This window comes from Streptomyces spirodelae (genome assembly GCF_017676385.1).
GTDB lineage: Bacteria > Actinomycetota > Actinomycetes > Streptomycetales > Streptomycetaceae > Streptomyces > Streptomyces spirodelae.
Genome location: NZ_JAFFZN010000020.1, coordinates 1 through 55183, shown reverse-complemented (window position 1 = coordinate 55183; position 55183 = coordinate 1). Strand labels below are relative to the sequence as shown.

Annotated in this window: 59 protein-coding genes, 1 tRNA gene, 1 pseudogene and 1 riboswitch (1 of these 62 cut by a window edge); of the genes and pseudogenes, 21 read left to right on the top strand and 40 right to left on the bottom strand. The window is 68.8% G+C overall.

The annotated features are described in order from the left end of the window. A protein-coding gene (locus JW592_RS21015) for an ABC transporter ATP-binding protein (RefSeq protein WP_209266732.1) crosses the window boundary here: on the bottom strand, positions 1-390 show its 5' portion. The gene continues 735 nt to the left of window position 1, outside the view; 390 of the gene's 1125 nt are visible here — the first part of the coding sequence; it begins with the start codon at positions 388-390; the stop codon falls past the left edge of the window. Positions 391-554: 164 nt separating this feature from the next. Between JW592_RS21015 and JW592_RS21010 the strand changes: the two genes are divergently transcribed. Further along, positions 555-628 (top strand) — tRNA-Thr (locus JW592_RS21010). A 79-nt stretch (positions 629-707) separates the two neighbouring features. Here JW592_RS21010 and JW592_RS21005 read toward each other — a convergent pair. From JW592_RS21005 to JW592_RS20975, 7 genes are all read right to left on the bottom strand, one after another. Continuing rightward, complete coding sequence (locus JW592_RS21005; RefSeq protein WP_209266731.1) at positions 708-971, bottom strand: DUF6406 domain-containing protein; 264 nt, start codon at positions 969-971, stop codon at positions 708-710. A 230-nt stretch (positions 972-1201) separates the two neighbouring features. After that, complete coding sequence (locus JW592_RS21000; RefSeq protein ID WP_209266730.1) at positions 1202-2452, bottom strand: tyrosine-type recombinase/integrase; 1251 nt, start codon at positions 2450-2452, stop codon at positions 1202-1204. Next, positions 2452-2640: a helix-turn-helix domain-containing protein gene (locus JW592_RS20995; RefSeq protein WP_209266729.1), complete on the bottom strand. Its 189-nt coding sequence runs from the start codon at positions 2638-2640 to the stop codon at positions 2452-2454. Before JW592_RS20995 ends, JW592_RS21000 begins: the two co-directional genes overlap by 1 nt. Beyond that, entirely contained in the window at positions 2631-4097 is a 1467-nt protein-coding gene (locus tag JW592_RS20990) for a YuiA family protein (protein WP_209266728.1), read from the bottom strand. The genes JW592_RS20995 and JW592_RS20990 overlap by 10 nt, the downstream gene beginning before the upstream one ends. A 130-nt stretch (positions 4098-4227) precedes the next feature. After that, positions 4228-4872 carry a DUF2637 domain-containing protein gene (locus JW592_RS20985; RefSeq protein ID WP_209266727.1) on the bottom strand — a complete coding sequence of 215 codons (645 nt, stop codon included), beginning with the start codon at positions 4870-4872 and terminating at the stop codon, positions 4228-4230. Between the two features lie 45 nt (positions 4873-4917). Then, a complete protein-coding gene (locus JW592_RS20980; RefSeq protein WP_209266726.1) occupies positions 4918-6297 on the bottom strand; it encodes an FtsK/SpoIIIE domain-containing protein in 1380 nt (459 codons plus the stop codon). Then, positions 6294-6653 carry an SCO3933 family regulatory protein gene (locus tag JW592_RS20975; protein ID WP_209266725.1) on the bottom strand — a complete coding sequence of 120 codons (360 nt, stop codon included), beginning with the start codon at positions 6651-6653 and terminating at the stop codon, positions 6294-6296. Before JW592_RS20975 ends, JW592_RS20980 begins: the two co-directional genes overlap by 4 nt. Positions 6654-6811: 158 nt before the next feature. Here JW592_RS20975 and JW592_RS20970 point away from each other — a divergent pair, with 158 nt between their 5' ends. Beyond that, positions 6812-7285, top strand: coding sequence for a GntR family transcriptional regulator (locus JW592_RS20970; RefSeq protein ID WP_209266724.1), 474 nt, complete (start codon positions 6812-6814; stop codon positions 7283-7285). Positions 7286-8240: 955 nt separating this feature from the next. Here the strand turns inward: JW592_RS20970 and JW592_RS20965 are convergent. Beyond that, a complete protein-coding gene (locus JW592_RS20965; RefSeq protein WP_209266723.1) occupies positions 8241-8606 on the bottom strand; it encodes a DUF6415 family natural product biosynthesis protein in 366 nt (121 codons plus the stop codon). A 117-nt stretch (positions 8607-8723) separates the two neighbouring features. After that, a complete protein-coding gene (locus tag JW592_RS20960) occupies positions 8724-9899 on the bottom strand; it encodes a helix-turn-helix domain-containing protein (protein WP_307805488.1) in 1176 nt (391 codons plus the stop codon). Positions 9900-10043: 144 nt separating this feature from the next. Here JW592_RS20960 and JW592_RS20955 point away from each other — a divergent pair, with 144 nt between their 5' ends. Then, complete coding sequence (locus tag JW592_RS20955) at positions 10044-10520, top strand: NUDIX domain-containing protein (RefSeq protein WP_209266721.1); 477 nt, start codon at positions 10044-10046, stop codon at positions 10518-10520. Positions 10521-10848: 328 nt separating this feature from the next. On the opposite strand, the gene JW592_RS20950 is transcribed toward JW592_RS20955, so the two are convergent. The 12 genes and pseudogenes from JW592_RS20950 to JW592_RS20895 form a co-directional block, all read right to left on the bottom strand. Next, the gene (locus tag JW592_RS20950) at positions 10849-11181 is read right to left on the bottom strand and encodes a hypothetical protein (RefSeq protein WP_209266720.1); all 333 of its coding nucleotides are present in this window, start codon (positions 11179-11181) and stop codon (positions 10849-10851) included. Positions 11182-11495: 314 nt separating this feature from the next. After that, the gene (locus JW592_RS20945; RefSeq protein ID WP_229376520.1) at positions 11496-12737 is read right to left on the bottom strand and encodes a site-specific integrase; all 1242 of its coding nucleotides are present in this window, start codon (positions 12735-12737) and stop codon (positions 11496-11498) included. Further along, entirely contained in the window at positions 12734-12961 is a 228-nt protein-coding gene (locus JW592_RS20940; protein ID WP_209266718.1) for an excisionase family DNA-binding protein, read from the bottom strand. The genes JW592_RS20945 and JW592_RS20940 overlap by 4 nt, the downstream gene beginning before the upstream one ends. Continuing rightward, a pseudogene (locus JW592_RS20935) lies at positions 12958-14297 on the bottom strand (replication initiator). Before JW592_RS20935 ends, JW592_RS20940 begins: the two are co-directional and overlap by 4 nt. Positions 14298-14419: 122 nt before the next feature. After that, positions 14420-14701: a hypothetical protein gene (locus JW592_RS20930; RefSeq protein ID WP_209266717.1), complete on the bottom strand. Its 282-nt coding sequence runs from the start codon at positions 14699-14701 to the stop codon at positions 14420-14422. 14 nt (positions 14702-14715) lie between these two features. Beyond that, positions 14716-14910, bottom strand: coding sequence for a hypothetical protein (locus JW592_RS20925; protein ID WP_099883006.1), 195 nt, complete (start codon positions 14908-14910; stop codon positions 14716-14718). A gap of 14 nt (positions 14911-14924) precedes the next feature. Continuing rightward, entirely contained in the window at positions 14925-15116 is a 192-nt protein-coding gene (locus JW592_RS20920; RefSeq protein WP_209266716.1) for a mobile element transfer protein, read from the bottom strand. Positions 15117-15136: 20 nt separating this feature from the next. Beyond that, positions 15137-15772 (bottom strand): DUF2637 domain-containing protein, encoded by a 636-nt coding sequence (locus JW592_RS20915; RefSeq protein WP_209266715.1) that lies wholly within the window; start codon positions 15770-15772, stop codon positions 15137-15139. An 88-nt stretch (positions 15773-15860) separates the two neighbouring features. Next, on the bottom strand, positions 15861-17228 hold the full coding sequence (locus JW592_RS20910; protein ID WP_209266714.1) for an FtsK/SpoIIIE domain-containing protein: 1368 nt from the start codon (positions 17226-17228) through the stop codon (positions 15861-15863). Between the two features lie 2 nt (positions 17229-17230). Further along, a complete protein-coding gene (locus tag JW592_RS20905; RefSeq protein ID WP_209266713.1) occupies positions 17231-17581 on the bottom strand; it encodes an SCO3933 family regulatory protein in 351 nt (116 codons plus the stop codon). A gap of 313 nt (positions 17582-17894) precedes the next feature. Beyond that, the gene (locus tag JW592_RS20900) at positions 17895-19121 is read right to left on the bottom strand and encodes a helix-turn-helix domain-containing protein (protein ID WP_209266712.1); all 1227 of its coding nucleotides are present in this window, start codon (positions 19119-19121) and stop codon (positions 17895-17897) included. Then, positions 19111-19425, bottom strand: a complete 315-nt coding sequence (locus JW592_RS20895; protein ID WP_209266711.1) for a putative quinol monooxygenase — start codon at positions 19423-19425, stop codon at positions 19111-19113. The genes JW592_RS20900 and JW592_RS20895 overlap by 11 nt, the downstream gene beginning before the upstream one ends. 446 nt (positions 19426-19871) lie before the next feature. Here JW592_RS20895 and JW592_RS20890 point away from each other — a divergent pair, with 446 nt between their 5' ends. Then, entirely contained in the window at positions 19872-20069 is a 198-nt protein-coding gene (locus JW592_RS20890) for a hypothetical protein (protein ID WP_209266710.1), read from the top strand. A 923-nt stretch (positions 20070-20992) separates the two neighbouring features. Here JW592_RS20890 and JW592_RS20885 read toward each other — a convergent pair. Then, a complete protein-coding gene (locus JW592_RS20885; protein WP_209266709.1) occupies positions 20993-21394 on the bottom strand; it encodes a squamosa promoter-binding protein 15 in 402 nt (133 codons plus the stop codon). 405 nt (positions 21395-21799) lie between these two features. Between JW592_RS20885 and JW592_RS20880 the strand changes: the two genes are divergently transcribed. From JW592_RS20880 to JW592_RS20865, 4 genes are all read left to right on the top strand, one after another. Then, positions 21800-22051: a hypothetical protein gene (locus JW592_RS20880; protein WP_209266708.1), complete on the top strand. Its 252-nt coding sequence runs from the start codon at positions 21800-21802 to the stop codon at positions 22049-22051. Between the two features lie 271 nt (positions 22052-22322). Continuing rightward, positions 22323-22865, top strand: a complete 543-nt coding sequence (locus JW592_RS20875; protein WP_209266707.1) for a hypothetical protein — start codon at positions 22323-22325, stop codon at positions 22863-22865. A 222-nt stretch (positions 22866-23087) separates the two neighbouring features. Then, on the top strand, positions 23088-23636 hold the full coding sequence (locus JW592_RS20870) for a GIY-YIG nuclease family protein (RefSeq protein WP_372446548.1): 549 nt from the start codon (positions 23088-23090) through the stop codon (positions 23634-23636). Positions 23637-25032: 1396 nt separating this feature from the next. Next, positions 25033-25512 carry an SLATT domain-containing protein gene (locus tag JW592_RS20865; protein ID WP_209266705.1) on the top strand — a complete coding sequence of 160 codons (480 nt, stop codon included), beginning with the start codon at positions 25033-25035 and terminating at the stop codon, positions 25510-25512. Between the two features lie 208 nt (positions 25513-25720). Here the strand turns inward: JW592_RS20865 and JW592_RS20860 are convergent, their stop codons facing one another. The 3 genes from JW592_RS20860 to JW592_RS20850 form a co-directional block, all read right to left on the bottom strand. Then, positions 25721-26101 (bottom strand): immunity protein CdiI family protein, encoded by a 381-nt coding sequence (locus JW592_RS20860; protein ID WP_209266704.1) that lies wholly within the window; start codon positions 26099-26101, stop codon positions 25721-25723. Positions 26102-26374: 273 nt separating this feature from the next. Beyond that, entirely contained in the window at positions 26375-26551 is a 177-nt protein-coding gene (locus tag JW592_RS20855) for a hypothetical protein (RefSeq protein WP_209266703.1), read from the bottom strand. Positions 26552-26627: 76 nt separating this feature from the next. Continuing rightward, complete coding sequence (locus tag JW592_RS20850; protein ID WP_209266702.1) at positions 26628-27188, bottom strand: hypothetical protein; 561 nt, start codon at positions 27186-27188, stop codon at positions 26628-26630. A 292-nt stretch (positions 27189-27480) separates the two neighbouring features. On the opposite strand from JW592_RS20850, the gene JW592_RS20845 reads away from it, so the two are divergent. After that, the gene (locus JW592_RS20845) at positions 27481-28254 is read left to right on the top strand and encodes a hypothetical protein (protein ID WP_307805487.1); all 774 of its coding nucleotides are present in this window, start codon (positions 27481-27483) and stop codon (positions 28252-28254) included. A gap of 132 nt (positions 28255-28386) precedes the next feature. On the opposite strand, the gene JW592_RS20840 is transcribed toward JW592_RS20845, so the two are convergent. From JW592_RS20840 to JW592_RS20830, 3 genes are all read right to left on the bottom strand, one after another. Next, positions 28387-28590, bottom strand: a complete 204-nt coding sequence (locus JW592_RS20840) for a hypothetical protein (protein WP_209266700.1) — start codon at positions 28588-28590, stop codon at positions 28387-28389. A 371-nt stretch (positions 28591-28961) separates the two neighbouring features. Further along, entirely contained in the window at positions 28962-29753 is a 792-nt protein-coding gene (mltG, locus tag JW592_RS20835) for an endolytic transglycosylase MltG (RefSeq protein ID WP_209266699.1), read from the bottom strand. A gap of 64 nt (positions 29754-29817) precedes the next feature. Then, the gene (locus tag JW592_RS20830; protein ID WP_209266698.1) at positions 29818-30879 is read right to left on the bottom strand and encodes a zinc-binding dehydrogenase; all 1062 of its coding nucleotides are present in this window, start codon (positions 30877-30879) and stop codon (positions 29818-29820) included. A 210-nt stretch (positions 30880-31089) separates the two neighbouring features. On the opposite strand from JW592_RS20830, the gene JW592_RS20825 reads away from it, so the two are divergent. Continuing rightward, positions 31090-31752, top strand: a complete 663-nt coding sequence (locus tag JW592_RS20825) for a pentapeptide repeat-containing protein (protein WP_209266697.1) — start codon at positions 31090-31092, stop codon at positions 31750-31752. A 170-nt stretch (positions 31753-31922) separates the two neighbouring features. Here the strand turns inward: JW592_RS20825 and JW592_RS20820 are convergent, their stop codons facing one another. Next, positions 31923-32429: a hypothetical protein gene (locus tag JW592_RS20820; protein WP_209266696.1), complete on the bottom strand. Its 507-nt coding sequence runs from the start codon at positions 32427-32429 to the stop codon at positions 31923-31925. A 163-nt stretch (positions 32430-32592) separates the two neighbouring features. Beyond that, positions 32593-33168, bottom strand: a complete 576-nt coding sequence (locus JW592_RS20815) for a TerD family protein (protein WP_209266695.1) — start codon at positions 33166-33168, stop codon at positions 32593-32595. Positions 33169-33406: 238 nt separating this feature from the next. Between JW592_RS20815 and arfB the strand changes: the two genes are divergently transcribed. Continuing rightward, entirely contained in the window at positions 33407-33847 is a 441-nt protein-coding gene (gene arfB / locus JW592_RS20810; protein ID WP_209266694.1) for an alternative ribosome rescue aminoacyl-tRNA hydrolase ArfB, read from the top strand. A gap of 112 nt (positions 33848-33959) precedes the next feature. Here arfB and JW592_RS20805 read toward each other — a convergent pair whose 3' ends face one another. Next, the gene (locus JW592_RS20805; protein ID WP_229376526.1) at positions 33960-34478 is read right to left on the bottom strand and encodes a flavin reductase family protein; all 519 of its coding nucleotides are present in this window, start codon (positions 34476-34478) and stop codon (positions 33960-33962) included. Between the two features lie 474 nt (positions 34479-34952). On the opposite strand from JW592_RS20805, the gene cdgB reads away from it, so the two are divergent. Next, positions 34953-36716 carry a diguanylate cyclase CdgB gene (gene cdgB / locus JW592_RS20800; protein WP_209266693.1) on the top strand — a complete coding sequence of 588 codons (1764 nt, stop codon included), beginning with the start codon at positions 34953-34955 and terminating at the stop codon, positions 36714-36716. 94 nt (positions 36717-36810) lie between these two features. After that, positions 36811-37818: a carbohydrate-binding protein gene (locus JW592_RS20795; protein ID WP_209266692.1), complete on the top strand. Its 1008-nt coding sequence runs from the start codon at positions 36811-36813 to the stop codon at positions 37816-37818. Positions 37819-37926: 108 nt separating this feature from the next. On the opposite strand, the gene JW592_RS20790 is transcribed toward JW592_RS20795, so the two are convergent. The 3 genes from JW592_RS20790 to JW592_RS20780 all read right to left on the bottom strand — a co-directional run bounded on the left by JW592_RS20790 (position 37927) and on the right by JW592_RS20780 (position 41247). Then, positions 37927-38904 (bottom strand): 1-phosphofructokinase family hexose kinase, encoded by a 978-nt coding sequence (locus JW592_RS20790; RefSeq protein ID WP_209266691.1) that lies wholly within the window; start codon positions 38902-38904, stop codon positions 37927-37929. Positions 38905-39085: 181 nt separating this feature from the next. Next, a complete protein-coding gene (gene nagA / locus JW592_RS20785) occupies positions 39086-40291 on the bottom strand; it encodes an N-acetylglucosamine-6-phosphate deacetylase (RefSeq protein ID WP_209266690.1) in 1206 nt (401 codons plus the stop codon). Further along, the gene (locus JW592_RS20780) at positions 40288-41247 is read right to left on the bottom strand and encodes an ROK family protein (protein WP_209266826.1); all 960 of its coding nucleotides are present in this window, start codon (positions 41245-41247) and stop codon (positions 40288-40290) included. The genes nagA and JW592_RS20780 overlap by 4 nt, the downstream gene beginning before the upstream one ends. A gap of 302 nt (positions 41248-41549) precedes the next feature. Here JW592_RS20780 and JW592_RS20775 point away from each other — a divergent pair, with 302 nt between their 5' ends. The 3 genes from JW592_RS20775 to otsB all read left to right on the top strand — a co-directional run bounded on the left by JW592_RS20775 (position 41550) and on the right by otsB (position 44025). Beyond that, on the top strand, positions 41550-42812 hold the full coding sequence (locus JW592_RS20775; protein WP_209266689.1) for an extracellular solute-binding protein: 1263 nt from the start codon (positions 41550-41552) through the stop codon (positions 42810-42812). Between the two features lie 25 nt (positions 42813-42837). Beyond that, positions 42838-43092, top strand: coding sequence for a DUF3263 domain-containing protein (locus JW592_RS20770; protein ID WP_209266688.1), 255 nt, complete (start codon positions 42838-42840; stop codon positions 43090-43092). Positions 43093-43182: 90 nt separating this feature from the next. After that, positions 43183-44025 carry a trehalose-phosphatase gene (gene otsB, locus JW592_RS20765; protein WP_209266687.1) on the top strand — a complete coding sequence of 281 codons (843 nt, stop codon included), beginning with the start codon at positions 43183-43185 and terminating at the stop codon, positions 44023-44025. Positions 44026-44070: 45 nt separating this feature from the next. On the opposite strand, the gene JW592_RS20760 is transcribed toward otsB, so the two are convergent. Then, a complete protein-coding gene (locus JW592_RS20760) occupies positions 44071-45573 on the bottom strand; it encodes an alpha,alpha-trehalose-phosphate synthase (UDP-forming) (RefSeq protein WP_209266686.1) in 1503 nt (500 codons plus the stop codon). Between the two features lie 86 nt (positions 45574-45659). Next, a complete protein-coding gene (locus tag JW592_RS20755; protein ID WP_209266685.1) occupies positions 45660-46661 on the bottom strand; it encodes a glucosyl-3-phosphoglycerate synthase in 1002 nt (333 codons plus the stop codon). A 225-nt stretch (positions 46662-46886) separates the two neighbouring features. Beyond that, a riboswitch (SAM riboswitch) is annotated at positions 46887-47036 on the top strand. 17 nt (positions 47037-47053) lie between these two features. Here JW592_RS20755 and thrC point away from each other — a divergent pair. From thrC to groL, 4 genes are all read left to right on the top strand, one after another. Next, complete coding sequence (gene thrC, locus JW592_RS20750) at positions 47054-48388, top strand: threonine synthase (protein ID WP_209266684.1); 1335 nt, start codon at positions 47054-47056, stop codon at positions 48386-48388. A gap of 142 nt (positions 48389-48530) precedes the next feature. Next, entirely contained in the window at positions 48531-48806 is a 276-nt protein-coding gene (locus JW592_RS20745; protein WP_209266683.1) for a MoaD/ThiS family protein, read from the top strand. 534 nt (positions 48807-49340) lie between these two features. Beyond that, on the top strand, positions 49341-49544 hold the full coding sequence (locus JW592_RS20740) for a cold-shock protein (RefSeq protein WP_016472377.1): 204 nt from the start codon (positions 49341-49343) through the stop codon (positions 49542-49544). A 406-nt stretch (positions 49545-49950) separates the two neighbouring features. Continuing rightward, positions 49951-51579 carry a chaperonin GroEL gene (groL, locus tag JW592_RS20735; protein ID WP_209266682.1) on the top strand — a complete coding sequence of 543 codons (1629 nt, stop codon included), beginning with the start codon at positions 49951-49953 and terminating at the stop codon, positions 51577-51579. Between the two features lie 127 nt (positions 51580-51706). Here the strand turns inward: groL and JW592_RS20730 are convergent, their stop codons facing one another. From JW592_RS20730 to JW592_RS20720, 3 genes are all read right to left on the bottom strand, one after another. Then, the gene (locus JW592_RS20730) at positions 51707-52042 is read right to left on the bottom strand and encodes a DUF427 domain-containing protein (protein WP_209266681.1); all 336 of its coding nucleotides are present in this window, start codon (positions 52040-52042) and stop codon (positions 51707-51709) included. Between the two features lie 81 nt (positions 52043-52123). Continuing rightward, positions 52124-52777: a GNAT family N-acetyltransferase gene (locus tag JW592_RS20725; RefSeq protein ID WP_209266680.1), complete on the bottom strand. Its 654-nt coding sequence runs from the start codon at positions 52775-52777 to the stop codon at positions 52124-52126. A gap of 50 nt (positions 52778-52827) precedes the next feature. Then, positions 52828-53868 carry a TetR/AcrR family transcriptional regulator C-terminal domain-containing protein gene (locus JW592_RS20720; protein ID WP_209266679.1) on the bottom strand — a complete coding sequence of 347 codons (1041 nt, stop codon included), beginning with the start codon at positions 53866-53868 and terminating at the stop codon, positions 52828-52830. 192 nt (positions 53869-54060) lie between these two features. Between JW592_RS20720 and JW592_RS20715 the strand changes: the two genes are divergently transcribed. After that, positions 54061-55183 (top strand): FAD-dependent monooxygenase (locus tag JW592_RS20715; protein ID WP_209266678.1); only part of this gene is annotated, 1123 nt, incomplete at its 3' end.

Below are 55183 nucleotides of genomic sequence, written 5' to 3'. Positions count from 1 at the left end.
GTCCAGGTACTTGGTCAGGTCGAGGATCTTCGCCGCGTCCTCGACCTTCTTGCGGATCTCGGTCTTCGGCACACCCGCGATCTTGAGCGCGAAGCCCATGTTGTCTGCCACGGTCATGTGCGGGTACAGCGCGTAGTTCTGGAAGACCATCGCGATGTCCCGGTCCTTCGGGGGAAGGTGGGTCACATCCCGGTCACCGATGCGTATGTGGCCCTCGTTGACGTCCTCCAGCCCCGCAAGCATCCGCAGCGAGGTGGACTTTCCGCAACCAGAGGGACCGACGAGAACGAGGAACTCCCCGTCCGCGATCTCGATGTTGAGCTTGTCGACGGCGGGGGTCTCGGCGCCGGGGTACACCCGGGTCGCCTGGTCGTAGGTGACCGTGGCCATGTTCTCTTCTCCTTCACCGGCAGGTACGTGCCGGACGATCCGTCGTAAAGGGAGGTGGTCCACCGCGTGAACCTGCCGAGACGCTAGCCTCTCCCTGCCCTTTTGTCAGTAGCCCCAGGCATTACGATCCAGCTCCCAGGTACACTGCACGAGCGACGACACCCGCCGCCTTAGCTCAGCTGGTTAGAGCATCTGTCTTGTAAACAGAAGGTCGTCGGTTCGAATCCGACAGGCGGCTCCGCAGGTCAGAGGCCCCGTACCGGGTTCGGTACGGGGCCTCTGTGGTGTCGATGACGGCAGTTTTGACGGCAGCCGACCTAGGTGTGCTGGTCGACCTTGCGCAGGACGACGCGCCAGCCGTCATCGGTTTCGAGGCCGTCGACGCGATCGAGGAGCCAGGTCTCGTCCCGGACGGAGAACGTGTCGCCCAGAGCCAGCTCGACCTCGCGTTCTCCGTCAGCGACGACGACGAGGTAGACCGTGAGTGGGCGGCCGTCGGGAGCCCAGAGATGACGGACGACGAACCGGGCGTTTCCCGAATGGCCGGGGACACCTTGCCGAAGTCTGATGTCGCCGGTCATGGCAACTCACTCCCAGTAGCGTGTAGCGGTTCTTGATCTACTTTCTGAACTCTTCGCTCGTCAGAGGACGCGGATCGCTGCGATTGTGGGGATTCCGCATGTATATGAGTCCATGGTCGTCCACCTTACGAGCTGGTGCACGGTAGGCGGTGAGACGTCAGGCCCTTGATGGTTGATCATGTGGTCGGGTGGTGACACCAGAACCGGAAGTTCAGGGAGCCCTTAGCGGATCACGAATCGTCGGGCTCGTCGTCCCCGCTGAGGGCATCCCCGAGCCGTCCGATCGCGTCGCGCTGCTCGTCGAGGCGCACGAAGGTGTAGATGTCCATGGTCACCCGGATCGAGCTGTGCCCGAGTACCTGCATGATCGTCCGGGCGCTGGCGCCCTGCTCGTGCAGCAGCGAGGCGCAGGTGTGCCGCAGGTCGTGAAAGCGGACCTTGCGGACCCCGGCGCGGGACGTCAGAGCCGCGAACGAGCGGTTCAGGTTGCGCGGCTCGATCGGGGTCCCGTACTTCGTCGTGAAGATCAGCCCGCTTCCGTCGTCCCGCCACTTGTCCCCCGCAAGCCGCTTGTCCGTGAGCTGCTGAGTCCCCTGGGCGCGGAGCGCCGTGACGCACTCGGGCGGGAGCGGGATTCGGCGGGCCGACTTCTGGGTCTTCGGCGGAACGATGACCAACTCGCCGCCGACGCGCTGAAGCGTTTGCCGCACGGTCAGCACGCCCTTGTCCAGGTCCACGTCTTCCCACCGGAGACCAAGCAGCTCACCGCGCCGCAGGCCGAGCCGTACGGCCAGTTCGTACGCGGCCCACAGTCGATTGCCCCGGGCAGCGGCCAGGAGCTGTCGCCCCTCGGCGGCAGTGAGTGGTTCGATCTCGCGCATCGTGCCCATGCCCAGCTCCACATTCTTGGCGACGTTCCGGGGGATCTCGTCTTCGCGCACGGCGTGCTGAAGCGCTGTCCGGAGGAGAGCGAGCAGGATGCGCACGGTTCGGTCCGACGGAGTCTTCTGGCAGCACTTGCCGAGGGCGCAGCAGCGCTGTTTGGCCTTGGGGCGCTTCTTGTCCTTGCCCTGGGCGCAGCACTGGCAGGTCTGGGCTGTCTTCAGGAGGAAGGCCCGGATGTCGCGGGCCGACAGGCGCCCGAGCTTCTTCTTGCCGAGGCCCGGCGCGATGTAGTTGCGCACCCAGGACTCGTAGTTGACGTAGGTGGTCTTGCGGACCTTGACCTTGGCAACGTGCGTGAGCCAGTACGTCAGGTACTCGCTCAGCGTCATCTTGCTCGCGGCTATAGGTAGGCCGCTGTGCGAGTTGGCCTTGAGCCGGGTGAGCTTGTCGTGCGCGTCCTCCCAGGTCCTGCCGTAGACGCTGCGGCGCTTATACGTGCCATCCGTGGCCAGGACGTAGGCAATGCCCTCCCAGCGCCCGTCCTTGCGCTGGTAGATGGTGCCTTCACCGTTGACGTTCCTCTTGGCCTTGGCCATCAGGCAGCCTCCCGTTCGGTCTGTCGTGAGATGTAGTCGTGCAGTGCGGACTCGGCGATGCGGCGGCAGCGGCCGATGGTGAAGGAGGCCAGTTCGCGGGAGCGGATCAGGTTGTAGACCGTCCAGCGGCTCACCTGGAGCCGTGCGGCGACTTGGTCGACGTTGAGCAGGCCGGTAGTCACAGCCATGGGTCTCCTTCCGTCTTGCGGCGTTGGTCTTCGTCGCGGGCAAGAGCGATGTCGTGGCGGACCTGGGCGGCGATGAGTTCTTCGCCGGGGCTGTAGCCGGAGGCCAGGTACTTCCAGTGGGAGACGACGAGGGTGGTTTCGTCGTCCTCGGTTTCCGGGGGTGCGCCGGCCGGTTGTGCCTGAGCTGTTCGCCAGGCGCGGCGGATGTCGCGGAGAGCGCCGAGGGTGGTGGAGTAGCGGTGGGATTTGCTGGAGAAGTGGCCCCGGAAGCCGAGCATGTGAGCCCAGCGCCAGAGCTTGAGGTCTGCGAATTCCGGCAGGTGGCCGAGGGCCCAGGCGGTGCGGATCATCTGGCGTGCGTGGCGGTGCACGGGCAGCAGGGCGATGGGTTCGGACTGGCCGGTGCCGTCGCAGTCGCCGCACAGGTCGCGGAAGCCGTCCGGGCCGGTGACGTAGCCGTGACCGGTGCAGTGGCGGCAGCGCAACGGGCGGTCGACGGTGCCGGAGGCTTCGGCGCTCTTGGTGGCGTACTTGGCGACGTAGGCGGCAACCTTCTGATCGGTCAGTTCGCCGTCGCCCAGGGCTGCGATCTCCCGGATGTCGAGTTGGGCACCCCAGCGCAGTTCGCGTTCCCCGATGGCGTCGGAAGCGACCGTCAGAACGGAGCGTTCGGCTGCGCTGGTGATCGCATGTGTGAGTGCGTCAGTGGTGGCCCATGTCGGCGGTGCGTCGGTGTGGCCGTCGGGTCCGTCGAGGCGGATCACGGCGTGGAAGTGGACCAGGCCGCGCTTCTGGTACTCGGCCACCTTGGCGAAAGAGACCTTGAGTGCTGCGTTCAGCGCCTTCTGTGTCATGCCCAGGTGGGCGGCCAGTTCGCGGCGCAGGTAGGTCGTGAAGCGGGCCCAGAGAGCGCCAGCGTGTGCGTTCCACAGCACGGCGCCGGAGTAGTCGTAGCTGGCCGGGTCCAGCGGCGTGCCCAGCTCTGGGTCATCCGTGGTGTGGACGGTGCCGCATCGGCAGGGCAGGGTCTTGCCCGCGTCGGTGGTGCGGCGGTTGTGCACCGGCCCGAAGGACGGGGCGGTGAGGGTCGCGAAGACGCGGGGATGTTCGCGAACAGTCTCGGGCACGGCCTTGCCGCCGGACAGCCCGGCCTTGATCAAGTGGTAGGTGTCGGCCGCGTAGAGACGTGAGCAGGACGGGCAGCGCGAGGCGCGGCGGTTACCGCAGGCAGTCAACAGGCGTCCGGTCGGTTCGTCGGCCGTCGAGTAGGACCGCAGAACGGTGCGCGTATCGGCGTCGAGGGTGGCTGTTCCGCCGACGAGGTTGACCGGGTGGGTGCAGCCGCGGACTTGGCGGATCTGGTCCTGTACTCGGTCGAAGTCCGGCCGCTGGGCGAGCCCGATGAGGTCCCGGAGGGCCAGGCTCGCCAGGTGGCGCAGGGACGGACGGTCGTTCACGGGGGAGACGTGTCCTTTCACGAAGGCCCTGGGCAGCCCAGGGGAGGACCGGGGCGCGGCCCAGGGCATGACGGACCGCGCCCGGTCGGGCAGTGGAGGAGAGGAGGAGCCGTAACGTGCGGCGGAGTGGTCAGGTCGTGAGACGGGCGTGCGCGGCGGCGGCCAGCGGCAGCGCGACGCCGAGCCGGGTCCGCAACTGCCCGGCTGTGATCGGTCGGCCGTGTTCGGACAGGTAGCTGGCGGCGATGGAGCGGGCCGCTTCCATCAGCGGCTCAGGCACCGCAGCGGGCGCTTCCTTGTGCTGGGCGGGGGCCGGTGGTGGAGCAGGGGCGGTTACGGACTCTTCAGCCGGTTCGGGCGCAGGCGCCGGCCGAGTCACGGCGTGAAGGTGGCGCAGGAGTTGCGGGCCCACCGCTCCCCAGCCGAGGAGGAGCACGGGCGCCACGGTGTCGACGGCAGCGCGGCCGTAGTGTCCGGCGAGGATGGGTTCAGCGACGTTGAGGGCCAGCGTCAGGAGGCCGGACAGGTGCATGAGGCGCGTGGCGCCCTTGAGCTGGTCAGCGGGAACGCCGCGCAGCGACAGGTACCAGAGAGCCACCAGGAGGCCGGTCACCGACAGGTCGACCATCGGGGCGATCAGCGGCGCGATGGGTCCGGGGACACCGAGGCGGAGGGCGAGGGCCCAGACGTTGCCGAAGGAGAAGACGAACGCCATGCCCGCGATGATGCCCATGACCACGACCACCGTGCGCTGAGTGATCCGGTTCTCTGCCATGGAGGTGTCACCTCCTTTCGCTGCGTTATTGGGTCGAGGCGAGGGTCAGGCCGCTTCCGCGCCGTCGTCCTTCATGAGCCGGTCCCGTAGCAGGACGCTCGGACCGGCGAGCGCGTGAAGGAGTTCGGTCGGGTCGCGGGTCAGATGGGCGGTGTCGGTGGCGATACGGGCCGCGTCCGAGTCGGCCACGTAGGGAGTGCGGATGCGGGCGAAGCCCGGACGGCCCTGGTGAGCCATGGAAGCCACCCCGACGTAGGCCGGGTCCTGAAGAGCGGTCGGGTTGGCGTCCGGCCAGTTGCGGATGTCTTCACCAAGGGCGACGACCGCCGCTTCAGCGGTCTTCTGCGCGAAGGACAGGCCCACCGGGCACACATCCCGGATGAAGGTGGGAATGGCGTCGCCGGTCGCCTTCTGCGTTGCGATGATCACCAGCATGCCGACGCTGCGGCCCTTCTTCACCAGGTCCTCCACCAGCCGGGCATTCTCGGCCGCCAGCGCGGCGAGCTTCTTCGTCTGCGTGTCCGAACCCTTGTAGTCGCGGAAGTAGGTATGCGCCTCATCCACGACCAGCACGACCAGCGGCCAGGCGTCCGAGGGCCCGACGTGCCACATGTTCTTGACCCCGAGCACATCCCGGATGGCCGCCGACCGGGCCCGCCGCAGCTCCACCAGCCGCTTGAAGAGCGCGTTCGCGTCGGCCAGGTCGTCACCGACGAAGGCGAACGCCCGCTGTGCCAGATCGGCGTAGTCGCCCTCGTGGGAGGAGGTCACCTTGCCGTCCGCGAAGGCGAACTGCACCGCAGCCGAGGGCGCGGTGTCGCAGATGAACCGATTGACCAGCGAGGTTTTCCCGAAGCCGGGCAGACCGGCGACGGTGACGCCGGGCACGTCCGACAGGTCCACGCTCACCGGCTGGGCGTACTCATCCAGCCCCAGGTGCCACCGAGCCAGCTCTTCCGGCACTTCCCCGGTCGGGACGTGCTCAGTGGGCACGATGAGCGGGTCCACCCGCACGCCACGGACGATGAGCTGTCCCGGCTTGTCGGGCAGGACCGAGACGCGCGTACACCGCCAGGCATCCGCCAGGTACGGCGCCGCCTTCTGGAACTCGGCCAGACTCACCTTCGGCACACACGCCGCACGGACCACGACCCCGTAACGGTCCGGACGGACCTTGATCTTGGGGGTGATCACCCGAGGCTTGGGAACCTTGCCGTCCTGCGAGATCACCACCGCTGGAGGCGTCTTGTCCTGCACCGACAGCCCCGCCATCGGAGCCAGCCGTCGCCAGCCGAAACGGACCCGGACTGCCTGACGGATGCTCGCCCGCGTCATCCGGTCGGCCCGTACGTAGCGCACCATCCACCACAGCGCCCATATGGCGCTCAGAGCCAGGACTGCCCCGGCCAGGTCAGCCGCCCTCACTGGCCCGCCTCCCCGAGCTGCGGGGCGGCAGTCAGCTCAAGCGAGCTAGCCCGGTAGGCGATCCCGTCGGAGAGCTGGCCATTGAAGATCCGGGCCCACGGGATGGCGAACAGGTCCACGGGCCGGACCGGGATGCCCAGGTTCAGGCCGTCCGGCAGTCCCGACTTCGGAACGGTGATCTTCATCTGCTCCGCACGGCCGTCCTCCATGAGGAAGACCGTCAGCGTGAACAGGTCCTCACCGGTGTCACGGTCCTGAGCGATCTTGCCCGTCTCCTGGTCCGCGATCTTCGGCACCGGCAGCGTGCCGACCATGAACATCGTGGACGGCAGCAGCCCCACGCGAATGCGCGCCATGTCTCAGCTTCCCTTCTGGTTCCCCGGGGCGGTTCGCCCGGCGGGGCACCAACTCTCACCTAGCTGGGCTAGCTATGTCAAGCGAACTAGCTATCTGAGTTGAGGGAAGGTTGATGGCTGTCTGTGATAGGTGGGCTAACCCGGGCTACCCTTGGGTCATGACGCCGCCGCCTCACGACACGCGCCCGCCGTACCAGCAGGCTGCCGACGAGATCCGGAAAGAGATCAAGTCGGGCAGGCTGAAGCCGGGGGAACAGCTCCCTTCGCACCGGGAGCTACAGGAGCGGTTCGGTGTCGCCAACATGACCGCCCGCAGCGCGCTGCGCGTCCTGCGCGACGAAGGGCTGATCTACACCGTCCAAGGGCGCGGCAGCTACGTCGCCGACGCTGTAGTCACCCAGGACGGAGAAGTGGTGGCGGTCGTTGAAGCCAAGAGCTCCAAGCGGCCCGAAGCAGCCAAGGAAGCCGGAGGGCCAGCGGCTCCAGACACCTCCGAAGCCACCGGCCCCTACGCCGAAACACTGCTCGCCATTCGCGACCAGCTACGAACGCTGAACGCTGAAGTCCAGACCCTTAAGCGGGACGTCGCAGAGCTGAAAGAGCAGCAGAGCCCTGGGAAACCGACTCGCTGAGTTCCGCGATCTCCGCGCGCACACTCTCCATCTCTTCGCGGAGACGACTCGTCATTGCCGAGATCTCCGCCAGCAGCGCGCGTTCCGACTCGTTCAGCGTCCCGACGCTCCCTTGATCCTCGCACCCCATGGTGGAGCACTCCGGCTGTCCGCACTCTGCCCGGTCTATGCCGTGGTTGTGCGCGTCGTGCATTGCTGTCCTTTCCAGGGCAGGAGCCGAGCTGTTCAGAGTTTCCTTACTGGATCAAGGCGGCCCGCTGTCGCGGGCCGCGCGCGCTGGCGGCCCGTGGCCGCCGCCCGCTCCTGTCTCCGCCCCGCTCGCGCCGTCCCCGGCCCGCTCAGCGCGCAGGCCAGCGCAGCAACCCGCCAGTCCAGCAGGGAAGTCCGGAACGAAGCGGCCCCCGCGACTCGGCCGACCAACGAGCGCACACCAGCAGCACGGCCAGGAGCACAACGCCGAACAGCGCTGTAGTGCGGGCACAGAGCACCGGGGAAGCCCGTGGCGCGGCGCCCAGGTTTCGTCGCGGCCTGCGGGCCGGTCCCGCAATCGCCAGGTGGCCGGCCGGGGCTTCGCGGAGGCGTCTGCGGGTCAAAGATCAGGACTTTGGAAGCGTGGCTGAGGCCGGTGGGTGGCTGAGGGGCATACGTGCGGGTGCTCGGGCGTCTGTCCCGCCATCGTGGCTGACATTCCCCGCCTGAGGTATCAGGGGCACTGCATCGACAGCCCAGCGCATACCCGCCTTGATGCTCCGTCCCCGTTGTGGTGTGCACTGTTCAAGTCCTCTTTCGTCGACCTGCGTTCAGTCGGCCGAGGCAGCGTGCGAAAGCACGACGAACGCCCCGGTACCATCGGCACCAGGGTCCTGAACTGGGACTCTCCACCGGACCACCCTTCTCCCGGCCAAGGACTGAGGGGTGGTCCGGCTTCGTATGCTGTTGTTCGGCGGCAGGTGGCTCAGTTGTCGGCCGTGGGGTGAGAGTTCACCCCTGCGGACTCTTCCGACGTCTCTTCCAACCCGGCGTTCTCCAAGAGGAACCGCAGCGTGTAGCCCAGGCTCTTCACGTGGCATTCGGCACTGAGCAGCCCCGGGCCGAGTCCTTCGGCCACTTCGTACGGGATCGTGTCGAGCGTCGAACGTTTCCGGTACCACTCCCGGGAGCCGTGCCAAAGGCCGTCAATCTGCTTTGCCGCTAACGGCCTCAGCGCTTCGATGTGCTGTACCAAGTCCTTATGGAGCGCACACAGCTCCTCGTATCGGCGCAACGACGACCGTTGAGCCAGAGCCGTGCTGATCGTTGCTTTGATCTCCGCTACATCCACCGGTCTGCCAACCTCCCGGCGCTTGGGTGCCGTGAACGGGGAGACCGTAGAGGCCGAAAAAGGGGCTGACCCGGAAGAAAATTCCGGGTCAACCCCTCAGCGTCCGGGTGATGCCGACTACTTGAGAGCGCCGAGGTTCAAGGCGAGTTCGCGAACGTCACGGCGTCGGCTCCGGCTGTGCAGCCGCCGCGCCAGATCCCGGGCGAACTCGTGCGCCTTCATCTGCTCAGGGGCCGTCCTGAACGCCCGCTTCAGGTGGTCCGCTGCGTCGTCGGTCCGGCCAGCTTCGCCGTAGGCCCGAGCTACGTCAAGACGCGCCCGTGCCCGTCGCTCCACCGGCAGAGACCGGCCGGGCCGCACGCCCGGCGCTATGTCCACGGCGAGCTGTACGTCCTCGAACTCAAGGGCAGTAGCCAGGCGGTGAATCTCGACATTTGTCGGGCCGAAGGAGGTCCACATCTTGTTCGCGTCGGCCCCGAGCCGGTCAGCAGCCTGTTGCGCCTGCCCGATCATGTCGTCGGCCGTAGACCGGTCGCGCAGCCGTGCCGCAGCAACGGCCCCGTTCAGGAAGAGCGTGCCGTACAGCGAGAGCGCGGTTGGTGAGGTCGTCCACCAGCCGCGCGGGAGGTCGTTGGCAGCATCGTGCGTGACGTTCACCGCTTCCGACGCCATTCCGGCGCCGAGCTGGACATGGGCGACGCAGCGACGCAGCGCCAGTATGACGCCCGGGTCCCCGGTTTCGTTGGCGGCAACGTCGCCTTGGTCGGCAGCCGTCCAGGCGAGGTTCGTTTCGCCGAGCTTCCGGAGGAACGCCGCAGTGGCGTGACAGGTCAACGCGAAGAGCTTGAGTGCTTGGACCCGACCCGGCCCCGTAGTGTGCTCGTGGGTGGCCAGACGGGCGTCTGCCAGCAGCGCGGGAAGGCGCGCGGCCAGTCGGGCGTACGCGGAGGACTGGTACAGATCCCAGACCTCATCCACCTCCACAGCGAGACGTTCCAGCCGGAGCGGCTCCCGCCCGTCGTAGAGGGAGCCGGCCAGCCGCCGGGACTGCATCAGCGCGGCTCGTATGGCAGGAACACTGCCCTCGTGGGTGCCGTGGTCTTCCAGGAGCGTCGGGGCGCCTTGCAGGTCTTCCACGTGTACGCGCAGGGCCCCCGCCAGGTCCGACAGCATCTTGACGTTGTTCACCGGGATGCGGCCGGACTCCACCCGGTACACCCAGTCCTCGGAGCGGTTCAGCAGCTCACCGAGTTGCCACTGATGCAGGCCACGGCGCTCCCGGTAGAACCGCACGCGCTTGCCGAACGGGAGATGGTTTGCCATGCCACGCACTGTGTGACCCCCTCACTCTGTGAGCCCGAGTGTCACATGCGTAGCCGTGTTGCGGCAGGTGAACGCCCCACTCGCGCCACGGCGCACGGTCAGTAGGCTCGTGCCATGCCCGAGAACGACCACGAGCAGCGAATGACCCGGCCGCGCATGGCCGCAGGCGCGCTGTTCTTCGACGCCCAGGACCGCGTTCTGTTGGTCCAGCCCTCGTACAAGCCGATGTGGGAGATCCCCGGCGGCTACGTCGAGACGGGCGAATCCCCCTTGGCCGCCTGCCGACGCGAGGTCGAGGAAGAGCTGGGCATCACGCCGCCCATTGGCCCCCTGTTGGTGATCGACTGGGCGCCGAACCCCACCGAGGGCGACAAGGTGCTGTACGTCTTCGACGGCGGCGAACTCAGCCCGGACACCGCCGCCTCGATCAAGCTTGCCCCGGACGAGCTACTGGCCGCCGAGTTCCACCCGGCCGAAGACCTCGATCAGCTCCTGATCCCCAGGCTTGCCCGCCGCGTGAAGCATGCCGTCATAGCGCGCGCTGAAGGTCACCCCGTCTACCTTGAACACGGCGAGCTGCCAGCGGCGTAGTCCAGCCGGAGCCCCCGTGCGAGCCACCATTTCTGACGGCAACGGTGACGGCAACGACGGCAGTCAACGGCTGTCAGCCACCGCCCACGGCTTATGGATCACGGGCCCGTAGTGAGCACTGATGGGCTCGTGCCCGAATCTTGTAAACAGAAGGTCGTCGGTTCGAATCCGACAGGCGGCTCCGCAGGTCAGAGGCCCCGCATCATGATCGATGCGGGGCCTCTTTCGTGCCGTACAGCAGCGAAGTACAGCAACCGGGGTGATCGCTACGGGCCGTTACCGACTCGGCCAGCTTCGCAGCGGGCGGAGCTGTGGTCCGAGGGCACGGTCATTGCGGTGGCCTCTTCTCATTCAGGGCACGCTGCTGGTTGATCATCATCGCTTGCATGGTCGCGAGCTCAGCCTTCTGCAGCTGCTCCTGCTTTCGATGGCTCCTGCGAACGAGTCGGTAGGGGAACAAGAAGGCAGCGAACAGCAGCAAGGTGATCACGTACCAGACGGTCACGAAGGCCCATGCAAGCAGGATGGCGATCAAGCCTGCCAGCCAGGCGAGTCCGGCCACCAAGGGGCTGACCGCACCTGCCTTCTTGATCCGGACAGCGATCCGTCGGGTGCTCCCGATGTAGCTCAGCGGCGCTGCATACGTCTGCTTCGTGAGCACTGGAGTTTCTGGAACGAGAGGACCCGTCTCGGCCTGCCGTGAGGCGCTGACAGGCTGCTCTGGCGGCCGCTGGGGCGAATCGTGCTGTGCGCGGTTCGGTGTGGCGGGCTGGTCAGGACCGGTAGGCGTTGGGGAGTTTGCCGAGTCTGACACGATGTGCACCTTCTTCGTTTTCCCTACATCTACAAGTATGCGCTCCTTTGTCCAGCACCTTCAGTCCTCTGAGCTGGAGAGAAAGCCCGCATGCCGGAGACTCCGTTCTCGTGACAGGAACGGGGCCATCACCTAGCGGGATGCGTCGTCCGGGCTTGCTGCTAAGTACCCGATGAGTCGCTCTGCTCGAAGCCCTGCGAGAGCCTGCGCAACGCGTCGCGGATCTCCTCGTCGCTCGCCTCCGAGTACACGTCGAAGGTCATCGTGAACTTGGAGTGACGCAAGATTCGCTGCGCCACCTTGGGGTGCACCTTCATCGCGACGAGGAGCGAACCGGTGGTGTGCCGGGTGTTCCGGAGCGGGATCGCGCGGACGCCGGCTTGGCGGATGCGGACGGCGAAGGCCCGGGTGAGGTTGCCAGGCTCGATCGGTGTCCCGTAGCGAGTGGTGAAGATCAGCCCATGCACGTCCTGCCAGAGCTCTCCGGCCGCTTCCCGGTCCTCTTGCTGCTGCTGGCGACGCTGCCGCAGCGCTGCGAGGCAGAGTTCCGGCAGGGGGAGGAAGTCCTCCGAGTCCTCCGTCTTCGTCTCCCGGTGCAGGACCTCACGGCCCGCACGTTGGAGTTGGTGATCGATGTACAGCTCCCCGGCGTCGAAGTCGATGGACTCCCACGTGAGGCCGAGGATCTCACCGCGCCGGAGCCCGAGAGTGAGCGCCAGGACCCACGCGGCGTACAGCGGGTCGTCCGAGGTGACGGCGTGCTCCAGGAAGCGGCTGGCTTCCCCGACGGACCACGCCTTGACCTTCCGGCGTCGCGGCTTCGGGACGCGTACGAGCTTGGCGACGTTGCGCGGGATCTCCTCCTCGATCACTGCCTGACTCAGGGCCGCGCGGAGGGTGTCCCGGGCGATCTGGACGACCCGCCCGCTCGGGCACTGCTCGCAGCACTCGCCGATGGCGCAGCAGCGTTGCCGTTCGGGACGGCGCTTGGCGTCCTTGCGCTGGGCGCAGCACTGGCAGGTGTCGGCGAGCTTCGTCAGCCACTCGCGCACGTCGCGGACCGTCAGCTTGTCGAGCCGCTTGGGGCCGAGGCGGGGCACGATGTAGAGGCGAGCGGCACCCTCGTACGCGACGTACGTCAGGGGCGCCAGGTTGGGCTTCACGACGGAGGTCAGCCAGTAGTTGAGGAAGCCGTCCACAGTGCGGTGCCGAGTGGCCACCGGGCCCTTCTTGGCCTCGTTGTGGAGCTTCAGCCACTTCTCGTGGACCTCTGGGCGGGTCTTGCCGTAGACGTACTTGCGCTTGCGCTTGCCGTCCGGGGTCGTGACCCAGACGTACGCGGCGAAACCGCCGTTGCGGTAGGGGTAGATGGAACCTTCGCCGTTGCCCCGCTTGCCGCTCATGCGGACCACCTCTCGGCGCCGACGGCCTCGGCTTCCGCCGCACAGCGCTCGATGTACTCGTCCACCCAGGCCGGGAGGATGCGGCGGTTGCGGCCGACCTTGACCGAGCGAATTTCTCCGGTGAGGACAAGCATCTTGGTCTTGGAGAGGCCGAAGCCGAGCATGGCGGCGACCTCGGCCGTGGTGTGCCACTTGGGCGTGATGGTGGTCGCGGTTGCCGTCATCGGGCGTTGTCTCCTTCCGTGGTGGGGGTGGTGGCGTTGTCGGCGAGGGATGCGGACAGCCACTGTTCGGTTGGGGTGAGGCCGGTTCCGGCGTAGGTCCAGTGGGCGAGGACGAGCGTTGTTTCCTCGATGTCCACCGTTTGTGGATCGTCGCCGCGTGCGATGGCGGCTTGGAGGCGTTGCCATTCGGCTCGGGCGTTGCGGAGGGCGCCGAGGGTGGTGGAGTAGCGGCGGGTTTTGGTGGAGAAGTGGCCGCGGAAGCCGAGCATGTGGGCCCAGGCGCGCAGGCGGAGGTGTGCGAGGTCTTTGCGGGCGCCGAGGGCCCAGGCGGTGCGGATGAGTCGTTCGGCATGCTGCGGGAGGTTGAGGGTTGCCAGCTCGGCGACGAAGCGCAGACGGCGGTCCAGGGTGCCCGTGGCTGTTTCGGCGCCCTTGGTGGCGTACTTGGCGATGTAGGCGGCGACCGCGCGGTCGGTGAGGGCCTGGCCGCCGTCGAGGTCCGGGCCGTGAATGGTGCGGATGTCGAGCTGGCGGCCGAAGGCGAACGTGTGCGTGCGACCGTCGAGGACGGGCCCAGGGACGACGGCCCGTGTAGCGGCGGCGCGGATGGCGTCGGTCAGCAGCTCGGCGGACGCCCAGTGCGGGGGCCTCGACTCACCGCCTGCCGGGCCGTCGAGGCGGATGACCGCGTGGAAGTGAACCGCGCCGCGCTTCTGGTACTCGGCGACCTTTGCGAAGGACACCCGGGCGCGTTCCGGGAGCTCCCGTTGGGTGAGGCCCGCGCGGCGTGCGATCTCGCGGCGGAGGTGGATGGTGAAGCGGCGCCAGAGCATGCCCGCGTGGGCGTTCCAGAGCACCGCGGATTCGTAGTCATACCGGTCCGGGTCCAGCGGCGACCCGAGGGCCGGATCGTCGGCGGCGTGGCGGCGGCCGCAGCGGCAGGCGCGGGTGCTGGGCCGGTTGTGTACCGGGCCGAAGCTCGGGGCGGTGAAGGTCGCGAAGATGCGCGGGTGTGTCGTGACCTCTTCGGGGGTGCCTTTGCCGCCGCGTAGTCCGGCGGTGATCAGGTGGAAGGTGTCGCAGCGGTAGGTCTCGGCGCAGGCGGCACAGGGGTGGTGCGGCGGTTGCCGCAGCGGACCAGGAGGTCACCGGCCGGAAGGTCGTTGGAGTCGAGGCGGCGAAGCGCCGGGCCGATTTCGCCGGTGGTGGTGTTGAGGTTGTGTTTGGTGCGGTGGCCGGCCAGGCGGATGGGGTGGGTACAGCCGCCCAGGCCGGAGAGCTGGCGGAGGATACCGGGCAGGGAGCCGGTTGCGGCGAGGTTTGCCAGGTCCGTCACCGGGGGCGGGGTGGGACGGGTGATGATGGCTGTACTCCTTCTCAGGCTTTTGGGGTTGGGAAGGGGCTTGGGCTTCCGGGGCGGCGGATGCTTGGCGGCTTCTGGGCCGCCCCGGGAGCCGTTCAGCGGCGGCGGTGCTGGGCGCCCAGCAGCGAGCGCAGGACGACAGCGGCCACGGCGACCGAGACGGCCGTGACGACGACGGCGGCCAGGAGCGCGACGAGGACCACGCCACCGACCACCACGGCCGTGACGGCCCCCGAACCGACCGAGGGAAACGCGCGCTGCGGCGGTGTGGTGAGGGGTGCGGAGTGCTGGCAGCCGCAGGTGGGGGCGTGCATCTGCTGGGCGGTCGTGGGCAGGTTCGGGGTGTGGGTGTCGGGGAGTTGGGGGCGCAGGAACATGGGTGGGTCTCCTGCTAGTCGTGGTTGCCGTTGACGGTTTCGACTCCGGTGCGTGTGCCGTTGTCGATGGCGGGGGCGAGGAAGGTGTCGGCGAGGTAGAAGCCGAACAGGGCGATCACGACGACGAGCCAGACGCGGACGCCGAGGAACTTCACGGCGCCCCACACCAGCAGGCCCAGGACGACGACCAGGGGCAGGTTCACAGTCACGGGAAGCTCTCCTTTCAGCGGATGGGGCAGCGGTGGGTGCGGGCGGCCAGCTCAGCGGCGGCGCGCGAGTCGTAGTCGGTCGAGAAGCCGCAGCGCGGGGCGGTGCAGGCGGCGGTGTGCTTCTCGCGGCCCCGGCCGTCGTGGGCGGTGCCGACCTGCACGGGGCCGATGCGGGTCACGGAGCGGAAGCGGCGGTTGAGCGGCATAGCGCAGTCCTCCAGTTCGGTCAGGTGAGCTGAGCGGCGACCTGGTCAGCGAGCGCAGCGGGGACGCCGAGACGGGCGCGGAGGGTCTCAGCGTCGATGGGGGAGCCGGTTCGCGTTTGGTGGGCGTTGGCGATCTTGCGGGCGTGGTCGACCAGCGCCGCCGGTACCGGCGTTGTCGGCGCGGACGATTCGGCCGGAGGCTGGGGCGATGGCTCGGCGACGGGCGTGGGCGCTGGGACATGTACGGCGTCCGGCGCAGGCGCTTCCCGGTCTTCGGCGTCGGCCGATTGTGTCGGGGCGGCGTGGGCGAGGAGGGTTCCGCCGAGGAAGGCCAGCGCAGGCCACCCGGCGACGAGGATGCGCAACCAGTCGGGAACGTCGCCCAGGTCGAGGAGCCCGGCGGTGGCGATGTTGGCGCCCAGAGAAGCCGTGAGGGCGACGAGGAACCAGCACCAGCCCGCCGTTCGGTCCCGTCCGGAGCGCAGCCGACGCCAGGCAGCGACCAACAGCAGGTCGACCGAGACCGGGTAGGCCCAGGCTTTCCAGCCGTCTTGTCCGGCGGCCGAGGCCAGGTCGTGCAGGTGAGCGAAGGACAGCGCGGCAGCGATGACGGCCTGTACGAGCACGGCGTCTACGCGGGCGAGGTGGGCGCGCATGGGTGGCACCTCCTTTCGTTTTCGGCATGGGAGGGGTAGGGAGTTGGCGCGAGACGGACGCGCCGGCCGAATCGGAGAAAGCGGAAGGTCAGGCGGTAGCGGACCGGGGCTTTGTCAGCGAGGCAGGCCGGACAGCAGAGACGGCGGGCCGGAAGAGCCGGAGTGCGGCAAGGTCCGGCACCAGGTCGGCAGTGCGCTCACAGCGGGCGGCGGCGTCGGCCAGGGACAGGTAGGGGGTGCGGATGCGGGACCAGCCGCCGGACGTATCGCCGACAACCGCCAGGCCGGGGCGTTCGGGGGCGATGGTGCAGGCAGCGCCGACCGCTTCGGGGGCGATGTCCCCGAGAGCCATCTTGGCCGAGGGCTCATCGTTCACCCGGTGGCAGACCCGCCCGGAGAGCTGGGCGCGGAGCATCGTGGCGCCTTTGCCAAGCTCGGCCCCGAACCGCTGCCCGCACACCTCCAGATAGATCCCCGCAGCACGGCCGAGCTGGGCGAGCCGGATGAGCTGGGTGACCATCTCATCCCGCCGCTCTTCGTCCTTGCGGGAAGCGACGAGGAAGAGTTCGGCCACCTCGTCCACGAACAGCACGATCGGTACCGGCCGTTCGCTCTCGGGCAGGCCCCACACGTCCGAGGTGATCTCCTCATCCGGCGTGGTGGGTGCGATGCCCTGCCGGGCACGGATCAGGTCGTACCGGTCCTCCATCTCCTGCACCAGCGCGGGCAGCAGCTCGGCCGCCTGCCCCGGATCAGTCGCCAGCGCGGACAGCCGAGGAGCGAACGGCGCCAGTTCCACACCCCGCTTGCAGTCGATACCGGCCAGCGCGACCGGCTGAGCGGCGAGGCCGGTGATCAGGTGCCGCAGGTACATCGATTTGCCCGACAGCGTGGCCCCGAGCACCAGCTCATGCGGGATAGCGCGGAAGTCCCGTACGAAGGCGGTCGCGTCCTCACGCAGCGCCACCGGCACTCGCAGGAACCCGCCGCCTGCCTTGCGCGGCATCCGCACCCGCCGTAGCACGTCGAAGCCGACGAGCCGCAGCTCGACCACACCGGGCTTGACCGGCTCGACATAGACGCCATGAACGCCCCAGGCATGCCGCAGCCGCTCAGCCGAGGCGGCTATGTCGGCAGGCTCTTGGCCCGGCGCGAGCCGCAGCCTGATGCGCAGGCCCGTCGAGGTCGGCCGCAGCATCCCCCGACGAGGCGGCACCGGCCGCACCTCACGACGAGTGGTCGCCCGCACAGCCAGCGCCCGCAGACGGGACGGCTGCACCGTCAGCCCACACGAATCCATGACCGACCCGTACGAACCCAGCAGCCGCACAGCCGAGGCAGGCATGCCAACCGCTAACCAGTACGCGGCAGGGTGCCGGGCCCGGAGGTAGGCGGCACCGGCACCGAGACCGGCCACCGGGCCGCCTACCTCCACCAGAGTCATCAGCTCGGACACGGTCAGGCCCCCACACCCGCCGGAACGGCACCCGGCGCGACAGCGGCAGCCCGGTAAGCGATGCCGTGACGCTGCTGCCCGTTGAACACCGAGTCCCACGGCCGAGCCACCAGACCCGGCAGCGAGACCGGAGCACCCAGCGTCAGCCCCTCGGAGATACCGCTCTCGGGCACGGTCACGTGGATCAGCGAGGATTCGCCCTCGTCGATGTAGACGACGCCGACCTTCATCAGCGTCTCGCCGCTGGTGGCGTCCTTGGCCACCTCGCCGGTCTGACGGTCCCGCACCTTCGGCTCGGGGATCTCGGTCAGCAGGACCGTCGCGGTGGACGTGTCAATACGAATCGTTCGCACGACGCAGTACTCCCTTTGCGATTGCCCCATTTCAGGGCATAAGACAACAAATAGTCACGCAACGGGAGGTTGACCGCTTGCCGACTGGGCGCGATACGCTTCGAGAAGCGTTGATGCCAACGACGCACCCGGCCTGAGTGGGCTGCCTCCCGCTCAGGCCACATCTCTTCTGTGGCCTCCGAAGCGCATCGGTGCGGGTCTGCCTTCCCGCGTCGGTGCGCTTTCGCATGCCAACACCCCCCGCCCTGCTGGTTGCAGAGGGGTGTGTTGACGCTCACCACAGTAACCCGTACTCCAAGTACTGTCTAGTACTTCAGGTACTAGTCCGCACTTCTTGTACGCCCAGCTCGTTCGCCAGCCCTCTGAGCTGGTCGGATGGTGGCTGGCTCATGGTCAGCAGGTCCGAGACGAGCTGCTTGACCAGGGGCATGGCGCGCACCATCTCCGGTGACAGTTCGCGCGCCTTGAGCAGTGCTTCGACCGCGGGTCCGACCTGTCGCCGCTGGGCTTGTGCTCTGGCGATGTCGAGGTTGAAGCGCGTCTGACGCTCCGAGGAGAGCGCAGAGGCGTCGATGTCACGTGCGGCTCGCAACGCGACGCCGGCATCCCCCAGGTCCACCGCCACCGAGACCTCATGCAGGCCGACGTTTGTCGGCCCGAACTCGGTGTTGTAGTCGTTGCGACCTTCGCCGACCTGCTGAGCCATGGACCGGGCTTCGCTCAGGAAGTCGTACGCGGCGTCAGCGTCATTCAGGCGTGCAGCGGCGACAGCTCGCTGAAGTGTCAGAGCGCCACGAAGGGCCACCGCTGCAAGATCTCCCGAGTCCGCCAGGGGGCGGAGGGCGTCGGCGGCCGTCCCCGAGGCTTGCGCCGCCTGCTCGAAGTGGCGGGCCCCGAGGAAGACGATGGACAGCCGGAACTCTCCGGCCGCCATCAGGAGCGGATCGTCAGCGCGCTCGGCAGCGACCACGGCGCGGTCAACCGCGATCCATGCCGCTTCCGCTTCACCCATGTTGGCCAGAGCGCCGCTGCACGTGTGGTACATGGCGGCCATCAGCCGGAAAAGCTGCGGACGCTGCTCGTCTGGGCCGGACCGCACGGCTCCCTCCAGAGAGGGGACCAGCTCTTCCAGGAGCTCCGCCAAGTCCGCGTAGTTGCCGCCGTGCGCCAGCGACCATGCCCGGTCGACCTTGGTGCTCAACGCGGGGACATCCGGCGGTTCGTGCTGGCCCAGGATGGCGGTCAGTGAGTGCGCGGCGCTCAGGACCAGGCGAAGCCGGTTGGCACCTGGGGGTTCGCCGTCCGCAACCGAGGCAATGATCGGAGCCTCGGCGGCCAGTTCCCCCACCGGAAGGTCAAGGGCGTCGGCGACCTTCTCCAGCACCGTCATGCGGTCAATCCGGCGTACTCCGCGTTCCACCTGGGAGACCCATGCTTCTGAGCGCTCCAGGAGCCGGGCGAACTCCTTCTGGGACAGGCCGCGACGTTTGCGATTGAAGGCGATCTTCCGGCCGAGCGCCTTCGCGTACTCAGTGCTCAACGTCAACGCCCTTGCCGGACATGAGTTCCAAGCGATCTACCTGGACGTCGGCCAGATACAGGTCCCGCTGGGCGAGGAACGTCTGAACGTAGTCCTGCGACTCGTGCGTCTCGAAGGCGTCCTTGTCGCGGTAGAGCTCATAGAAGATCCGTTCCAGTGGCCGACCGTCTACGCGGTGAACCGCGTAGACCAGCGTGCCCGGCTCGTTTTTCTTGATCAATTCCCCAGTGCGCGAGACCAAGGCATCGAATTGCGCGGCGGCGTCCTCGTCTTTGCACGTGAAGCGCACCATCAGCCCGAACATGTGTTCTCCCTTCGCTGATCACTCGTCTCGGCACCACACCTCAGCGTGAACCGTATGCGGCGATAACCCGCACGAAAAGTACGATCTCGCATTTGCGGTACCCGCACACGGGGTACGGTGCTGGTACTAATTGTACGGCTGCGGCTTCCGTGCGTCAGCCGTACCCCAGCTTTGCCGTGCAAAGGCGCAGGTCACCCCGGGGAGGGCCGATGTCACGCAACCTCCGAAACTTGATCGTTTCGACGCATCCATTTCCGCAGCAGGCACTCAAACGTCAAAGCCGCACAGCTCCCGCGCAGCCAGGAGGCATCCGCCGGCACTGCCCCGGCAGCGCGACACCGCAGCGGGCCTTCCACTGCGAAGCAGCCGCCTACGCACCTACGGCAGGCCGGTCTTTCCCACTCGGATCATGCTCCGCCCCGACACCACGCCTGGCACTGCGCTGGATGCTCCACCGGGCAAGCCACATCGCCGACCAGCTCGACACCCCGGCAGCGACCCCGGTACGCCACTGGCTCAACGACCAGGCCGAGCACGAGCACGCGCTCTCACTCCTGACACGGGGCGAGACCTACACCTTCACAGCCTTCGACGACGCCACGCGATACGCACTGTCCGCCTGTGCCACCAGGAGCGCACGATGACCCCCGCAACCGTCACCCGACACGGCTACTGGTGCGAATGCTGGACCCAGAGCCCGGCAACCGGCGCTGCCCCTGCCCTACTCGGATCATTCGACGCCACCAGCGCGCGACAAGCCATCCGTTGGGTGCGCACCAGCCTCCTGACCATCGCATCCGCTTTGGACGACGAGCCCTACCGCCAAGCGCGGTACTGGGTGACGGACGGACAGACGTACTCGGCCCAGGCGCTACACCAAGGCCGCTCCTTCAGCCTCACGCTCACCCAGCACAGCACCCGCATCGCCTGGACCGCACGACCGGTCTCCTACCTGCCTCTGCTCCACCGCCAAGGCAGGCAACTCCCGACCTGTGCCTACGAATTCGCACCCAGGCCACGAACGACCCGCGCGTAACAACTTTCTCTACGACTTCAAGGCGGCCCGCTGACGCAGGCCGCGCGCGCTGGCGGCCCGTGGCCGCCGCCCGCTCCTGTCTCCGCCCCGCTCCGCGCCGACCCCAGGCCGCTCAGCGCGCACCCCGAAACAGCAACCCGCCAGTCGCCAAAGTATGGCGCGCTTCATCCGATACTGGTCGGTCACCGGCTGACGACCGCCAACACGAGCACCACCAAGCGCACGAGGCCGACAAGGCCCGTGGCGCGGCGCCCGGTCTCATCGCGGTCTGCGGGCCGGTTGCGCCATCGCTGATGGCCAGCTGGGGCTTCGCGGAGGCGCCTGCGGGTCAAAGACCAAAACCAGTAAGCGTGGCTGATGCCGGTGAGTGGCTGAGGAGACCACGTGCGGGTGCGCCGCATCGGTCCCGTCATCGTGGCTAACCTTCTGTGGCTGAGGCGTCGGGGGCACTCGCTGGATAGCTTCTGTCACAGCCTGCTCACAACACTGGGCGCCTCTGACCAAGAAACTGCACCTCGGTGGCCAGGCTCTTCACTCCAAGTAGAAGCCCTTATCCCTTTCATTTGGCTCCAGCGGTGCAAACTGCCGCAGCTCATTGCCACGGACCATCCACAAGCGGAAGAACGATTCCTCCTGATCCATCACCAACAGCTGCACCGCGTTCGGTTCACGCCACGGAGTCTCCATGAACCGCTCCTTGAGGGCATCGAGGTCGGCATGGTTCAGGGCACCGGCCCACACCTCGCACTCAGGGTTCTTCCAGCCACCCCACTGGTTGTCCTGATCGCTGGTCAGCCGTCTCAGGTACCCCACCCCACTAGCCGCCGACTCAGCACGCTGCGGGGCTTCCGTCCACAGCCAATCGCTCAACGCTTCCACATTCGCGATGTCCTCCGAGTCGACCGAGACCATGACGTTCGTAACCCAACTCATGGAAAGCGTTGTACAAGAACGGCCAACGGTCGACCAACGTTTTTCGGGGAGGAGGGTGAGAGTGGCCGTCCCGGACCGTCCGCAGCAAGTACGTGGCACGCCCCGGCCAGCAAGAGACCGAGCAGTACAGCACCGAAGTACAGCAACCCCCACAACCACAGGCAGCCCGCGCCAGCCGCCAACGCCCCGCCACAGGCCCCAGCCGACCCCACCAACCACCCCGCCCGTAGTTCGCAACGAAAGGGTCGGCCGGGGTGCCACAGCCAAGCGGCTGAGGCCAGTGGAAGCGCAGCAAGGCACCTACGTGCCAAGCCCGTTGACTGGCCATGCACTGCGGCTGACTTTCATCGGCCGAGGCCACGGAAGTGCGGTTCTAGACCAAGGCACGAGGGTAGTGACGTCGACGTGAGCGATGACCACAAGGAAGATCTGAGCAGTCTCGTCAGTCACTTGGGCGCCGGCATCCGCGACACGCACTACCGACCCGCGCACGACGCAGCCGCGAACGTCTGCTCCGGCATCTTCGACGCGATCCCCGTTGACCTCCACGATGTCGTGCACGAGGCGGTCATGGCCGGATACGCAGCCGCTCTGAGCGACTTGGAGTCAGGCAAGCTGGACGACCAAGTTCGAGAACGGTCCGAGATCATCGTGTGAGGCCCCATGCTCCGGGCCGTCTCAGTTTCCGTCTCATTCAGCGCCGTTCACAGTCGTTCAGATGAGCCCCAGGGCGGTCACCGTCTCGGTGATAAACCGGCCCATGGACCCAGGTGAACGACCTCGAACGACGGCCGCTGGCTCGACGCCACAGTTGGAAAGCGTGCACGTCGGCCAGTCCCTCATACAGCTACCTCCCCCGTAGATACTCCGCGCGGCTCGATACTCTGCTTCCGTCTACCGGGGGTTCTAGTTGGACAAGTAGAATCAAGTGGCGCTGCTGACCGCAGCAGTAGCCGCGCTGGCCACGGTTCTGGGCTACCTCGCGAACCAGTACGCCAGCAGGCGAGCCCAGCGGCGTGACCTCTTCGCCGAGGCGCTGGCAGCAGTGCGCGCCTACCAGGACCTTCCCTACAGAGTTCGGTGGCGAGCTCGCAGTGATGCAGAGACGCGAGCGGCCCTTGGTGAGCTGACCTACACGACGCTGGAGCGCATGCAGAACTTCCGAGCCCTGCTTGAGTTGGAATCACGCACTGTGGCCATGGCCTACACAGACCTGGTGCGCGAGACACGCAGGCTAGGCGGGCCCTTCCGCCAGAGCGCGTGGCGCGCCTCCCCGGCCGAGAGCGATGAACAATTCGATCAAGAAGACCCTGGCTACCGCTACGAGAACCAACCGGAACTCGACCTGTGCCTCATGGCCATGCAGCGCGAGCTGCGGCCCTACGGTCCATTCCTTCGTGGCGCAACCCGTCGTCGTGTCCTGGCACAGCGTCGGCGGCGGGAAGCCCGATCGCTTGCCGGCCAGGGATAGGCCCGTGCCCGACCGGTGCCTGAGAAGGCGGCGAACCACGGTCAATCAGCGGTTTTGGTGGGTCCTGAGGCCCCGACGAGAATCCACCGTTTACGCAGGTCAGAATCGCTTGAGCGCACGGCAGGCCCCGTGATTCCCACGCTCAGGACTCCGAGGGCACCTCAGCAGTAGCGCGCGAGTGCGAGGTAGCTTCGACACTCGTAAGTCGACTGCAGGAGGCTTGTGGTGCACGCGGACGCTCTGACCAGACCCGGGCAACTTTGGTCGGCCGGTGAGGTCTTGTCACGTCCAGGACCCGTGCCTGGAGTGGCAGGGGCGTACGGGTGGCACTTCGAGGAGGCGCCGCACCCGGACTTGCCGTCAGGCCGGCTCCTATACGTGGGGATTGCGCCGCGGCACATGGCGACCAGGACGAGCACGCAGAACCTGCGGAAGCGGGTGCGGTACCACTTCCGCGGCAACGCCTACGGGTCCACGTTGCGGCTCACCCTGGGGTGTCTGCTCGGGTTGGAACTGCGTCGCGTCGGCAGCGGGAAGCGCATGACGTTCACCAAGGCCGGTGAGACGGTGTTGAGTGGGTGGATGGCCGAGCACGCGCGGGTGTGCTGGCTGGAGCATCCCGAGCCGTGGACGGTCGAGGCAGAGTTGATCAGCAGTCTCGACCTCCCGCTGAACCTCGATCAGAACCGGCACAACTCCTTCCACCCGCGTCTCACCGAGATGCGTTCGCAGGCGCGGCAGCGGGCCAGGGAACTGCCGGTCACTTCGTGACCGGGGCGTCTCACGTGCAGACCGCCAGCGGTTGCTGTACAGCAGCGAAGTACAGCAACCGCGTAGACCGTTGTTGGCCGTAGTCCCCTGTGAACGCCGCTCATGCGACCACTCCGACCGTGGATGTCCGAGCTGTCCACAGCTTGTAAACAGAAGGTCGTCGGTTCGAATCCGACAGGCGGCTCCGCAGGTCAGAGGCCCCGCATCATGATCGATGCGGGGCCTCTGGTGTTGCTGGGACATCAGGTCCGACATCGACCGCCCGTGGGGAAGGTGGGACGAGGGCGGGAACGCCGCTCGCTCCCTCACCACACGAGTGCACGTCGCAGGCCATCGTGAATTCGGAGTGCCGCAAGATCCGCCCTGCGGGCTCGATGCATCTTCATGCCATTGAGCCTCGGTGTCCGAGTGGCGTCCGGGCCGACCTTCAGTCGGCCGGCCGAGAGGGTGGTGCCAGCCCCACTTGGCGTTGGTGGTGCCAAGCGCCTACTGCCTCGGGACCTGACCGGTGTGTGGTGCGTCGTCCCCTGCACGAGCATCGGAGGCGCACTGGTCGCCAGGCCGGCGACCGAGCCATAGGACGGAGACCGCGGTGACGCCTGTCAACAGTCCGACAACGGGTTCTCAGATCGGCTCCCGTACCGATTCGTGGACCGCTGCTGCGCCCCCTGGAACAGTTCGCCGAGCGTATGTGCTGTGGATGACGGCTGTGGCAGCTGGGGCCTTCGAGACGGTACTGGCTGTGGGGAGGATGGTTTCCGACGGCTCAGGGGCAGTCCCTGGGATCGCCTTCGGCCTTCTGTTGCGGCTCGCCGTCTTCACTGCTGCACTGCTTGTCGCTGTCCGCATGTTCCGTGGACGTGGCTGGGCACGCGTCACATTGGCCTTCGGACTCGGTGTGGTGGGTACGGCGTCGATGGTGGTCGAGCCCCTTCGTGCCCTCGGGGAAGGGAGGTCTCCGGGGGCGGTATTGGCGGAAGCCGGGGTCCTGGACCTGGTGTTCGGTGCCAGCCGCACGTTGCATGTGACCGCTGTACTGACCGCGGTGGTGTTGATGTTCCTTCCGACTGCCAACGCCTATTTCCGTGCCATGCGGACGTCCGGATCTTCGGAGGCGAGGGCGGAGGCGCGAGAATGAGCGACCACATAACGGCACGCAGCCTCTGTCCGGGGCCTGTGCAACGTTGGTCCTCCGGCTGCTGAGTCGCCCGGACTCCGACAGGCGCGGTTCGGTCGGCTCTACCTCGTATCCGCCGCCGGGCCGTGCCCGGTCAGTCTCGATCACCTCCTGTAGCGGGGCAGGACTATCGTGGGTGATGTCGGAGAGCTGTGTGATGCCGGGGCAGCGACTGTCGGGGAGCGCGCTGCAAGGGCGGCGGGAGTGCTTGGGGGCGGAGTGCAGTCGGACAGCGGCCCAGACGTCGGGCCCAGCCCTGGGGAAGCGGCCGCTTTTCTGCTGGACAAGATTCGTCAGGGGAACAGCTACGCCCGCAGTAGGAAAGTGCGGTTCAGTCGAAGCGCCTCCGTCGTCAAGGTGGCGATGCTCGTACTGTCCGCAGCGTCCACCGTCATCCTTGGCCTGCAGAATCTCAACGCGTGGGCTGGTACGGCCATGGCATGTATGGCGCTGGTGACGTTGCTGGGAGCCGTCGAGCCGTTTTTCAACTGGCGCTCCCGGTGGGTCCTGATGGAGGAAGCGCAGTATCGGTTCCAGCGGCTTGCCGATGACCTCGAATACCGCATGGCTTCGACGGCGGCCGATGAGCTCACTTTCGATCAGCTCAACGAGATCTTCGGGCGGTATCAGGCGATCTGGGATGATCTGAGCCGTACCTGGCTGGAACATCGGCAGGAAGCCGCGCCGTCGACCCGGTGAGCCTTGTCCAACCTCGTTCTGAGGAGGTCGCCATGCTCAAGCCCTGGCACACCTCCTGAGCCTGCCGCCTGTTCCACCACTCGCCTCTCCGGCCTCCGCCCCGGCACTCCTCACCCTGTATCTGGCCTGTTCGGACCTGAGGTTGGAAGAGGCTCAGTACCAGTACCAGTACCAGTGCCGCGAGTCGGGAGTCGGCTGCGTGATCCGTTCAGCGAGGCATGGTGCGCCGAAACTTGGCAGGGCTGGCCAGGTAACGGTCGAGGTCCGGGTCTTCGTGCAGTTCGAAGAACTCGTCGTAGATCTGCCATGACGGTCCGAGTTCGGTGCGGAGGCGGCCAACGGTTTGGCTTACCGCCACGTTGAACTGACGGCACTCCGCTTCCCGCCACGGTCCCGGGTCCGGAGGGTAACTCCAGTTCATCGACGTGTCGTACAGTGCCACCAGGCTCTTCAACTCGTCGCGGAGAGTCCGACTGATCGGCAATCGACCCAGATCAACCGGGTATCCCCACGCGTCGCGGTCTTCCGGAGTCATGGCCCACAGAACGCCGCCCGATCCCGCGTCGAAGAAGAATCTGGCACTGGGCACGGCGCTCTCCCTCTGTTGCTCGCGCTCCTTCGGGCCTCATGCCCGTCACTGATCCAGGCGGAGATGTCGCTCCGGCTCGGGGGCGCAGCGATGCGACGTGCGGCGCAGCTCGCGGCGGGTCGGTTCAGCCGGTCATCGGCTCTCCACAAGGTTCGTCCATGAACCAGGCACTCGTCGAGAGGTTTTGCTGTGAGCCCGGCCCGTGGAACTGCCACGCTTGGATGCACCGTGACGCGCGCGGCTGGGAGTTCGGCGGCATCGGCCGGGACCGGATTACAGGCGGCGCCAGTGGGTTTGTTGGTGGATGGCGCGGGCCTTTTCCTCGGCGGTGAGGCCGCGTTCTCGCTCTTCCGGGGTCAGGTTTCCGGTGGAGCCGACGCCTCGGCGGTGGGCGATGAAGACCAGAGCGCCGACAAACGCCAGACATAACGCTATGACGAGCACGACCATGGTTCTCTCCCTCTTTCGGAGCTTCGGCTCCCGGCTGCCAATTCTGTTGTCACGGTACGCCGCTGAATCGCGCGCGTCACAGGTACGTCCAGCGCCAGGCGTTCGAGCTGTGGGAGCACTTGATCTTTCGGCCACTTGCGGTGGAGGTGGTGGCTCCGTGGTCGCTGTTGCGGCAGAACTGGCCCGCTGAGTAGCAGTTGCCGGCGCTCGAGACGATTGAGCATGTGCCGGTGCTGTCCTGGTTGCTGCTGTCGCCGCTGTCGTTGTCGCCGCTGTCGTTGTTGCCGCTGTCGCTGTCGCTGTTGCCGCTGTCGCTGTTGCCGTTTCCGCTGCCGGCGGCCTTGGCGGGGGTGGTCTTGGTGACGGTGACCGTGGGGCGGGGTTTGGCTTTGACGGTTTCGGTGACCGTCGGGGCGGGCCCGGGGGTGGCCGCGGTGGTCGCCGTGATGGTCGTCGTGGGTTTGGCCTTGGCGTCGACCGGCCGCTTTCCCTCGTCCTCGGTGGAACCGATGGCCACGCCCGCTATGAGCAGGGCCGCGCCTCCGAGCCAGACGAGTACGCGTTTGTGGAGCGGACGGCCGCCGGGTGGGGGTGGGGGCGGTGTCGGAGGTATGGGAGCGGTGTACGGATTGGTCATCTTGTCCCCCCAGGAGCGAATTTGGTGGAGGGACCGTAATGCTCTACGGAGTGAAGGTGTGAGGGGTTGCGCGAGAGAAGTGATGATTCTGTAACCGATGGCGACGCTGTGGTGTGTCTGGTGTGGTTGGTGAGGCCGCCGTGACTGAATCGTGTTCGATTTATGTGCAACCCCGGCCCGTGAGTGCGGGTCTTGCCTGCAACGAGTTCTGCGCGGTACCTGGGCGCAGGGCGCTGGAAGCACAGGGAGAAGCACAGTGCGAGTCGCTGCCGTACGTCGTACCGTCCTGGCCGTGTCCGCGGCCTGCGTCGCATTCACCGTCACCGCCTGCGGGGGCGGTGACAAGGAGACCGGCGGCAAGGAGGCGAAGACCGGGGAGAAGTCGGCCAAGCCGGCGGCGAAGGCGCTCAGCGCCAAGGAGCTGGAGAAGCTCGTGATCGCGCAGGGCGACGTCAAGGGGCGAGAGGTCAAGAAGCCGGGCAAGGACGACGCTTTTCAAGCCGGGGACGTCAAGGTCGAGAAGGCCGCGTGCAAGCCCGTCGCCCAGGTGCTGTCCGCGCTGCCGGCGGGCAAGCCGGCTGCGACCGCCCAGCGGCTCGTCGTCCACAAGTCGGAAAAGGCCGGGAAGGGTATCCCCCCGGTGGACGAGCTGGCTGACATGACGGAACAGGAAGTCGAGGACGCGACGATCGACTCGCTGGACATCACCAAGACCCAGACCTCTCTGTGGTCCTATGACGCCGATGGTGCGCACCAGACTCTCGCCACTTTGCGGAAAGCCGCCAGGAAGTGCGCCGGGGGCTTCATGATGACGGCCGACGGGGAAAAGCAGCAGGTCACCAAAATCAGCCAGGAAAAGATGTCCGTGGGCGAGGAATCTGTCGCCTGGACGGTCGGTACGAAGCAGGACGGCACCGCTGCCGACACCAAGGTCGTGGTTTTCCGTAAGGGCACCACGCTCGCCGGGTTCTCGTCCTTCAACATCGCATCCGTCACTCGGGGTGAGGATTATGAGCAGCCCACCGCCGTGATCGACGCGCAGGCCGCCAAGCTCGGCAAGTCCTGAGTTCCTGAGCGTATTTCTGTATCGGTGAAGTGAGAGGAAGTCGACGGACGAAAGCGCGGGCGGAGAGGGGCGAGTACCCAGCGGGTGCCCCTCCCCGCGCCGGTCGACTCCTGTCAGGCAGGTGGAGAGCCGTCACGCGGCTGCGGTCAGATACACGACCGGACCCGGGACTTTCATCCACGGGGCCGACTCGTCGTCGACGATGTGGCTCCCCAGTTCCCTGTTGTCCTCTTCATCCTTCTTCTGGAGAAAAGTCAGAAGCTGAGTGGTGGCAGCGACGAGAGCACCGAGACCACCGAAGAATGTACCGACGGCTTCAAGAGTGTCGAGGAACATGGCGCTCGCTTCCCGCGCACGGGCCGGGCGCGCATTCCAGAGGTCACACTGACAGGAAATTGATTCCTGGGACGGAGAAGATGAAGGAACCGGCCCTTCCAGCAAATTCTCGGCCACTTACGGCTCGCGTCTCGCCGTATGCAGGTTCTGCGCTCATGGCGAGGCTCTTGCCCGCAGGGGGGGTCACTGTCGCCCAGTGGTACATGCGAATCAGCACGGTTTTCCTCCTCTCCTTCTCCGTAGAAGGTGTGAGCTCTGCACTTTAGCGGCGTCGCACCATTCGGTACAGCACCCGTCCGGCCTGGCGTCGTATTTCAGCCACTCGGTGGTCCGTCGGGCCGGGCGAGATCGCCAGGGGTACGCCGGGTCCGCTATGTCCCGTTTCCCTGTTCCTGGTTGAATTCCTCGACCCATTTCTTGTGCTGCTCGTAGTCGTCCGTGAAGCGGGTGTCGCCCGGTTTGACGGTGACGAAGTAGAGCCAGTCACCCGGAGTGGGGCGCTGAGCGGCCTTGATGGCGTCGGGGCCCGGGTTCCCGATCGGGGACGGGGGCAGGCCCTTGTGGCGGTACGTGTTATAGGGGGAGTCGAGGCGGGTGTCGGCGTGGCTGGTGTTGAGGGTGGAGCGGTTGAGGGCGTAATTGATGGTCGAATCCATCTGGAGCGGCATATCGCGCTTGAGGCGGTTCTGTATGACGCGGGAGACCTTGGCCATGTCCTGCGGGGTGTTCGCCTCGGCCTGGATGACGCTGGCGACGACAAGCGTGTCGTAGTCCGGGACGCCTGCCGTGGTGTGTCGCGTACGGGCCTTCTTGACCATGGACTTGACCAGTGAGGTCGGGGACGTCTCCGGCCGTACTACGTAGGTGGAGGGGTAGAGGTATCCCTCCGGGTTGCCCTTCGCCGCCGCAGGCAGCTCGAGCTTGCCCTTGCGGCCGGCGCGCTTCGCGGCTTTCTCCGTCGTCCCTTCGGGTACGGAGAGCGCCCGGTCGGCGGCCTCGTACACCTGGGAGGCGCGCCAGCCCTCCTGTACGTGGAGGTACGTGGTCTGCCACTCCCGTTGGTAGTGGCGGAACAGCAGCACGCCTGCTGTCGCCACGGCGACGGCACACAGCAGCGTTACCGCGACGAGCAGGCGCCTCCGGTTCCCGGTCCTGGTGGTCATGGGGAGAACGGTAGGACAGCGCGCCGACTCGCCGGGCACGGAAGGTGGTTATGGGAGGTGCTGGTTATGGGACCAATACCACCTTTCCCGTCGTACCGCGGGTCTCCATCGCCCGGTGCGCGGCGCCCGCCTCGGCGAGCGGGAACGTGTGCACGAGGGGTGTGAGCACCCCTTTGCCGGCCAGCTCCAGCGCCTCGGTCTCCAGTTCGCGCTTGTGCTCCAGCATGAAGCCGGCTTCCAGGGAACGGACGGTGATGCCCCGGGCGGCCTGCTCTTCGGCGGAGTCCTCTGAGGGGAGGGCTTCCCCGGGTGCTTCCCCTGACCCCGGCTGCCCCGCCTGCTCCTGCTGCCCCGGCTCCTCCTGCCGCCCGCCGATGCCGCTCAGCAGTGAGGACGAGCCGCCGTAGGCGTAGTGCGTGCTGCCATGTGCGAGCAGTCCGAGTGCCGTACGGGCGAGCGCGCCGCCGGGGCCGTCGAACAGGTGGTGCACGGGGCGTTCGCCGTACGCAGCGCGGATGCGGTCGGCCCAGTCCGGGCGCGAGTAGTCGACGGCTAGGTCGGCGCCCAGCTCGCGGACGGTTGCCGTCTTGGCCGGGCCGCCGGCGGCGCCGATGACGCGGGCGCCCCGGTGCTTGGCGTACTGCGTCAGCAGGGCGCCCATACCGCCGGCGGCGCTCAGGACCAGCACGGTGTGCGCGGCGCGGATGTCGGTCCCGTGGAGTACGCCCATCACGGTGCGCCCGGTGCCGATCATGGCGACGGCCTGCGCGGCGGAGAGCGCGTCGGGAACGGGCTGGAGGGCGGTCGCGTCGGCGACGACGAGCTCGGCGTAGCCGCCTGGCGCCCGGCCGAGGTGCACGGTGACCTGTTGGCCGAGCCAGTGTTCGGGCGTGCCCTCACCCAGCGCCTCGACCGTTCCGGCGACCTCGCGGCCGGGGATGGTGGGCAGTTCGGGGAGGGGGAGCGGGCCCTGTCTGACACCGGCGCGCAGCGTGGCGTCCAGCAGGTGGACGCCCGCGGCGCGTACGGCTATCCGGACCTGGCCGGGGCCGGGGAGGGGGTCGGGCACCTCCTCGTACGTCAGGTTCTCGGCGGGACCGAAGGCGTGCAGGCGTACGGCGTGCATGGGCGTCGCTCCTTCTGGGACGAGCCGGACCGGATGTCCGGCTCGCGCCAAGGCTCCAACTTGAAGCATGGTTGAAGTCAACCGCGGGCTCGAAGCCGTTGTTGTCAGAAACCGTTGTTGTCAGGAACCGTCGCTGTCAGAAACTGTCGTGGTCGGTGGCCGCGTTGTCAGCAGCCGTCGTTGTCAGTGGTCGGGGGCAGCATGGCTCACATGGCGACATCGGCAGTACGTGAAGCACGGCGCCCGGAGATCTCCCTGCCCGAGCTGCGGCCCTTCGCGGGGCGCGGTCTGGAGCCCGACGGGGACTACGACGGAGTGCGGTTCGAGGGGCTCGATCTGAGCGGGGCCGACGGGAGCGGTGCCACGTTCCTGGACGTGGGGATGTACAGATGCGCGCTGGACGAGGCCCGGCTGGGGCGGCTTCGGGTGATCGACTCCGTGCTGGAGGGGGTGTGGGGCGTCGGCACCCAGCTCGCGGGCGCCGAGCTGCGCGATGTGGAGCTGCGGGACGCCCGGCTGGGCGGCGTGCAGCTGCACGGAGCGCGGTTGAACCGGGTGCTGGTGCGGGGCGGGAAGATCGACTTCCTGAATCTCCGGCAGGCCGAGCTGACCGACGTCACCTTCGAGGGCTGTGTGCTGCACGAGCCCGACTTCTCGGGCGCTTCGCTCGAACGAGTGGCGTTCCGCGACTGCGTGCTGCGCCGGGCCGAGTTCCACCTCGTACGCCTCACGGACGTGGACCTGCGCGGAGTGACGGAGCTCGAACTGGCCACGGGAGTGGACCGGCTGGCCGGCGCCGTCATCAGCCCGGGCCAACTGATGGAGCTCGCCCCTGCGTTCGCGGCACAGATCGGGGTGCGGGTGGAGCCCTGAGAAGCGGGAGAGCCGTCACGGGCGCGTGAGTCGTCACGGGCGCGTGAGCCCTCGCAGACACGCGCACCTTGCACGGGAGCGCACCTTGCACGGGAGCGCACCCTGCACGGGAGCGCACCCTGCACGGGCGCGCACCTTGCACGGGAGCGCGACCCCTCACGGGCCGGTCCTTACGGCACCGGGACCCTGGGAAAGCGGGCTGTCAGCGACCACACGGCAGGGTTGGCCTGCAGGCCCTCGTGCATGTCGGAGAGGTCGGCCACGAGGTCGTGCAGGAAGTCGCGGGCCTCGCGGCGCAGCTCGTCGTGCGAGAAGGAGAGCGGGCCCTCGTCGTCGGGCGCCCAGTCGGCGGTGATCTCCACCCAGCCGAAGCGGCGGGTGAAGCGCAGCAGTTCGGCCGACTCGGTGAAGTCCAGGGTGGCGCGGTGCGGCCCTGGGGACCGGCTGCCGCGGGGGTCGCTGTCCAGCTCTTCGGCGATGTCGCACAGCGCCCAGGCGAAGTCGAGCACCGGCACCCATCCCCAGGCTGTGGACAGCTCGCGGTCGGCGGCCGTGTCGGCGAGATAGATATCGCCGCAGAAGAGATCGTGCCGCAGGGCGTGCACGTCGGCGCTGCGGTAGTCCGTCTGGGGCGGATCGGGGAAGCGGCGGGAGAGGGCGTAGCCGATGTCGAGCACGCCGCGATGGTGTCACGCCGCGCAATCGCTGGACGCGGGGCGGGTGGCCGGTGGCGGGGCGGGCCGTCGGGGTGGCGCTCCCTCGGTGGGGAGCGCCACCCTCAGGGCTGCGCGGCCTTGAGCCCGTCCAGCGAGCGGGCTGAGCAGGGCTGCGGCGCGGTCCTCAGACGTTGACGCCGAAGTCCTGGGCGATGCCCACCAGGCCGGAGGCGTAGCCCTGGCCGACGGCGCGGAACTTCCACTCGGCGCCGTTGCGGTACAGCTCGCCGAAGACCATGGCGGTCTCGGTCGCGGCGTCCTCGCTCAGGTCGTAGCGGGCGATCTCGGTGCCGCCGGCCTGGTTGATGATGCGGATGAAGGCGTTCCGCACCTGGCCGAAGTTCTGGCTGCGGGTCTCCGCGTCGTAGATCGAGACCGGGAAGACGATCTTGTCGATCTCGGCGGGCAGCGCGGCCAGGTTGACGTTGATCTGCTCGTCGTCGCCCTCGCCCTCACCGGTGAGGTTGTCACCGGTGTGCACGATGGACTGGTCCGGCGTCGCCTTGTTGTTGAAGAAGATGAAGTGCTGGTCGGAGTAGACCTTGCCCTCGGCGGTCACCGCGATGGCGCTCGCGTCGAGGTCGAAGTCCGTGCCGGTGGTGGTGCGCACGTCCCAGCCGAGGCCGACCGTGACGGCGCTCAGGCCCGGTGCCTCCTTGGTGAGCGAGACGTTGCCGCCTTTGGACAGGCTTACAGCCATGGGGTGCCCTTCTGTCGTATCTGGCTCTTGTGGTGTTCCCCGAGGAAATCACCGGCGTCGGAACGGAACCTCGCCGGGGTCCGCGGCCGCACGCCTCACACCCTGCACAACGCAGCGGGGGGACGGGCGGGTTCCAGCTTTCCGGGCCGACTTTGCTTCCTTTACCTTCGCGGCGGGACCAGCCGGGCGAAACCAGCCGGGTGAAAAGCGGATGACGTCCGCGCCGTGAGCCCTGACCATGGAACCCATGTCCGGTCCCTACTACATCCGAGGCGCGGTCGCCCTGCCCGAGGCCGAGCTGACGTGGCGCTTCACGCGCTCGTCGGGGCCGGGCGGCCAGCATGTGAACACCAGCGACAGCCAGGTCGAGGTCCGCTTCGACGTGGCTGGCACCCAGGCGCTGCCCGAGGTGTGGAAGCGCCGCGCCCTGGAGCGGCTGGCCAACCGTCTGGTGGACGGCACCGTGTTGGTCGTACGGGCGAGTGAGCACAGGTCGCAGTGGCGCAACCGGGAGACGGCGGCGGTGCGCATGGCCTCGCTGCTCGCCGAGGCGACGGCGCCCCCGCCACCGCCGCGGCGCAAGAAGAAGGTCCCGCGCGGGATCAATGAGCGCAGGCTGCGCCAGAAGAAGCAGCGCAGCGAGCTGAAGCGGGGCCGCACGGGGCGCGGCTGGGACTGACGTTCCCGGTGCCCCGCAAGTGGCTCGCGACGACGCGTAGGGGCACATCCTTACCGGGCTCACCGGGCCGCGGTCCCTGCCGGGCTCACCGGGCCGCGGTCCTTGCCCGCGGTCACCGCAGCGACCGGTACCGCCCGCTGTAGTACAGCAGTGGCCCACCCTCGGCATGGGTGACTCGCGTGGCCAGTACGCGCCCGATGACCAGGGTGTGGTCGCCCGCCGTCACCCGCTGCTCCGTGCGGCATTCGACAGCCGCCAGCGCGCCGTCCACCAGGGGTGCGCCGCTGACGGTGCCGCGGGTGTGGGGGAGCTCCTGGAAGAGGAGCCGGTCGCTGAGCCGCGCCTTCATTGCGAAGCGACCGGCGGTCTTGGTCTGGGCGTCCGTGAGCAGGGAGACCGCCCAGTGGTCCTGGCGTGCGAGCAGCTCGTCCATCCGGGATTCCTCGCGCACGCTGACCAGAACCAGCGGCGGGTCCAGCGAGACGGACATGAACGCGGTGGCCGTCATGCCGACGTCCTCGCCGCGTGCTCCCTCCTCGGGGTCGTGCGCGGTGACAAGCACTACGCCGGCCGCCAGCCGCGCCATGGCGGCGCGGAACTCCTCGTCACTCACCCCATCAGGATGGGGCATCGAGGGGGTACGGGGCACGGGGGTCGTTTGCTGCTGCACTGCGTAGGACACGTCGGCTACGCTAGCCGCCGCTTTCCGGGCCCCGCATCGGGCTCGGGGACCAGACGGGGCCTAGGACCATCGACGGCACCGGCCCGTGCCGGGGGGCCGTGTACGAGGCTGTGCCGGAGGTACACGCACTGCATGCCCGGACATGCACACACTGCATGCCGGGTGCACGCACTGCATGCCCAGACATGCACTCACTGTGTACGCAGGCACTCCAGGGAATACGTTGCGCAATCAACTAATCGCGCACTGTTGTGACATGAGTCACAGAGGGCATTAATTGTTGACCCTGTGTACCGGGTGAACAGCTCGCTGTGATTCAGTGGCCGTGGCAGCCGAAAACGCAGCCGAGACGCTGAGGCAGTGAGGCCCGGAAGCGACGCCACGAGCACCTGGAGTTGACGAACAAGGCTCAGGGGGAGGGCTATGGAAACCGAGTCGGAGCCCTATGTCCGCCTCGCCAGTCTGCGTCAGTTGCACCGCGTAGTGGCGAAACTGAGCACCGCCCGCAGTCTTGCCGACACCCTGCAGACGGTCGCCGACGGGGTGGTCGAGGGCCTCGGCTTCGAGATATCGGCAGTACACCTGGTGCAGGCCGACGGGGATCTGGTGGTGGCCGCCGTCGCCGGCAGCGCCGCGGCCGAGTCGATGATGGCGGGCCGGGTCGGCCCCCGTACCGCCTGGGAGCGGCGGCTGTCGATGGGCGAACGGTGGGGGGCGCTCCACTTCATCCCGTACACCGAGGGCTGGGTGCTGGACGACGACGAGGTGCCGCAGTGGCACGCCCCCTCGCCGGTACGGGACACACCGGACGCCTGGCACCCCATGGACCGGCTCTTCGCGCCGCTGTGCGCCTCCGACGGCGAGCTGCTGGGCGTCCTGTCCGTCGACCGGCCTCGCAACGGCCGCCGTCCCGGCGCCTGGGGCTGCGAGGCGCTGCAGATGTACGCGTCCCAGGCCGCCATCGCCATCAGCAACGCCCGGCTGCGCTCGAACATGCAGCGGGCGCTGGTGCGGCTGGAGCGCGAGCAGCAGGCGCTGCGGGCCAGCGAGGAGAGCTTCCGGCAGGCGTTCGAGTACGCGCCCAGCGGGATGGCTGTCGCGGAGATGGGCGGGGACCAGCACGGGCGGCTGCTGCGGATCAACGACGCGCTGTGCCGCCTGCTGGGTCGGCCCGCCGCAGCGATGCGCCGTTACTCCTTCTCCGACCTGGTGCACCCCGACGACATCGGGACGCTGCTGCGCACCTCGGCCGAGGGCGGGCGGGCCGAGCTGCGGCTGGCGCGCCGGGACGGCAGCTACGTCTGGGTCTCGCTGCGCAACTCCGTGGTCGCCGACACCGCCGACGGGCCGCGCTATCTGCTCACCCACGTCGAGGACATCGAGGAGCGCAAGCGGCACGAGCTGCAGCTCGCGCACCGCGCCAGTCACGACTCGCTGACCGGCCTGCCCAACAGTGCGGAGCTGCGGGCCCGGCTGGGCAGCCGGCTGTGCGCGCGGCCCGACGACCGCCCGGTGGCACCGGCCGGAGCCGTACCGGGGGTCGTGTCCGTCGATCCCTCAGCCGGGTACGCGAGCGGCCGGCCCGCGGGGTACGGGGGTGATTTCTGGGACCTGGAGGGCCTGGGTGCGATACCCGACGCCGGGCAGGGGCCCGGCGTTCCCGCGCCCGGCGGTCCCGCCGACGCGCCGGGAGGCACCGGCTACGGGGGCTTCGCCGGGTTCGGCGCCGACAGCGGCACCGACCCGCACCATGTGCACGCGGTGCCGCCCAAGGGCGAGGGGCCCGGCGAGAAGGGGCTCGCGGTTCTCTTCTGCGATCTGGACGGCTTCAAGTCCATCAACGACCGCTACGGCCACCACTGTGGCGACGCGGTCCTCATCGAGGTCGCCCGCCGGCTGGAGGCCGGGGTGCGGGACGACGACACGGTCGCCCGGCTGGGCGGCGACGAGTTCGTGGTGCTGGCCGACGGACTGGGCCCGGCAGAGGCGCAGGATCTGGCCGTACGGCTGCGGAACGCGATCATTCCCCCGATCCAGGTTGACGGGCGCGCGGTGCGGGTAGGCGCCAGCTTCGGCATCGGCTGGGCGAGCTGCGGAATGACAGCCGAAGAGGTCCTGCAATCCGCTGACCAGCGTATGTATGTGGAGAAGCGCTCCCGGTCCAAGGGGCAGCGCCGGGCGGGCTGACGCCGCCCCGGCCGCTCGGCCGCCGAACGTGCCGGAGGGTTCACCCAGGAGAGGTAGGCTCGCCCGGATACCTGACGCAGTAGGGAGTGAGGGGATGACCGCCGAGAACAACGGCACGGGGGCTGCGCCGGAAGGGGGCGACGAGGACCCGTTCGCGTATCTGTACCGGCAGGAGGGCGGTGGCCAGCAGTCGGACGCACCCGGCCGGCAGCAGCAGCCCGGCGTCCCCCGTCGCTCCTTCAACCAGGTCCGTGCCGTCGGCGAGCGCCAGTACGGTTACGGCTATCCGCAGCAACAGCAGCGCAGCGGCTACGGCTATCCGCAGCAGGGGTCCGGCTACTCCCAGCAGCAGTCCGGTTACGGCTACCCGCAGCAGCCTCCGCAGCCCGAACACCAGCCCAGCCCGCACTACGCCGCGCCGGAGACCATGCCCGGCGGGCGGGCGGCCGCACGGCAGCAGGGTGCCCCGGGCAACGGCCGTGGCGGCCGGAGCAGGACCGGCCTCCTGGTGGGGGCGATAGCGGTGGTGGCCGCAGTGGTGATCGGCATCGGCGCGGCCATCGTCTTCAACGACGACAACAGTGGCGAGCCGCAGGCCAAGGAGACGGGCGGCTCCCAGCAGGACGAGCAGGACCAGAGCGACAACAAGAAGGACGACAAGGACAAGAAGCAGCAGCCCGTCTCGGACAAGCTGCCCAAGGAGGACGCGGCCAGCCTCAACCTGGACGGCGCCACCGTGGGCAAACAGGTTCCGGGCGCCAAGTCGCGCGGCGGCGCGTACGTCGACATGAACCAGCCCGGTGCCGCGGCGACCTGGGAGCTCAAGGGCATACCCGCGGCTGGTAAGTACACCCTGCATGTGCGCTACACAGTGCCGGGCAAGGACGCGGACGCCTCGCTGGCCGTCAACGGGAAGCCGGAGAGCCGGCCGCTGCGGCTGAAGAACTTCTCGCACGCCGAAGAAGGCGACTGGGAGAACGGCTGGACGAACTCCTACTCCTACCTTCAGCTCGACAAAGGCCAGAACTCGGTCAAGATCTCCTGCGACTCCGGGTGCGAGGCCAACCTGGACCAGGTCTGGCTCACCAAGGGCTGGGGCTAGCCCCGGCCCTTCCGGCGGTGCCGCCGGGCGGTGAGCCCGGGGCCGCCAGTCGGGTGAGCCCGGGCCGCCGGGCGGACTGAGCCCCAGGCCGCGGGGCGGACTGAGCCCTTACGGGGCCTCGGCCCTGCGGACCCGGACCGAGGGGAGCATCTGCTCATAGGTCGGCTCGTCGAACTCCCCGGCCACAGGTGAGCGCACCGTCGCAGCCGACAGGGCGACCGCGCGGGCCAGCCGGTCCGGCCAGGGCAGGTCCTCGGCGAGTCCGGAGAGCAGGCCGGCGACGGCGGAGTCCCCCGCGCCGGTCGGATTGCCGGCCAGCCGCTCGGGTACGGCCGCGCTCCAGGCGCCGTCCTGGGTGACCAGCAGCATCCCGTCGGCGCCCAGTGAGGCAGCCACCGCGTGCGCCCCGCGCCGCTGGGCCGCGCGGGCGGCGCGCAGCGGTTCGGCGGTGCCGGTGATCTGGGCGATCTCCTCCGTGTTGGGCTTGACAATGTCGGGCCGGGCCGCCAGCCCGCGGCGCAGCGGCTCACCGCTGGTGTCCAGCAGTACGGGAATCCGGGCGGTGCGCGTCTCGCGGATGAGCGTGGCGTACGCGCCCACGGGCACGCCCGGCGGCAGGCTGCCGCACAGCGCGACGGCGTCGGGGCCCTGGTCCAGCAGGTCGCGGTAGGCGGCCAGGAAGCCGTCCCACTCCTCGGGGGTGATATGCGGTCCCGGCTCGTTGAGCTGGGTGGTGTCGCCGGTGGTCTCGTCGACGACGCCGACGGTGCGCCGGGTGCGTCCGGCGACCTGGAACAGCGCGTCGGTCACGGACGCGGTGCCGCCGCCCGCGGCCTCCTGCGCGGCGTCGGCGTCCTGCGCGGCGTCGGCGGCCAGCAGGGCCCGCAGGACGCGGCCCGTCTCGCCGCCGACGAAGCCGGTGACGGTCGTCTTGAAGCCGAGCGCGCCGAGCACCCGGGCGACGTTCAGGCCCTTGCCGCCGGGGCGTTCGGTCACCTCCCGCACCCGGTGCGAGGCGTGCGGGACCAGATGGGGCACCCGGTAGGTGAGGTCGAGTGCGGCATTGAGCGTGACGGTCAGGATCATCTGCGCGCACCACCCTCACCCGTCTCACGACGGTTCACGGCATACAACCGACGGCTCATGACATACAACCCACGACGAACGACACTGCCACGGAACTCGACCGCGCGAGCGATCATGCCTCCCCACCCTACGGCCGGGAGGTGTCCGCCGGTACCCGTGCCCTGCGGCCCTGCCGACCGGCTCAGCGGGTGTGCGGACGCACTTCCCAGCTGCCCTGCCGCATGACGCCGACCAGCGTGAACTCCTCGTCCAGCACCACCAGGTCCGCCAGCTTTCCGGGCTCCAGGGAGCCCACGCTCTCGGCGATGCCCAGCAGCCGCGCCGGGTTGGCGGACAGCGCGGCGACCGTGTCGGGGACCGGCAGCCCGTCGATGGTGACGGCACGTTTGAACGCCTGATCGAGTGTCAGCGTCGAGCCGGCGATGGAGCCGCCCTCCACCAGCCGGGCCACCCCTTCGCGCACCTCGACCTCCAGATTGCCCAGCGGGTAGCGGCCGTCACCCATGCCCGCCGCGCCCATCGCGTCGGTGATGAAGGCGACCCGGTCCGCGCCCGCCGTCTCGAACGCCAGGCGGAGGACGGCAGGGTGCAGATGGGTGCCGTCGTTGATCAGCTCGACGGTGACGCGCTCGTCCTCCAGCAGCGCCGCGACAGGGCCCGGCTGCCGGTGGCCCAGCGGGGGCATCGCGTTGAACAGGTGCGTGGCGACGGTCGCGCCGGCGTCGATGGCCTCCCGGGTGCTCTCGTAGCCGCCGTCCGTGTGACCGACGGCGGCGATCACGCCGCTGTCGGCCAGCAGCCGTACCGAGTCCAGCCCGCCGGGACGTTCGGGCGCGAGCGTCATCATCACGGCTCGGCCGCGCGCCCCGTCCAGCAGCTTGCGCACATCACCGGGGTCCGGGTCGCGCAGCAGCGACTCCTCGTGCGCGCCGCGCCGTTGACAGGAGATGAACGGGCCCTCGAAGTGAATCCCCGCCAGATCGCCCTGCTCGACCAGTTCGCTGAGCGAGCCGGCCTGCCGGGACAGCTCGTCCAGGTCGCCGGAGACGGTGGAGGCCACCATGGTGGTGGTGCCGTGCCTGCGGTGGGTCTCAACGGCCCGCAGCGACTCCTCGTGGCTGCCGGCGGAGAAGGAGGCACCCCCGCCGCCGTGCACATGGATGTCGACGAAGCCGGGCACGATCCAGTGCCCCGTCAGATCGAGCGTCTCCTGCCCTGTCGGACCGAGCTTCTCCTGCCCCGTCGCATCCGGCGTCGGAGCGGAGTCCGGCGTCTCCGCTGGGCCGACGGCGGCGAGGGTGCGGCCCTCCACCGTCAGTCTCCCGTTCTCGCGCACCCCTTCGGGCACCACCACCCGGGCCCCGGTCAGCACCGTTCGCTTGCTCATCGGCTCGTAACCTCCGCGGAGAGTAGGTCCCAGGCCAGGAGCCCTGCGCCCAGGCAGCCCGCGGCGTCTCCCAGTGCAGCGGGCACGATGGCCGGGAGTGGCTGAAAAGTGACCTTCTCGCGCACCGCCTCCCGGAGCGGAACGAAGAGGGTGTCGCCCGCCTCGGCGAGACCGCCGCCGATGATCAGTGTGCGGGGGTCGAGCAGAGTGAGTCCCGTGACCAGGCCGGTGGCCAGCGCGTCGATGGCGTCGGCCCACACCTTCTGGGCGCGGGGGTCGCCCGCGGCGACGGCCTCGGCGGCGTCTGCCGCCGTCGCCTCCGGGTCGCCGCAGACCGCGGCCCAGGCCGCGCCGATCGCCGAGGCCGAGGCGAGCCGTTCCAGACAGCCGCGCTGCCCGCAGCCGCAGGGCGGTCCTTCGGGCCGTACGACTATGTGGCCGATCTCGCCCGCGCTGCCGTGCGCTCCCGCCTCGACCCGGTCGCCGATGCCGATGGCGCCCGCGATGCCGGTGCCCAGCGGCAGGAAGAGGTAGCGGTCCACGCCCTCACCGGCGCCGATGCGGCCCTCGGCGAGTCCGCCGGTGCGCACATCGTGGCCGAGCGCCACCGGCAGCGGCGGCAGCCGCTCGTCACGCCCCCGGCCGAGGCGCTCGCTCAGCAGAGTACGCAGGGGGACGTCGCGCCAGCCGAGGTTGGCGGAGAAGACGGCGATGCCGTGCTCCTCGTCGACGGTGCCGGGGACGGCGACCCCCGCTGCGGACGGCTCGGTGCCGTATTGCCGCTGCCCCACGGCGCGCAGCTCGGCCGCGAAGTCGAGGATTCCGGACACGACCGCCTCGGGGCCGCGTCGGCGCTCGGTTGCCCTGCGCGCCTCGTACAGCAGTTCGTTGCCGTCGCCGATGAGCGCGGCCTTCATTCCGGTGCCGCCGACGTCCAGGGCGATGACGTAGCGCAGGGCAGAGGTGCTGGGGGCCTCGTCACGGGTACTCACGCGGAACAGTCTCCGCGAGAGGACTGAAAAGGTCTAGTCCACTCAAGGAGTCCATGCCTCCGGATCATCGAATGGAGGCCAAGCTGATTTCGTACCGGTATCCGGTTTCGCTGGACGCTCGGGGTCTCTTGGGGGGAGACTCCCCGCTGACGGGCCGGGGTTGGTGGTGCCAGGGGGGAAGGTGGGCATCGAGTGGCTCGCGCCACGTTCTGAGGTTCGCAGGGCTGAGGGGTATGGAGAAGATGGAACGGCGTCGTTTCCTGGGTATGGCTGCCACAGGAGTGGCCGGAGCGGCCGGAATGACCGCGCTGTCCGGCTGCGCCGGCGGCCCGGGATCGGGAGAGGTGACGCTGAAGCTGGTCGCCGCCGACTACGGGAACCCCGGAGCGGACAACAGCTCGAAGATCTACTGGCGCGAACTCGCCGACAGGTTCACCAAGAAGAACCCCGACATCCGCATCGATGTCACCGTCCACAGCTGGAACGACATCGGCAAGAAGCTCACCGACATGGTCGACTCGGGCAATCCGCCGGACATCGCCCAGGTCGACTCGTACGCGGACTGGGCGGCCGAGGGAAAGCTCTACAAGGTCAGCGAGCTTCTTCCGATACCCGCGCAGGCCGATTTCCTCGTCTCGCTCGCCGAGGCCGGTGAGGTGCGCCGCGTCCAGTACGGGCTGCCGTTCGTCGCCAGCACCCGGGTGCTCTTCTACAACAAGGACCTCTTCAAGAAGGCCGGGCTCGACCCCGACAAGCCGCCGGAGAGCTGGCAGGAGATCAAGTCCGCGGCACGGGCCCTCAAAGCGGCCGGCGTCAAGATCCCGTACGGACTGCCGCTCGGCCCCGAGGAAGCACAGGGCGAGTCCCTGATGTGGATGCTCGGCAACGGCGGCGCCTATGTCGACAGCGTCGGCAACTACACCATCAACTCCCCCGAGAACATCGAGACGTTCCAGTGGCTGCGGGACAACCTCGTCGGCCCCGGCTACACCGAACCCGGCCCGCAGCGCGTCAACCGGCAGCAGCTCTTCGAGGCGTTCACCAAGGGCGAGGTGGGCATCCTCAACGGCCACCCCACCCTGATGCAGCAGGCCGACAAGAAACACCTCTCCTACGGCACCGGAAAGCTGCCCGGCAGCAAGGGCCCCGCCGAGGGCACCCTGGGCGTCGCCGACTGGATGATGGCGTTCCGCAAGCACGGACACCGCGAGGCGTGCGGCAAGTTCCTCGAATTCGTCTTCCAGGAGAAGAACCACTACGCCTTCACCTCGCAGTACGGGTTGCTGCCCGTCACCACCAGCGCCTCCCGGCGGATGCGCAAGGACGAGGACCAGAAGAAGCTCTGGCCCTTCCTCGACCAGCTCGCGGGCGCCGAGTTCTACCCGGTGGGCAAGGTCTCCTGGGCGGACACCAGCGCGGTCATCAAGAAGACCGTCGGCAAGGCGGCCATGAAGGACGGCGACCCCAAGGGCGTCCTGACCTCCCTCCAGCGCAAGGCGGAGGCCGAGGAGAAGGCAGCACCGTCCTGACAGACCCGCCGCGTACGGTGGAGGGGTGGACGGAGCGGAAGAAGAGGCCCGTGCGGGGCTGTCGGACGAGGACCGGGCTGTGCTGGCCTTCGCCGCCCGCGGATGGGCCTCGCCCGGCGAGAGGGAGCGGGCCATCCGGGAGCGGCTCGGGATGTCGCCTGTGCGCTATTACCAGCAGCTGAATGCGCTGCTGGACGATGAGAGGGCGCTGGCTGTCGATCCGGTGACGGTCAATCGGCTGCTGCGCCGCCGTCAGGAGAACCGGGACCGGACCCACTAGCCCCGCGGATGCCTGGGCTGCGGGTGCCTGTGGGTTGCGGACGCCTGTGGGCTGCGGGTGCTGGTAACCCGCACTGGTTATGGTGCGATCATGTCGCTTCCCTCCATGCCGGAGACGGCCGCAGGGCGTGCCGGACTCGCCGCCATCCTCGCCGACCCGGCGCGAGCCGTCCTCGCGCTCGACTTCGACGGGACGCTCGCGCCCATCGTCACCGACCCGCAGGACGCGCGGGCCCGCCCCGAGGCGGTGCACGCGCTGGCGCGGCTGGCCCCGCGGCTGGCCGGTGTCGCCGTCATCACCGGCCGGCCCGCCGCTGACGCCGTACGGTTCGGCGGCTTCGAGAGCGTCGCCGGGCTGGAGGGCCTGACGGTGCTGGGCGCGTACGGGGCCGAACGGTGGGACGCCGCCGACCCGGTCGTACGCGCGCCCGAACCACCCGCCGGGGTCGCGGACGTTCGGGCCGAACTCCCGGCCGTACTCGCCGCGTCGGCGGCGCCGCAGGGTACCTGGACGGAGGACAAGGGCCGGGCGCTCGCCGTCCACACCCGGCGCGCGGCCACCCCCGACGAGGCGCTCGACCGGCTGCGCGCCCCGCTGTACGCCCTCGCCGAGCGGCACGGCCTCGTGGTCGAGCCCGGGCGCATGGTGCTCGAACTCCGCCCGCCCGGCGCCGACAAGGGCGCGGCCCTGACCGGCTACGTCCACGAACGGGCCGCCACCGCCGTCGCCTACGCGGGTGACGACCTGGGCGACGTTCCCGCGTACGACGCCGTCGAGGCGCTGCGCCGGGAGGGCGTACCCGGGCTGTTGATCTACAGCGCGCCGGAGACGGCCACCGAGTCGGTGGAGGAGCTCCGCACCGGCGCCGACCTCCGCGTCACGGGCCCGGCCGGGCTGGCGGCCTGGCTGGAGGCCCTGGCGGACGAGCTGTAGCGCCGCGGCCGCGGCCCGTCGGGGCCGGGTCAGGCTCTCGGCCGGTCAGGACCCGAGCGCTTCCAACTGGTCGAGGAGCCAGCGGGCGGGCGGCCGTGAGGTGGCGATCCCGGCCAGGCGCCGGGTCCGCTCCGTGCGGGTGGCGGCGTCCAGCTCCAGCGCGGTCCGCAGCGCTTCGGCCGTCTCCCGCACGTCGAAGGGGTTCACCGCGAGCGCTTCGGACGCCAGTTCCTCGTACGCTCCCGCCTCCCGCGAGAGCACCAGCGCGCAGCCCTCGTCGGAGACCACGGGGATCTCCTTGGCCACGAGGTTCATCCCGTCGCGGATGGGATTCACCAGCGCCACGTCCGCCATCCGGTAGGCGGCCAGCGACCGGGCGAAGTCGTCCTTGACGTGCAGGACGACCGGTGTCCAGCCGCCGGTGCCGAACTCCTCGTTGACCGCGTCGGCGACCCGGCCGACCTCGGCGGTGTAGTCGCGGTAGACGGCCAGGTCCTGCCGCGAGGGGTAGGCGAAGGCGAGATGGACGACGCGCTCGCGCCACTCGGGGTGCTCGGCCAGCAGCCGCCGGTACGCGTACAGGCCGCGGACGATGTTCTTGGACAGCTCGGTGCGGTCCACCCGCACGATGGTCCGCCGGGGGCTGCCGTCCGGGTCCGCGCCCACCTGCTCGCGCAGCTGTGCCATCCGCTCGGCCACGTCGTCACGGTGCGCCCGCTCGCGCAGGAAGTCACCGTCCGCACCCAGCGGGTGCACCCCGATCCGCGTCGTACGGCCCTCGGACGTCACCGAGAGGGTGCCGTTCTCACCCTCGGTGACCGTGGCGCCCAGTACCCGTCGGCAGCACTCGGTGAACAGCCGGGCCCAGCGTGCGGTCAGGAACGCGGTGCGGTCGGCGCCGAGCATGCCGCGCAGCACCTTCGCCGCGACCTCGTCGGGCAGCAGCCGGAAGTAGTCGGCGGGCGCCCAGGGGGTGTGCGAGAAGTGGCCGATCCGCAGGTCGGGACGGCGCTCGCGGAGCATGCCGGGGACGAGCGTGAGGTGGTAGTCCTGCACCAGCACGGTGGCGCCCTGCCCGGCCTCCTGGGCCAGCGCGTCCGCGAAGGCGGCGTTGTACCGCTCGTACGCCGTCCACTGGCGGTCGAATTCCTGGTCGAAGACGGGCTCCAGCGGGGTCTGGTACAGCATGTGGTGGGTGAACCACAGCACGGAGTTGGCGATGCCGTGGTAGGCCGCCTCGAAGGTGTCGGCCGGGATGTCGAGCATCCGTACGGACTGGCCGCCGGTGTCGCCGCCGTCCAGGTGACCTCCCGAGCGCCGGGCCGCCTCGCGGTCGCCCGCACCGAGCGCCGCGCACACCCACACCGCGTCCGCCTCGGGCCCGATGGCCGACAGCCCGGAGACCAGGCCGCCGCCCCCGCGCCGGGCGGTGAGCGTGCCGTCGACGTCCAGCGTGTAGGACACGGGCCCGCGGTTCGAGGCGACCAGCACCTGGGCCGCCGCCTCCGGTCCCGGTGCTCCCTGTGGTGATGTTGCTCCAGCGACCATGCGGCGAGCCTAACTCCCGCCGAAACCGCTCAAAAGGGCGCCCCGAAGGGGCGCGGGGAACGGCTCCCGCAGCGTCCAGGAAGCCCTCACGCTGCCACCCGCTGCCCATATTCGGGCACTGTGCACATCGGCGGCCGCTCCTCGGCGTCCACCAGGTGGCCGCGGGGAACGAAACAGCCGGTCGTGTCCCGCTCGAACTGGGTCAGTTCCGTTCCGCCCGACCGGCCCTCGAACCTGCTGAGCGCCTCGTAAGCAGGTGGGCCGCCCCTGCCGATACGGCGCTCGGCCGCCGCGTGGATGGCGGTGGCCATCCGGCCGAGTGCCTGTCCGTCCTGGTTGCGGTGCAGCCGCACGCCCACGTCGACCTGGGCCAGCGCGTCGAGACCCACCAGCTCCAGCGTGTCGACCAGGATCGCCAGCTCCACCCCGTAGCCGACCGGGAAGGGCAGCCGCTCCAGCAGCGAACGGCGCGCCGCGTACTCGCCGCCCAGCGGCTGGACCAGCCCGGCCAGCCGCGGCCAGTGCAGGTTGAGCAGGGGGCGCGCAACCAGTTCGGTGACCCGCCCGCCACCGGCCGGGCTGCCGGACAGCGGCCGGTCGTACATCGCCTTGACCAGATGCACATCCGGCTCCGTCAGCAGCGGCCCGACGATGCCGGTGACGAAGTCCGGCGAGAACTCGCGCAGATCCGCGTCGACGAAGCAGACGATGTCACCGCTGGTCGCAAGGAGCGAGCGCCACAGCACCTCGCCCTTGCCTGGCCGGGTCGGCAGCCTGGGCAGTACCTCGTCCCGGTGGATCACCTCGGCCCCGGCCGCCGCCGCGACCTCGGCCGTACGGTCGGTGGAGCCCGAGTTCATCACGACCAGCTCGTCCACCAGCGGCGTTGCGGCATCGAGGCGGGGCGAGGCCAGCTCACTGCGGATCGTCGAGACGATGTCGCCGACAGTGGCCTCCTCGTTGAGCGCGGGCAGCACCACGCTGACGGTGGTGCCGGTGCGGCGCTTGGCCGCCAGCAGTGCCTCCAGCGGCCGGTCAGCGACGCGCCAGGAGCGGCGCCGCAGCCATTGGCCCACTTCATCGAGCACGTGCGCGCCTTCCTGTAGTCGGGTCCGGTCGGGTTCATGCCTTCGGTGCGGGCCCTGTACGGGACCGGGGAGGATGGGTGACGGATGATCCATCTCGCGGTTCGGACGTCCCTCTCAAGCGTGACCGCCGTCCGTTACAGTCTTGAACAACGCAGGTGACCTCCGCATCTCGGGGTCGCCGTGACAAACGCCCGAGTGGCCCTGGGCCGCCCGGCGCCATAGTGCAGCTCATCCAGAGGGGCAGAGGGAACGGCCCGTTGAAGCCCCGGCAACCATCCCGCGATCCGCGTGTACGCGGACCTTAAGGCGAGACCGCCTCGTGGGGACGGTGCCAATTCCGGCCCGTGACGAGATACGCCACGGGGAAGATGAGGAGAAAGGGCCTCGCCTCCATGGCTGTGCAGACAGTTGCAGCGAACAGCACCACGTCCTCCGACGACGCCGGGACCTCCGGCGGCCCGTCCGGGAACACCTCCCACGACCTCGGTGCCGCAGTGGCCCTCTCCTGTCGCGAGTGCGGTACCCGCACCGAGCTGGGGCCGAGCTTCGTATGTCTGGAGTGTTTCGGCCCGCTGGAAGTCGCCTACGAGCTGCCCACCGGTGACCCGGAGGGGCTGCGCAGGCGCATCGAGGCCGGACCCGCCTCGATGTGGCGCTACGCGCCGCTGCTGCCCGTCCCCGCCGACGTCGCCGAGAAGCCGAACCTGAACCCCGGCTTCACCCAGTTGGTCAAGGCCGACCGGCTGGCCGCCGAGCTCGGCGTGACCGGGGGCCTCTACGTCAAGGACGACTCCGGCAACCCCACCCACTCGTTCAAGGACCGCCCGGTCGCCATCGCTCTGGAGGCCGCACGTGCCTTCGGGTTCACCACTCTCTCCTGCTCCTCGACCGGCAACCTGGCCGGCGCCGTGGGCGCCGCCGCCTCCCGTGCGGGGCTGCGCTCGTGCGTGTTCATCCCGGATGGTCTCGAGCAGTCCAAGGTGGTGATGGCCGCGATCTACGGCGGTGACCTCGTCGCGATCGACGGCACCTACGACGATGTGAACCGCTTCTGCTCCGAGCTGATCGGCGACCCGCTGGGCGAGGGCTGGGGCTTCACCAACGTCAACCTGCGGCCGTTCTACGCCGAGGGCTCGAAGTCCCTGGCGTACGAGATCTGCGAACAGCTCGGCTGGCGGCTGCCCGACCAGCTCGTCATCCCCGTCGCGTCCGGCTGCCAGCTGGTGAAGATCGACAAGGGGCTGCGGGAGCTGATTCAGCTCGGCCTGGTCGAGGACAAGCCGTTCCGGATCTTCGCCGCCCAGGCGGAGGGCTGCTCGCCGGTGTCCCGCGCGTACAAGGACGGCACCAGCGCCGTCCGCCCGGTCAAGAAGCCCGACACCATCGCCAAGTCGCTGGCCATCGGCGACCCGGCGGACGGCCCCTATGTGATCGACATCTGCAAGCGCACCGGCGGCGCCGTCGAGGACGTGAACGACGAGCAGATCGTCGACGCGATGAAGCTGCTCGCGCGGACCGAGGGCGTCTTCGCCGAGACGGCCGGGGGCGTCACGCTGGGTGTCACGCGCAAGCTGATCGAGTCCGGCGCCATCGACCCGAGCCTCACGACCGTCGTCCTGAACACGGGTGACGGCCTCAAGACCCTGGACGCCGTGGCCCCCACGGCCCGGCCCACCGCCGTGATCAGCCCCAACCTGGCCGCCTTCCGCGAGGCCGGTCTGGCCTGACCGCCGCCCGGCCGGCCTTCCGGGAAGCCCGGCCGGCCCCGGCGGGCACCGGACGGCTGAAATCCGCCCCCCGGTGTTTAAGTGGCAGCGGGGCCGGAGCGGGACCCCGGGGTGCTTTTCCCCTTACGTTAGGAAGATCGACATGAGCGTCAACGTCCGGATTCCGACCATCCTCCGCACCTACACGGGCGGTCAGGCCGAGGTCACCGCTGAGGGCGGCACCCTCGCCGAGGTGCTGGCGGACCTGGAGAAGAACCACGCGGGCATCAGCGCACGGGTGCTGGACGACGCGGGCAAGCTCCGCCGCTTCGTCAACGTCTACGTCAACGACGACGACGTCCGCTTCGAGCAGGGTCTGGAGACCCCCACCCCGGATGGCGCGGGTGTCTCCATCATCCCGGCGGTAGCCGGCGGCTGACCCGTTCGGAGCCGTTCGGAGCCGTTGGGTCGTGTCCGGGCCTGTCGGGCTCTGCTCGGTGCTGTCGGACCGTCGCCACCTGCGGTTCGACCTGGTGATCGCCCCTTCCGGGGAAAACCGGAGGGGGCGGTTCCATGTGACGAGAGGTGGTCAGGGAGGCGGTAGAGTGAGGGGAGTTCCCTCTCCCGCCGCGCGTCGAACGCGGCGGTGTGTGCGATGAGGAAGTGACAGCGCCACGACGACAACGGGCCAACAACGGGCCAAGTTGCCGTTGAAAGCCGAGTGGTAATTGTCGCGAAGGCTCCGTATGTCTGGCCCGACTTGCCCTGCTCCAGCCGCAGTTGAGGCATATTTCCGATCAGCCGTGCCCAGAATTCTCGTCCGATTGACCTGTTGCAGAGGGCGTCCGTGCAGATACATTCAGCGGCGGTCGACGCGTTCCGGCGCACGCCCCCGCTTGCCGGTGGGGGTGAGGTCTGACCCGGGTTCGCGAAGTGCGGACTCGCGCAAGGGCCAGTAATAGGGGAGTTAGGAATGGCTCAGGGCACCGTCAAGTGGTTCAACGCGGAGAAGGGGTACGGCTTCATCGCGGTCGACGGTGGTGCGGACGTGTTCGTCCACTACAGCGCGATCCAGATGGACGGTTACCGCACCCTGGACGAAGGGCAGCGGGTCGAGTTCGAGATCTCGCAGGGTCAGAAGGGGCCGCAGGCGGACATGGTCCGCGTGACCGGCTGAGTGCCGCCGGACTGCGCGAGAGCTGTCGCAGTGAAGGGGTCGCACCCGTAGGGTGCGGCCCCTCTTTTGCGTCCCGAAGGGGCGCGGGGAACGGCGCGAGCGACCACGAGCCACCCGCAGTCCGCAGTCCACGTCCAGGGGCAGCCCCCTCTCGGCACCAAGAGAGGGGGCACCAAAGCAACGCCCCCAACCTCGCTTGCACTCTCCATGCCCGAGTGCTAATCATTGGGTTAGCACTCTGCGAGTGAGAGTGACAGAGAAGGACCGGGTCGGTGAGGCCGCAGGCCGGGTGGGGCAAGGAACCGCCGGGTCGTAGGCCGTCCGTCGCGGGCGCCACGCGGTCCGGAGAAATCCAACCCTCCCCTTGCGCTCGGCGCATGGGGGAATCCAGGGAGGACCAACCCACATGGCCAAGATCATCGCCTTTGACGAGGAGGCGCGGCGCGGTCTTGAGCGTGGCATGAACCAGCTTGCCGACGCCGTCAAGGTCACGCTCGGCCCCAAGGGCCGCAACGTCGTTCTGGAGAAGAAGTGGGGCGCACCCACGATCACCAACGACGGTGTCTCCATCGCCAAGGAGATCGAGCTCGAGGACTCCTACGAGAAGATCGGCGCGGAGCTGGTCAAGGAGGTCGCCAAGAAGACGGACGACGTCGCCGGTGACGGCACGACGACCGCCACCGTGCTGGCCCAGGCGCTCGTACGGGAGGGCCTGCGCAACGTTGCCGCGGGCGCCAACCCGATGGCTCTCAAGCGCGGCATCGAGCAGGCCACCGAGGCCGTCTCCGCCGCTCTGCTGGAGCAGGCGAAGGACGTGGAGACCAAGGAGCAGATCGCTTCGACCGCCTCCATCTCCGCGGCCGACACCCAGATCGGTGAACTGATCGCCGAGGCCATGGACAAGGTCGGCAAGGAAGGCGTCATCACCGTCGAGGAGTCGCAGACCTTCGGGCTCGAGCTCGAGCTCACCGAGGGTATGCGCTTCGACAAGGGCTACATCTCGGCCTACTTCGCCACCGACATGGAGCGCATGGAGGCGGAGCTCGAGGACCCGTACATCCTCATCGTCAACTCCAAGATCAGCAACGTGAAGGACCTCCTTCCGCTGCTGGAGAAGGTCATGCAGTCGGGCAAGCCGCTGCTGATCATCGCGGAGGACGTCGAGGGCGAGGCCCTGTCCACGCTGGTCGTCAACAAGATCCGTGGCACCTTCAAGTCCGTCGCCGTCAAGGCTCCGGGCTTCGGTGACCGCCGCAAGGCGATGCTGAACGACATCGCCATCCTCACCGGCGGCCAGGTCATCTCCGAGGAGGTCGGCCTCAAGCTGGAGAACGCCACCCTCGACCTGCTGGGCCGTGCGCGCAAGGTCCAGATCACCAAGGACGAGACCACCATCGTCGACGGTGCGGGCGACAGCGAGCAGGTCCAGGGCCGGGTCAACCAGATCCGTGCCGAGATCGAGAACAGCGACTCGGACTACGACCGCGAGAAGCTCCAGGAGCGCCTGGCGAAGCTGGCCGGCGGCGTGGCCGTCATCAAGGCCGGTGCCGCCACCGAGGTCGAGCTCAAGGAGCGCAAGCACCGCATCGAGGACGCCGTCCGCAACGCGAAGGCGGCCGTCGAGGAGGGCATCGTCGCCGGCGGTGGCGTGGCCCTGCTGCAGGCTTCCTCGGTCTTCGAGAAGCTGGAGCTGGAGGGCGACGAGGCCACCGGTGCCGCCGCCGTCAAGCTGGCCCTGGAGGCCCCGCTCAAGCAGATCGCGGTCAACGCCGGCCTCGAGGGCGGCGTCATCGTGGAGAAGGTGCGCAACCTGACCCCGGGCCACGGTCTGAACGCGGCCACCGGCGAGTACGTCGACATGATCGCCGAGGGCATCCTCGACCCGGCCAAGGTGACGCGCTCCGCGCTGCAGAACGCCGCCTCCATCGCGGCGCTGTTCCTCACCACCGAGGCCGTCATCGCCGACAAGCCGGAGAAGGCCGCTGCGGGCGCCGACGCCGGTGCCGCCGGTGGTATGGGCGGCATGGACTTCTGAGGAAGCTCGCCGTCTGATCGGCTGCGTACCGCCTGGGGCGGGCACCTTGCGGGGTGCCCGCCCTTCGCTTGTGCGGTGGGGCTTCGGCTTGTCCGGTGGGGCTTCGGGGGAGGGCGCGGCCCCAGGATCAGCCGACCTCCACGTCCGCGAAGCAGAGGTACCCCTTGATCTCGGACACCTGGTCGTAGGGCTCCGGATAGGACCAGGCGATGTCGTGGGCGCTGCCGTCGGCCAGCGACCAGTAGTCGGCGGTGCCCTTGAAGGGGCAGCGGGTGTGGGTGTCGGAGGCGGCCAGCAGATCGGTGCGTACGTCCTCGGGCGGCAGGTAGTACCGCACCGGGTAGCCGGTCTCGCTCAGCAGCAGCGGCCGGTGGCTCTCCGCCAGTACCCGGCCGTCACGCGTGACCACGCGCACGCGCTCGCTGCCTTCCTCGATGGTGATCGTATGACCCTGTGCGGCCATGGCGCGGTCCTTCCTTCGGAGGTTGTCGGTGCCCGGTTCTGCCTCGGTGCCTGCTCTCGGCCTCGGTGCCCCGATTCGGCCTCAGGCCCCGAAGAGCTCCAGGGCCGAGGTTTCCAGTCCCGTCATCTTCACCGGTACCGGGCGGTGCGTCTCCCAGTCGGCACGGCTGAGCCGAAGTCGCTGCAGGGTGCGGGCCCTGCCCTGCACGGCGACCGTCTGCAGACCGTCCGGCCGGTAGCCCAGTTTCTCCGACACCCGCCGCGAGCGCGGGTTGTCCGTCATCGCTGCGGACGTCATGCCGCGTGCGCCGAGCCCTTCGAAGGCCAGCTGCAGCGCGGCCGCCCGCATCTCGGTGCCGAAGCCCTGGTTCTGGTGCGCCGCGCCGAGCCAGGAGCCGGTCTCCGCTTCCCGTACGACCGCGAAGTCGGTGCTGCTCACATCCTGACGCCCGATCACCCGCCCCTCGTACAGCACGGCGAGGCTCAGCGTCCAAGCCTCAGGGCGCCAGCTCGCGATGGTGCTCAGCACGTGCTGGAAGCAGCCGCGTCGGCGCTCCTCGGGGCTCGCCGCGGACCACGGGATGCTGAACGGCATCTCGGCGTCGCCGTGCACCTTGCCGGCGGCCAGCTCCGCCAGCTCGACGAGCGTCCGCTCATCCGGAAGGCGCAGTTCCAGTCGGGGAGTCGTCAGGCGCAGCCCGTACAAGGGCCATACGCCGGCTTCCGTGGTCTCCATGACGGGAGCTTGCCGAAGAGGGAGGGCGCAGGCGAACGAATTACGGTCGCTCACGGCCGCCGTCCGATGCGCCGGCCCAGGCTGTCGAGCACGGAGGCGAGGCCGATCTCGAACAGTTCGTCCAGGTGCAGATCGTAGCCGTCCGTGCCGAGCGAGCCGACCAGACGGGTGAACGTCGGATAGGCGCCGGAGGCGGTGAGCGACGCGAGGGTTTCCTCCTGCTGTGCCATCCAGGCGTCATCGGTAAGGCCGGTGCTGCTCTCGGCTGCGGTCTCGCGCTCCCACTGGATGGCCAGTCCCTGGATGTGGCTGTAGAGCAGTACGTTCAGGTTGAGCACGGTCGCCGGGGGCAGGCCGTGGCCGTCCAGCGCGCTGAGCATCCACTCGGAGTACGCCAGCAGGTTGGGCAGCAGCAGCGGCCGGGTGAGCGGACCGATCTGGGCCAGCCAGGGGTGCGCGCGGTGCAGCTGCCACAGGGAGCGGGCGCCCAGTTCCAGCCGGGCCCGCCAGTCTGCGGGAGCTTTGGCCGGGGTGTCCGGGGTATCCGGGATATCCGGGGTGTCCGGGGCGTCCGGGCCGTCCGGGGTGTCCGGCGGTAGTTGGAGCTCGCCGAGAACGGTGTCGGCCATCAGCAGGACCAGCTCGTCCTTGCTGTTCACATAGCGGTAGGCCGCCATGGTCGCCGCGCCCAGCCGGGCCGCGACGCCCCGCATCGACAGGGCGGCGAGCCCTTCGGCGTCCGCGATCCCGATGGCGACGCGGACGATCCGCTCCCGGGTCAGCTCCCGGTCGGCTCCGGCTCCTGTCGCGGTCTGGGTTTCGATCGCGGCCGGGGTTCCGGATCTCGTGCCGCCCTGGGTGGGGCGTCGGCGTCGGGGTGCGACCACGGTTCCCACTCGGGGCCGGGCCTCGACCAGCCCGTCCTGGCGCAGCGTGGCCAGCACTTTGGTAGCGGTGGCCAGCGCGACGTTCCACTCGCGGGCGATCTGCCGGGTGGAGGGCACCCGGTCCCCGGGCGCGAGCTCGCCGTCCTCGATACGCCGCCGAAGCTCCGCCGCGATGCGCGCGTACGGCGGCGTGAAGTGCGCCACAGTCGGTCCCCTCTCATTGGCTGTACTAGAACAGAGGCTAGCAGTGAAGAGGGGTGCACCAGTCGCTTCTGTCCTAGCTCAGCTGGGAATTCTGCCTGTTGGCGGCAGTGTGCGTACGGCGTACGTTCGTCGCGAGTCACACAGGGACAGCGCGTGCTCCGATGTCGCGTACGCCGTATCAAGGGAGACCTCATGCAGACAGTCCTCGTCTCCGGCGCCAGTGTCGCCGGGCTCACTCTCGCCCACTGGCTGCGGCGCCGTGGCTACGCGCCCACCGTCGTGGAACGGGCGCCCTCTGTGCGGCCCGGCGGCCACGCCATCGACGTACGGGGCGTCGCACTCGACGTACTCGACCGGATGGACCTGCTCGAGGAGGCGCGTGGTGTCCGTACCCGGATGCGTGGCATGTCGATGCACGACAGTGGCGGCAACGAACTGTGGCGCTCGGCCGAGATGACCTACAGCAGCGGCCGACTGGACAGCGACGACATCGAGCTGCTGCGGGAGGACCTGACGAGGCTCCTGTACCGGCGCGTCCAGGCCGGGAACGAGGCGGAGTTCCTGTTCGGCGACTCGATCTCGGCGCTCCGGTGGACGGGGGACGGTGTCCATGCCACGTTCGCAAGCGGAGCCCGACGCATGTTCGACTACGTAGTGGGCGCCGACGGCCTGCACTCCGGAGTGCGCCGCCTCGCCTTCGGTCCCGAGGCCGACTACCTCCGCCACCTCGGCTCCCACGTGGCCGTCTTCAGTACGGACAACTTCCTGGGCCTCGACAACTGGCAGGTGTGGGTGCAGGGCGAGACTGCGAGCTACTGCCTGTATCCCGTACGCGACAACACCGAGCTCCGCGCGACCCTGGGCTTCATGTCGGAGTCGATCCATCACGACCACCGCGACACCGAGCAGCAGAAGAGACTCCTCGCGGAGAACATGGCCTCTCTCGGGGGCGACACCCCCCGGCTGCTGGAGGCCATGCGCACCGCGCCCGACTTCTACTTCGACGCCATGGCGCAGGTCCATATGGACGGCTGGACGCGCGGCCGCGTCGCGCTGGTCGGCGACGCGGGCTATTGCCCCTCGCCGCTCTCCGGCCAGGGGACGAGTCTCGCCCTGGTGGGTGCGTACGTCCTCGCGGACGAACTGGGCCGGTCCGCCGACCCGGCGATCGCCCTGTCCCGCTACGAGGAGCGCATACGCCCCTACGTCACCCTCAACCAGGCCCTCGCCACCGAGAACCCCGGCAAGGGTCCCTCCGAGGAGTCCCTCACCAGGGCGAAGAATGCCCTCACCCTGGGTGAGGACGACACCGAGA

Excerpts from the sequence above, each read along its gene's own strand:
- JW592_RS21005 (WP_209266731.1), bottom strand. The coding sequence starts at position 971 with ATGACCGGCGACATCAGACTTCGGCAAGGTGTCCCCGGCCATTCGGGA.
- JW592_RS21000 (WP_209266730.1), bottom strand. The coding sequence starts at position 2,452 with ATGGCCAAGGCCAAGAGGAACGTCAACGGTGAAGGCACCATCTACCAG.
- JW592_RS20995 (WP_209266729.1), bottom strand. The coding sequence starts at position 2,640 with ATGGCTGTGACTACCGGCCTGCTCAACGTCGACCAAGTCGCCGCACGG.
- JW592_RS20985 (WP_209266727.1), bottom strand. The coding sequence starts at position 4,872 with ATGGCAGAGAACCGGATCACTCAGCGCACGGTGGTCGTGGTCATGGGC.
- JW592_RS20975 (WP_209266725.1), bottom strand. The coding sequence starts at position 6,653 with ATGGCGCGCATTCGCGTGGGGCTGCTGCCGTCCACGATGTTCATGGTC.
- JW592_RS20970 (WP_209266724.1), top strand. The coding sequence starts at position 6,812 with ATGACGCCGCCGCCTCACGACACGCGCCCGCCGTACCAGCAGGCTGCC.
- JW592_RS20955 (WP_209266721.1), top strand. The coding sequence starts at position 10,044 with ATGCCCGAGAACGACCACGAGCAGCGAATGACCCGGCCGCGCATGGCC.
- JW592_RS20945 (WP_229376520.1), bottom strand. The coding sequence starts at position 12,737 with ATGAGCGGCAAGCGGGGCAACGGCGAAGGTTCCATCTACCCCTACCGC.
- JW592_RS20940 (WP_209266718.1), bottom strand. The coding sequence starts at position 12,961 with ATGACGGCAACCGCGACCACCATCACGCCCAAGTGGCACACCACGGCC.
- JW592_RS20930 (WP_209266717.1), bottom strand. The coding sequence starts at position 14,701 with ATGTTCCTGCGCCCCCAACTCCCCGACACCCACACCCCGAACCTGCCC.
- JW592_RS20920 (WP_209266716.1), bottom strand. The coding sequence starts at position 15,116 with ATGCCGCTCAACCGCCGCTTCCGCTCCGTGACCCGCATCGGCCCCGTG.
- JW592_RS20915 (WP_209266715.1), bottom strand. The coding sequence starts at position 15,772 with ATGCGCGCCCACCTCGCCCGCGTAGACGCCGTGCTCGTACAGGCCGTC.
- JW592_RS20895 (WP_209266711.1), bottom strand. The coding sequence starts at position 19,425 with ATGTTCGGGCTGATGGTGCGCTTCACGTGCAAAGACGAGGACGCCGCC.
- JW592_RS20890 (WP_209266710.1), top strand. The coding sequence starts at position 19,872 with ATGCTCCACCGGGCAAGCCACATCGCCGACCAGCTCGACACCCCGGCA.
- JW592_RS20885 (WP_209266709.1), bottom strand. The coding sequence starts at position 21,394 with ATGAGTTGGGTTACGAACGTCATGGTCTCGGTCGACTCGGAGGACATC.
- JW592_RS20855 (WP_209266703.1), bottom strand. The coding sequence starts at position 26,551 with ATGGTCGTGCTCGTCATAGCGTTATGTCTGGCGTTTGTCGGCGCTCTG.
- JW592_RS20850 (WP_209266702.1), bottom strand. The coding sequence starts at position 27,188 with ATGACCAATCCGTACACCGCTCCCATACCTCCGACACCGCCCCCACCC.
- JW592_RS20840 (WP_209266700.1), bottom strand. The coding sequence starts at position 28,590 with ATGTTCCTCGACACTCTTGAAGCCGTCGGTACATTCTTCGGTGGTCTC.
- mltG (WP_209266699.1), bottom strand. The coding sequence starts at position 29,753 with ATGACCACCAGGACCGGGAACCGGAGGCGCCTGCTCGTCGCGGTAACG.
- JW592_RS20830 (WP_209266698.1), bottom strand. The coding sequence starts at position 30,879 with ATGCACGCCGTACGCCTGCACGCCTTCGGTCCCGCCGAGAACCTGACG.
- JW592_RS20825 (WP_209266697.1), top strand. The coding sequence starts at position 31,090 with ATGGCGACATCGGCAGTACGTGAAGCACGGCGCCCGGAGATCTCCCTG.
- JW592_RS20815 (WP_209266695.1), bottom strand. The coding sequence starts at position 33,168 with ATGGCTGTAAGCCTGTCCAAAGGCGGCAACGTCTCGCTCACCAAGGAG.
- arfB (WP_209266694.1), top strand. The coding sequence starts at position 33,407 with ATGGAACCCATGTCCGGTCCCTACTACATCCGAGGCGCGGTCGCCCTG.
- JW592_RS20805 (WP_229376526.1), bottom strand. The coding sequence starts at position 34,478 with ATGCCCCATCCTGATGGGGTGAGTGACGAGGAGTTCCGCGCCGCCATG.
- cdgB (WP_209266693.1), top strand. The coding sequence starts at position 34,953 with ATGGAAACCGAGTCGGAGCCCTATGTCCGCCTCGCCAGTCTGCGTCAG.
- JW592_RS20795 (WP_209266692.1), top strand. The coding sequence starts at position 36,811 with ATGACCGCCGAGAACAACGGCACGGGGGCTGCGCCGGAAGGGGGCGAC.
- JW592_RS20790 (WP_209266691.1), bottom strand. The coding sequence starts at position 38,904 with ATGATCCTGACCGTCACGCTCAATGCCGCACTCGACCTCACCTACCGG.
- nagA (WP_209266690.1), bottom strand. The coding sequence starts at position 40,291 with ATGAGCAAGCGAACGGTGCTGACCGGGGCCCGGGTGGTGGTGCCCGAA.
- JW592_RS20775 (WP_209266689.1), top strand. The coding sequence starts at position 41,550 with ATGGCTGCCACAGGAGTGGCCGGAGCGGCCGGAATGACCGCGCTGTCC.
- otsB (WP_209266687.1), top strand. The coding sequence starts at position 43,183 with ATGTCGCTTCCCTCCATGCCGGAGACGGCCGCAGGGCGTGCCGGACTC.
- JW592_RS20760 (WP_209266686.1), bottom strand. The coding sequence starts at position 45,573 with ATGGTCGCTGGAGCAACATCACCACAGGGAGCACCGGGACCGGAGGCG.
- thrC (WP_209266684.1), top strand. The coding sequence starts at position 47,054 with ATGGCTGTGCAGACAGTTGCAGCGAACAGCACCACGTCCTCCGACGAC.
- JW592_RS20745 (WP_209266683.1), top strand. The coding sequence starts at position 48,531 with ATGAGCGTCAACGTCCGGATTCCGACCATCCTCCGCACCTACACGGGC.
- JW592_RS20740 (WP_016472377.1), top strand. The coding sequence starts at position 49,341 with ATGGCTCAGGGCACCGTCAAGTGGTTCAACGCGGAGAAGGGGTACGGC.
- groL (WP_209266682.1), top strand. The coding sequence starts at position 49,951 with ATGGCCAAGATCATCGCCTTTGACGAGGAGGCGCGGCGCGGTCTTGAG.
- JW592_RS20730 (WP_209266681.1), bottom strand. The coding sequence starts at position 52,042 with ATGGCCGCACAGGGTCATACGATCACCATCGAGGAAGGCAGCGAGCGC.
- JW592_RS20725 (WP_209266680.1), bottom strand. The coding sequence starts at position 52,777 with ATGGAGACCACGGAAGCCGGCGTATGGCCCTTGTACGGGCTGCGCCTG.